Origin of the sequence: Bacillus sp. AFS002410, assembly GCF_002556365.1 — a bacterium.
Taxonomy (GTDB): Bacteria; Bacillota; Bacilli; order Bacillales; family Bacillaceae_G; genus Gottfriedia.
On sequence record NZ_NUEU01000020.1, the window covers coordinates 1 to 57,671 of the forward strand.

Annotated in this window: 66 protein-coding genes and 1 pseudogene (1 of these 67 running past the window's edge); 17 read left to right on the forward strand and 50 right to left on the reverse strand. The window is 33.0% G+C overall.

Translation table 11 applies throughout. The annotated features are described in order from the left end of the window. Positions 1–312 precede the first annotated feature (312 nt). Together CN692_RS12980 and CN692_RS12985 are read left to right on the forward strand one after the other, a co-directional pair. On the forward strand, positions 313–1,002 hold the full coding sequence (locus tag CN692_RS12980) for an MgtC/SapB family protein (protein WP_098119591.1): 690 nt from the start codon (positions 313–315) through the stop codon (positions 1,000–1,002). 63 nt (positions 1,003–1,065) lie between these two features. Then, positions 1,066–2,058, forward strand: a complete 993-nt coding sequence (locus tag CN692_RS12985; protein WP_179874435.1) for a potassium channel family protein — start codon at positions 1,066–1,068, stop codon at positions 2,056–2,058. 59 nt (positions 2,059–2,117) lie between these two features. On the opposite strand, the gene CN692_RS12990 is transcribed toward CN692_RS12985, so the two are convergent. Further along, entirely contained in the window at positions 2,118–2,522 is a 405-nt protein-coding gene (locus CN692_RS12990; RefSeq protein ID WP_098119593.1) for a YugN-like family protein, read from the reverse strand. 116 nt (positions 2,523–2,638) lie between these two features. After that, a complete protein-coding gene (locus tag CN692_RS12995; RefSeq protein ID WP_098119594.1) occupies positions 2,639–3,991 on the reverse strand; it encodes a glucose-6-phosphate isomerase in 1,353 nt (450 codons plus the stop codon). Between the two features lie 192 nt (positions 3,992–4,183). Here CN692_RS12995 and CN692_RS13000 point away from each other — a divergent pair, with 192 nt between their 5' ends. Next, positions 4,184–4,417 (forward strand): DUF378 domain-containing protein, encoded by a 234-nt coding sequence (locus CN692_RS13000; RefSeq protein ID WP_056468643.1) that lies wholly within the window; start codon positions 4,184–4,186, stop codon positions 4,415–4,417. A 56-nt stretch (positions 4,418–4,473) separates the two neighbouring features. Here the strand turns inward: CN692_RS13000 and CN692_RS13005 are convergent, their stop codons facing one another. Continuing rightward, positions 4,474–4,860, reverse strand: coding sequence for a CvfD/Ygs/GSP13 family RNA-binding post-transcriptional regulator (locus CN692_RS13005; RefSeq protein WP_098119595.1), 387 nt, complete (start codon positions 4,858–4,860; stop codon positions 4,474–4,476). Positions 4,861–5,180: 320 nt separating this feature from the next. Here CN692_RS13005 and CN692_RS13010 point away from each other — a divergent pair, with 320 nt between their 5' ends. Next, a complete protein-coding gene (locus tag CN692_RS13010; RefSeq protein WP_373605036.1) occupies positions 5,181–6,017 on the forward strand; it encodes an alpha/beta fold hydrolase in 837 nt (278 codons plus the stop codon). A 168-nt stretch (positions 6,018–6,185) separates the two neighbouring features. Here CN692_RS13010 and CN692_RS13015 read toward each other — a convergent pair whose 3' ends face one another. The 6 genes from CN692_RS13015 to kapD all read right to left on the reverse strand — a co-directional run bounded on the left by CN692_RS13015 (position 6,186) and on the right by kapD (position 11,479). Then, a complete protein-coding gene (locus CN692_RS13015) occupies positions 6,186–7,589 on the reverse strand; it encodes a sensor histidine kinase (RefSeq protein WP_098119597.1) in 1,404 nt (467 codons plus the stop codon). After that, positions 7,586–8,260, reverse strand: coding sequence for a response regulator transcription factor (locus CN692_RS13020; protein WP_098119598.1), 675 nt, complete (start codon positions 8,258–8,260; stop codon positions 7,586–7,588). The genes CN692_RS13015 and CN692_RS13020 overlap by 4 nt, the downstream gene beginning before the upstream one ends. After that, positions 8,253–9,239 (reverse strand): YncE family protein, encoded by a 987-nt coding sequence (locus CN692_RS13025; protein WP_098119599.1) that lies wholly within the window; start codon positions 9,237–9,239, stop codon positions 8,253–8,255. Before CN692_RS13025 ends, CN692_RS13020 begins: the two co-directional genes overlap by 8 nt. 75 nt (positions 9,240–9,314) lie before the next feature. Continuing rightward, positions 9,315–10,055, reverse strand: a complete 741-nt coding sequence (locus CN692_RS13030; protein ID WP_098119600.1) for a FixH family protein — start codon at positions 10,053–10,055, stop codon at positions 9,315–9,317. A 205-nt stretch (positions 10,056–10,260) separates the two neighbouring features. Then, positions 10,261–10,443: a hypothetical protein gene (locus tag CN692_RS13035; RefSeq protein WP_098119601.1), complete on the reverse strand. Its 183-nt coding sequence runs from the start codon at positions 10,441–10,443 to the stop codon at positions 10,261–10,263. A gap of 415 nt (positions 10,444–10,858) precedes the next feature. Then, on the reverse strand, positions 10,859–11,479 hold the full coding sequence (gene kapD, locus CN692_RS13040) for a 3'-5' exonuclease KapD (RefSeq protein ID WP_098119602.1): 621 nt from the start codon (positions 11,477–11,479) through the stop codon (positions 10,859–10,861). Positions 11,480–11,719: 240 nt separating this feature from the next. Between kapD and CN692_RS13045 the strand changes: the two genes are divergently transcribed. Next, positions 11,720–13,591 carry a transglycosylase domain-containing protein gene (locus CN692_RS13045; protein ID WP_098119603.1) on the forward strand — a complete coding sequence of 624 codons (1,872 nt, stop codon included), beginning with the start codon at positions 11,720–11,722 and terminating at the stop codon, positions 13,589–13,591. Between the two features lie 56 nt (positions 13,592–13,647). Here CN692_RS13045 and CN692_RS13050 read toward each other — a convergent pair whose 3' ends face one another. From CN692_RS13050 to CN692_RS13080, 7 genes are all read right to left on the reverse strand, one after another. Continuing rightward, positions 13,648–14,205, reverse strand: a complete 558-nt coding sequence (locus CN692_RS13050; RefSeq protein ID WP_098119604.1) for a DUF5366 family protein — start codon at positions 14,203–14,205, stop codon at positions 13,648–13,650. A gap of 253 nt (positions 14,206–14,458) precedes the next feature. Continuing rightward, complete coding sequence (locus CN692_RS13055; protein ID WP_304362837.1) at positions 14,459–14,845, reverse strand: PaaI family thioesterase; 387 nt, start codon at positions 14,843–14,845, stop codon at positions 14,459–14,461. A 196-nt stretch (positions 14,846–15,041) separates the two neighbouring features. Continuing rightward, a complete protein-coding gene (locus CN692_RS13060; RefSeq protein WP_098119606.1) occupies positions 15,042–15,494 on the reverse strand; it encodes an SRPBCC family protein in 453 nt (150 codons plus the stop codon). 14 nt (positions 15,495–15,508) lie between these two features. Further along, positions 15,509–16,147, reverse strand: coding sequence for a 3D domain-containing protein (locus CN692_RS13065; protein WP_373604963.1), 639 nt, complete (start codon positions 16,145–16,147; stop codon positions 15,509–15,511). Positions 16,148–16,230: 83 nt separating this feature from the next. Next, positions 16,231–16,548: a YuiB family protein gene (locus tag CN692_RS13070; RefSeq protein ID WP_098119677.1), complete on the reverse strand. Its 318-nt coding sequence runs from the start codon at positions 16,546–16,548 to the stop codon at positions 16,231–16,233. A 96-nt stretch (positions 16,549–16,644) separates the two neighbouring features. After that, positions 16,645–17,124 carry an NUDIX domain-containing protein gene (locus CN692_RS13075; RefSeq protein ID WP_098119607.1) on the reverse strand — a complete coding sequence of 160 codons (480 nt, stop codon included), beginning with the start codon at positions 17,122–17,124 and terminating at the stop codon, positions 16,645–16,647. Positions 17,125–17,365: 241 nt separating this feature from the next. Continuing rightward, positions 17,366–18,583 carry an NAD(P)/FAD-dependent oxidoreductase gene (locus CN692_RS13080; protein ID WP_142317319.1) on the reverse strand — a complete coding sequence of 406 codons (1,218 nt, stop codon included), beginning with the start codon at positions 18,581–18,583 and terminating at the stop codon, positions 17,366–17,368. A 411-nt stretch (positions 18,584–18,994) separates the two neighbouring features. On the opposite strand from CN692_RS13080, the gene CN692_RS13085 reads away from it, so the two are divergent. Continuing rightward, complete coding sequence (locus CN692_RS13085; RefSeq protein ID WP_098119608.1) at positions 18,995–19,984, forward strand: NAD(P)/FAD-dependent oxidoreductase; 990 nt, start codon at positions 18,995–18,997, stop codon at positions 19,982–19,984. A gap of 428 nt (positions 19,985–20,412) precedes the next feature. Here the strand turns inward: CN692_RS13085 and CN692_RS13090 are convergent, their stop codons facing one another. The 3 genes from CN692_RS13090 to CN692_RS13100 all read right to left on the reverse strand — a co-directional run bounded on the left by CN692_RS13090 (position 20,413) and on the right by CN692_RS13100 (position 22,193). Then, positions 20,413–20,766 carry a HesB/IscA family protein gene (locus CN692_RS13090; protein WP_098119609.1) on the reverse strand — a complete coding sequence of 118 codons (354 nt, stop codon included), beginning with the start codon at positions 20,764–20,766 and terminating at the stop codon, positions 20,413–20,415. After that, the gene (dapF, locus tag CN692_RS13095; RefSeq protein ID WP_142317526.1) at positions 20,767–21,633 is read right to left on the reverse strand and encodes a diaminopimelate epimerase; all 867 of its coding nucleotides are present in this window, start codon (positions 21,631–21,633) and stop codon (positions 20,767–20,769) included. A 323-nt stretch (positions 21,634–21,956) separates the two neighbouring features. Beyond that, positions 21,957–22,193: a YuzB family protein gene (locus tag CN692_RS13100; protein WP_216853911.1), complete on the reverse strand. Its 237-nt coding sequence runs from the start codon at positions 22,191–22,193 to the stop codon at positions 21,957–21,959. A 196-nt stretch (positions 22,194–22,389) separates the two neighbouring features. On the opposite strand from CN692_RS13100, the gene CN692_RS13105 reads away from it, so the two are divergent. Continuing rightward, on the forward strand, positions 22,390–23,457 hold the full coding sequence (locus CN692_RS13105) for an NAD(P)/FAD-dependent oxidoreductase (protein WP_098119612.1): 1,068 nt from the start codon (positions 22,390–22,392) through the stop codon (positions 23,455–23,457). 69 nt (positions 23,458–23,526) lie between these two features. Here the strand turns inward: CN692_RS13105 and CN692_RS13110 are convergent, their stop codons facing one another. The 3 genes from CN692_RS13110 to CN692_RS13120 all read right to left on the reverse strand — a co-directional run bounded on the left by CN692_RS13110 (position 23,527) and on the right by CN692_RS13120 (position 25,410). After that, positions 23,527–24,492 carry an SPFH domain-containing protein gene (locus tag CN692_RS13110; protein WP_218923237.1) on the reverse strand — a complete coding sequence of 322 codons (966 nt, stop codon included), beginning with the start codon at positions 24,490–24,492 and terminating at the stop codon, positions 23,527–23,529. A 1-nt stretch (position 24,493) separates the two neighbouring features. After that, positions 24,494–24,928 carry an NfeD family protein gene (locus CN692_RS13115; protein ID WP_098119613.1) on the reverse strand — a complete coding sequence of 145 codons (435 nt, stop codon included), beginning with the start codon at positions 24,926–24,928 and terminating at the stop codon, positions 24,494–24,496. A gap of 179 nt (positions 24,929–25,107) precedes the next feature. Beyond that, the gene (locus CN692_RS13120) at positions 25,108–25,410 is read right to left on the reverse strand and encodes a DUF1462 family protein (RefSeq protein ID WP_098119614.1); all 303 of its coding nucleotides are present in this window, start codon (positions 25,408–25,410) and stop codon (positions 25,108–25,110) included. 121 nt (positions 25,411–25,531) lie between these two features. Between CN692_RS13120 and CN692_RS13125 the strand changes: the two genes are divergently transcribed. Further along, positions 25,532–25,759: a NifU family protein gene (locus CN692_RS13125; RefSeq protein WP_025671774.1), complete on the forward strand. Its 228-nt coding sequence runs from the start codon at positions 25,532–25,534 to the stop codon at positions 25,757–25,759. 64 nt (positions 25,760–25,823) lie between these two features. On the opposite strand, the gene yutH is transcribed toward CN692_RS13125, so the two are convergent. After that, positions 25,824–26,822, reverse strand: a complete 999-nt coding sequence (yutH, locus tag CN692_RS13130; protein WP_098119680.1) for a spore coat putative kinase YutH — start codon at positions 26,820–26,822, stop codon at positions 25,824–25,826. A gap of 482 nt (positions 26,823–27,304) precedes the next feature. On the opposite strand from yutH, the gene CN692_RS13135 reads away from it, so the two are divergent. Next, on the forward strand, positions 27,305–27,826 hold the full coding sequence (locus CN692_RS13135) for a phosphatidylglycerophosphatase A family protein (RefSeq protein ID WP_098119615.1): 522 nt from the start codon (positions 27,305–27,307) through the stop codon (positions 27,824–27,826). Positions 27,827–27,871: 45 nt separating this feature from the next. Here the strand turns inward: CN692_RS13135 and CN692_RS13140 are convergent, their stop codons facing one another. Together CN692_RS13140 and CN692_RS13145 are read right to left on the reverse strand one after the other, a co-directional pair. Next, entirely contained in the window at positions 27,872–28,642 is a 771-nt protein-coding gene (locus tag CN692_RS13140; protein ID WP_098119616.1) for a TIGR01457 family HAD-type hydrolase, read from the reverse strand. Between the two features lie 58 nt (positions 28,643–28,700). Beyond that, positions 28,701–29,150 (reverse strand): DUF86 domain-containing protein, encoded by a 450-nt coding sequence (locus tag CN692_RS13145; protein ID WP_098119617.1) that lies wholly within the window; start codon positions 29,148–29,150, stop codon positions 28,701–28,703. A gap of 426 nt (positions 29,151–29,576) precedes the next feature. On the opposite strand from CN692_RS13145, the gene CN692_RS13150 reads away from it, so the two are divergent. Beyond that, positions 29,577–29,846 carry a DUF3055 domain-containing protein gene (locus CN692_RS13150; protein WP_098119618.1) on the forward strand — a complete coding sequence of 90 codons (270 nt, stop codon included), beginning with the start codon at positions 29,577–29,579 and terminating at the stop codon, positions 29,844–29,846. A gap of 208 nt (positions 29,847–30,054) precedes the next feature. Here CN692_RS13150 and CN692_RS13155 read toward each other — a convergent pair whose 3' ends face one another. After that, complete coding sequence (locus tag CN692_RS13155) at positions 30,055–30,330, reverse strand: YutD family protein (protein ID WP_098119619.1); 276 nt, start codon at positions 30,328–30,330, stop codon at positions 30,055–30,057. Between the two features lie 91 nt (positions 30,331–30,421). Here CN692_RS13155 and CN692_RS13160 point away from each other — a divergent pair, with 91 nt between their 5' ends. Further along, a complete protein-coding gene (locus CN692_RS13160) occupies positions 30,422–31,033 on the forward strand; it encodes a YhcN/YlaJ family sporulation lipoprotein (protein ID WP_098119620.1) in 612 nt (203 codons plus the stop codon). Between the two features lie 38 nt (positions 31,034–31,071). Here CN692_RS13160 and lipA read toward each other — a convergent pair whose 3' ends face one another. Further along, entirely contained in the window at positions 31,072–31,956 is an 885-nt protein-coding gene (lipA, locus tag CN692_RS13165; protein ID WP_098119621.1) for a lipoyl synthase, read from the reverse strand. Between the two features lie 177 nt (positions 31,957–32,133). Between lipA and CN692_RS13170 the strand changes: the two genes are divergently transcribed. Further along, positions 32,134–33,126 carry a M23 family metallopeptidase gene (locus CN692_RS13170; RefSeq protein WP_098119622.1) on the forward strand — a complete coding sequence of 331 codons (993 nt, stop codon included), beginning with the start codon at positions 32,134–32,136 and terminating at the stop codon, positions 33,124–33,126. Between the two features lie 141 nt (positions 33,127–33,267). Here CN692_RS13170 and yunB read toward each other — a convergent pair whose 3' ends face one another. The 12 genes from yunB to CN692_RS13230 form a co-directional block, all read right to left on the reverse strand. Beyond that, a complete protein-coding gene (gene yunB / locus CN692_RS13175) occupies positions 33,268–34,092 on the reverse strand; it encodes a sporulation protein YunB (RefSeq protein WP_179874436.1) in 825 nt (274 codons plus the stop codon). Positions 34,093–34,200: 108 nt separating this feature from the next. Next, positions 34,201–35,307, reverse strand: a complete 1,107-nt coding sequence (locus CN692_RS13180) for an HD-GYP domain-containing protein (RefSeq protein WP_098119624.1) — start codon at positions 35,305–35,307, stop codon at positions 34,201–34,203. A gap of 151 nt (positions 35,308–35,458) precedes the next feature. Next, positions 35,459–35,761 carry a YunC family protein gene (locus CN692_RS13185; protein ID WP_098119625.1) on the reverse strand — a complete coding sequence of 101 codons (303 nt, stop codon included), beginning with the start codon at positions 35,759–35,761 and terminating at the stop codon, positions 35,459–35,461. A gap of 72 nt (positions 35,762–35,833) precedes the next feature. Next, positions 35,834–37,237 carry a bifunctional metallophosphatase/5'-nucleotidase gene (locus CN692_RS13190; protein WP_098119626.1) on the reverse strand — a complete coding sequence of 468 codons (1,404 nt, stop codon included), beginning with the start codon at positions 37,235–37,237 and terminating at the stop codon, positions 35,834–35,836. Between the two features lie 18 nt (positions 37,238–37,255). Beyond that, positions 37,256–38,086, reverse strand: a complete 831-nt coding sequence (locus CN692_RS13195; protein WP_257144028.1) for a sulfite exporter TauE/SafE family protein — start codon at positions 38,084–38,086, stop codon at positions 37,256–37,258. An 812-nt stretch (positions 38,087–38,898) separates the two neighbouring features. Continuing rightward, positions 38,899–39,420, reverse strand: coding sequence for a DinB family protein (locus tag CN692_RS13200; protein WP_098119627.1), 522 nt, complete (start codon positions 39,418–39,420; stop codon positions 38,899–38,901). Between the two features lie 231 nt (positions 39,421–39,651). Further along, on the reverse strand, positions 39,652–43,926 hold the full coding sequence (locus CN692_RS13205; RefSeq protein ID WP_098119628.1) for a S8 family serine peptidase: 4,275 nt from the start codon (positions 43,924–43,926) through the stop codon (positions 39,652–39,654). 553 nt (positions 43,927–44,479) lie between these two features. Next, positions 44,480–46,642: a hypothetical protein gene (locus CN692_RS13210; protein WP_098119629.1), complete on the reverse strand. Its 2,163-nt coding sequence runs from the start codon at positions 46,640–46,642 to the stop codon at positions 44,480–44,482. A 2-nt stretch (positions 46,643–46,644) separates the two neighbouring features. After that, entirely contained in the window at positions 46,645–47,067 is a 423-nt protein-coding gene (locus tag CN692_RS13215) for a hypothetical protein (RefSeq protein WP_098119630.1), read from the reverse strand. A gap of 11 nt (positions 47,068–47,078) precedes the next feature. Next, a complete protein-coding gene (locus CN692_RS13220; RefSeq protein WP_098119631.1) occupies positions 47,079–47,360 on the reverse strand; it encodes a hypothetical protein in 282 nt (93 codons plus the stop codon). Positions 47,361–47,497: 137 nt separating this feature from the next. Beyond that, a complete protein-coding gene (locus CN692_RS13225; protein WP_098119632.1) occupies positions 47,498–47,764 on the reverse strand; it encodes a hypothetical protein in 267 nt (88 codons plus the stop codon). Further along, positions 47,740–48,693: a ParM/StbA family protein gene (locus CN692_RS13230; protein WP_098119633.1), complete on the reverse strand. Its 954-nt coding sequence runs from the start codon at positions 48,691–48,693 to the stop codon at positions 47,740–47,742. Before CN692_RS13230 ends, CN692_RS13225 begins: the two co-directional genes overlap by 25 nt. Before the next feature lie 129 nt (positions 48,694–48,822). Here CN692_RS13230 and CN692_RS13235 point away from each other — a divergent pair, with 129 nt between their 5' ends. The 4 genes from CN692_RS13235 (at position 48,823) to CN692_RS13250 (ending at position 50,716) form a co-directional block, all read left to right on the forward strand. Next, positions 48,823–49,017: a helix-turn-helix transcriptional regulator gene (locus CN692_RS13235; RefSeq protein ID WP_098119634.1), complete on the forward strand. Its 195-nt coding sequence runs from the start codon at positions 48,823–48,825 to the stop codon at positions 49,015–49,017. A 225-nt stretch (positions 49,018–49,242) separates the two neighbouring features. Then, on the forward strand, positions 49,243–49,560 hold the full coding sequence (locus tag CN692_RS13240; protein WP_098119635.1) for a hypothetical protein: 318 nt from the start codon (positions 49,243–49,245) through the stop codon (positions 49,558–49,560). Next, positions 49,561–49,836 carry a hypothetical protein gene (locus tag CN692_RS13245; RefSeq protein ID WP_098119636.1) on the forward strand — a complete coding sequence of 92 codons (276 nt, stop codon included), beginning with the start codon at positions 49,561–49,563 and terminating at the stop codon, positions 49,834–49,836. A gap of 421 nt (positions 49,837–50,257) precedes the next feature. Beyond that, the gene (locus CN692_RS13250) at positions 50,258–50,716 is read left to right on the forward strand and encodes a hypothetical protein (RefSeq protein WP_098119637.1); all 459 of its coding nucleotides are present in this window, start codon (positions 50,258–50,260) and stop codon (positions 50,714–50,716) included. 209 nt (positions 50,717–50,925) lie between these two features. Here the strand turns inward: CN692_RS13250 and CN692_RS13255 are convergent, their stop codons facing one another. Further along, positions 50,926–51,390, reverse strand: coding sequence for a hypothetical protein (locus CN692_RS13255; RefSeq protein WP_098119638.1), 465 nt, complete (start codon positions 51,388–51,390; stop codon positions 50,926–50,928). Beyond that, on the reverse strand, positions 51,383–51,853 hold the full coding sequence (locus CN692_RS13260) for a Panacea domain-containing protein (protein ID WP_179874437.1): 471 nt from the start codon (positions 51,851–51,853) through the stop codon (positions 51,383–51,385). Before CN692_RS13260 ends, CN692_RS13255 begins: the two co-directional genes overlap by 8 nt. A 255-nt stretch (positions 51,854–52,108) precedes the next feature. Between CN692_RS13260 and CN692_RS13265 the strand changes: the two genes are divergently transcribed. Next, complete coding sequence (locus tag CN692_RS13265; protein WP_257144029.1) at positions 52,109–52,711, forward strand: SEC-C metal-binding domain-containing protein; 603 nt, start codon at positions 52,109–52,111, stop codon at positions 52,709–52,711. A gap of 46 nt (positions 52,712–52,757) precedes the next feature. Here the strand turns inward: CN692_RS13265 and CN692_RS13270 are convergent, their stop codons facing one another. The 9 genes and pseudogenes from CN692_RS13270 to CN692_RS13310 form a co-directional block, all read right to left on the reverse strand. Then, positions 52,758–53,081, reverse strand: coding sequence for a hypothetical protein (locus CN692_RS13270; RefSeq protein ID WP_098119641.1), 324 nt, complete (start codon positions 53,079–53,081; stop codon positions 52,758–52,760). Then, a complete protein-coding gene (locus CN692_RS13275; RefSeq protein ID WP_098119642.1) occupies positions 53,078–54,985 on the reverse strand; it encodes a hypothetical protein in 1,908 nt (635 codons plus the stop codon). Before CN692_RS13275 ends, CN692_RS13270 begins: the two co-directional genes overlap by 4 nt. Before the next feature lie 232 nt (positions 54,986–55,217). Beyond that, positions 55,218–55,679 (reverse strand): annotated as a pseudogene (locus CN692_RS27320) (phage tail fiber protein). Next, positions 55,639–56,271, reverse strand: coding sequence for a peptidoglycan-binding protein (locus tag CN692_RS13290; protein WP_098119645.1), 633 nt, complete (start codon positions 56,269–56,271; stop codon positions 55,639–55,641). Before CN692_RS13290 ends, CN692_RS27320 begins: the two are co-directional and overlap by 41 nt. A gap of 56 nt (positions 56,272–56,327) precedes the next feature. Further along, positions 56,328–56,543, reverse strand: a complete 216-nt coding sequence (locus CN692_RS13295; RefSeq protein ID WP_098119646.1) for a hypothetical protein — start codon at positions 56,541–56,543, stop codon at positions 56,328–56,330. 14 nt (positions 56,544–56,557) lie between these two features. After that, complete coding sequence (locus tag CN692_RS13300) at positions 56,558–56,797, reverse strand: hemolysin XhlA family protein (RefSeq protein WP_098119647.1); 240 nt, start codon at positions 56,795–56,797, stop codon at positions 56,558–56,560. Between the two features lie 55 nt (positions 56,798–56,852). Further along, positions 56,853–56,993, reverse strand: a complete 141-nt coding sequence (locus CN692_RS26170; RefSeq protein WP_179874438.1) for a hypothetical protein — start codon at positions 56,991–56,993, stop codon at positions 56,853–56,855. A gap of 2 nt (positions 56,994–56,995) precedes the next feature. Next, a complete protein-coding gene (locus CN692_RS13305) occupies positions 56,996–57,277 on the reverse strand; it encodes a hypothetical protein (RefSeq protein WP_098119648.1) in 282 nt (93 codons plus the stop codon). A gap of 16 nt (positions 57,278–57,293) precedes the next feature. Next, positions 57,294–57,671, reverse strand: the 3' portion of a protein-coding gene (locus CN692_RS13310) for a pyocin knob domain-containing protein (RefSeq protein WP_098119649.1). The gene runs 324 nt beyond the window's last position; 378 of the gene's 702 nt are visible here — the last part of the coding sequence; its start codon lies beyond the right edge, outside the window; it ends in the stop codon at positions 57,294–57,296.

Consider the following 57,671-nt stretch of genomic DNA (forward strand, 5'->3'; position numbering starts at 1 on the left):
AAACTAATAATTGACGTTTACTTCATGTTTTGTTTAGTTTTCATAGTTCAAACCGTCGCGTCTTTTGCGACTTTTTCATATTAACATCTCTTCAACATCGAAGTCAACATGTTTTTTCTTTTTTTTATTTCTTTGTTTCTTTTTGTCGAACCATCTTGGCGACGTATATAAATATAACATCGCATTTAGAATATGACAAGCCCTTTTTTTATTTTTTTTATAAAAAAAGAAAAAAATTTATTTTAACTACGAAGGAAGTGTAATACCACATGTCGAATTAGCCATAAACTATATAGAAAAGGGGTTTAGAAAATGGATCTACAACCAGACATTCTCGTAAAATTGCTTATATCAGCAATGCTAGGTTCCGTTATTGGATTAGAAAGAGAATTAAAAAGAAAACCTCTTGGTTTAAAAACATGCCTAGTCATTTCAATAATGAGTTGCCTGTTAACAATCGCTTCAATTAGTTCAGCCTATACATTCCATAGCAGCGACTTTTTAAATATCTCCATGGATCCATTACGCTTACCAGCCCAAATAGTATCGGGAATTGGTTTTCTTGGAGCTGGCGTTATTCTTCGCAGAGGTAACGATACGATCGCTGGCCTAACAACAGCTGCAATGATTTGGGGAGCTTCAGGTATCGGAATAATTGTTGGGGCTGGTTTTTATGCCGCAGCATTTGCTGGAGTCGGGTTATTAATTATCAGTGTTGAATTAATTCCTTATTTAATAAACAAACTCGGTCCAAAAAAATTAAAAGAAAGAGATATAAGCCTAAAGCTAACAGTTATAGGAAAAGAAAATATAAATATTGTGATTGATCAAATAACTGCACAAGATATTACAGTTAAAAATATTAAAATAAAGGGCTTAAATAATGATGAGCACTATATACAAATGAAATTACTAGTGTTTAATAAACGAAGAACGACAGAAATTTATTATGACATTGAACAAATAGAGAACATCCGTGGAATTGAAATAGAGAGTATATAATAGTGATAACTTATTATTTATTGGTAAAAATAAGTGTTACGAAATTGCGATGGAGGAATAAGCTTGAAAATATTTCGTAACCAACCAATCTATTTTAAATCCTATACATTATTTAAAATTACAGTCATTTTATTATCATTGATTGCTATATTTGGAACAATTATTCATTATGCAGAACCTTTTACGTTTCCAACTGTTTGGGATGGAATGTGGTGGTCAATCGTTACTACGTTTACAGTAGGTTATGGTGATTATGTACCTCTATCTCCAGTTGGACGTTTTTTTGCCGTTATATTAATTTTATTAGGTACCGGGGTCGGTTCCTATTATATGATTTCATTCACAGCTCAAACTTTTCGAAATCAAGACGCAGATTTTAGAGGTGTACTTACATTTACAAAAAAGAACCATATTGTCATCGTTGGTTGGAACGAACGAGTTAAGAATGTAATTAACCAATTGCACGCTTCTTCAATTTCTACCCATATCGTATTAATCGATGAAAGCCTAGAACTATTACCTCCAGAGTTAGGGAAAGTGCATTTTGTAAAAGGCTCTGCTTCCAACGATTCAGTTTTAGAAAAGGCAAATTTTAAATTTGCTAATACGATATTAATTACAGCAGATCAAAATAAAAATGAACAAGAAGCTGATATGCAAACAATTTTAACAATCATTGCTGCAAAAGGCGTTAATCAATCGATTCACTGTATCGCAGAAATCTTAACGAAAAATCAAGTAATAAACGCTTATCGCGCTGGTGCCAATGAAATTATTGAAGCACATTTACTAACTTCTTTTGTTATGTCAGGATCGATAATGCATAAAGGTTACTCAGATGTAGTACTTAAACTAACAAATCAATTAGAATCATTTACAGTTAAAATATTAAATGTTGATCAAAAAATGATTGGAAAATTCTATTATGACATTGTAATAGAAGAATTAGACAACGATAAAATGATTATTGGCATAATCCGGGATAAACAAACAATTATAAAACCTGATAAAAGTATTCAGATTGCTAAAGAAGATTTCCTAATCTTACTTACTTAAACATCATTTCTACTTAATAAAAAAGAGCCAATCATATTTTCATGATTTGGCTCTTTTTTTTATAAAAGTTCATCTTCAATTTTCTTAAGAATTTCAAACCCTTTAATTTGATATTTTCTAGGCACTTTAGCATCTGGATCTATCGGTTCTTGAAACTGGTTTAAAGATCCAGTTAAATTCCCTTCATAACCAATATTATCATCAAGACCCTCATTATAAACGTGAGTTAGTAAAAATGGAGACTCAAATTGAATAACTGCTCCATTCATATCTAATGAACCTGAAGTAACATTAAAGGGTAAACGTAAGTACTGATACCCGTCGTCATCTCGCATTAATAAATCAAAACTTCCATGATCGTAGTCCCAATTTGCGCCAATAACAAACCCATGATTTTTTAATTTCCCCTCAATATCATTAAGTGGAAATATTTCATTCTCTAATTTTGACTTTAAAGGATACATATGCTTTTCTCCTCCTTTTTGAATAGTATTTTCTTACTTAAGTAAAAACATGAATTTTAATTTTAAATCCATAAAAAAAAACCGTCGTCAAAGTAAATTTAACAACGGTTTTTTTATTATTTTAAACGTTCTTCTAATTGCTGTTTTAGTTCTTCAAATCCTGGTTTACCTAATAAAGCAAACATATTCTTCTTGTATGCCTCAACGCCTGGTTGATCGAATGGATTTACTCCAAGTAAGTATCCGCTCATCGCACAAGCTAATTCAAAGAAGTAAACTGTATAGCCGAATGTATATTCATCTAATTTTGGTAGTGACACGATTAGATTTGGTACTCCGCCATCAGCATGAGCTAATATTGTACCTTCAAAAGCTTTTTTATTTACAAAATCTACAGTTTTACCTGCAAGATAATTTAATCCGTCTGAATCGTTATCCTCAAGTTCAATTGTTAATTCATGACGTGGCTTTTCAACAGATACAACTGTCTCAAATAAATCACGTCGACCTTCTTGAACATATTGACCAAGAGAATGTAAATCTGTTGAAAAGTTAGCTGAAGATGGATAAATCCCTTTTTGGTCTTTCCCTTCACTCTCTCCAAATAATTGCTTCCACCATTCACCAAAGTATTGTAATGATGGTTCATAATTAACAAGCATTTCAATTGTTTTACCTTTGTTATATAAAACATTTCTTACAACTGCATATTGATAAGCTTGATTATCTTCTAATTCTGAAGTGCCGTACTCTTTATATGCGTCTTGAGCACCCTTCATCATTTGTTCAATATCAATACCTGCTGCTGCGATTGGTAATAAACCTACTGCTGTTAAAACTGAGTAGCGTCCACCTACATCATCAGGAATAACAAATGTTTCGTATCCTTTTTCATCCGCAACAGTTTTTAATGCACCGCGCGCTTTATCAGTTGTAGCATAAATACGGTGTTTAGCTTCTTCAACGCCATACTTTTCTTCCAACAGCTTTCTAAAAATACGGAATGCAATTGCTGGTTCAGTAGTTGTCCCAGATTTTGAAATAACATTGATTGAGAAATCTTTATCTTTTAAAACTTGAATTAAATCATGAATGTATGTAGAACTAATATTGTTACCTACGAAGAACACTTGAGGTGCTTTTCTTTCTTCTTTAGATGCAATGTTAAAAAACGAATGCTGTAACATTTCAATTGCTGCACGTGCACCTAAATATGATCCACCAATTCCGATTACTAAAAGAACGTCTGAATCTGATTTGATTTTCTCTGCTGACTTTTGGATTCGAGAAAATTCCTCTTTGTCATAGTCATTCGGTAACTCTACCCATCCTAGATAGTCGCTACCTGCACCAGTTTTTTCATGAATCGTATGGTGAAATAACTTCACTGCATCCCTTAAATATGAAATTTCGTGATCTTGAAAAAACATTTTTGCTTTTGAATAGTCAAATTTAATATGAGAAGTCATACATCAAACCTCCTTAAATAGTTGTAATACCTTTACAATGTACCTAATTAAATAATTGAAAGCAAGTAAATAAGATTAAATTTATGTGAAAATTTTAACAAGAAACAGAATGATAATTTTTTACTTATGTACATAATCAAAATCAAATGAGAGATACTATTTTTGAAGGTCATAAAAAGGAGGTTAACCTATATGAGTACATTACAACGTATTGCACTTATTTTTACAATTATTGGAGCTATAAACTGGGGATTAATCGGATTTTTTCAATTTGACTTAGTAGCAGCAATTTTTGGTGGTGCTGATTCTGCTTTTGCTCGAATTATATATGGTATCGTTGGTATTTCAGGACTAATTAACCTTGGCTTACTATTCAAACCTTCAGAAGAGCTAGGAACACATCCTGAGACTAACGAAGTAAGATAGATTCGGACTCTCCAGTCTGAAAGTAAAAATTAAAAGGAAGGGATCCCCCTTCCTTTTTAATTCGTCATATTTTCTTTCTTCATCTCAACATGAAGCCATTCATTTAACTTTTTATGCAGGGTGCTAAATCCATCTGGTTTTAATTCTCTTAATAATCGAGCTGCATGTTTTAAATTTTCTTCACCATTAAATCCTTGATCGATACTTGCTCCTTTTAAAGACAAACTAATTTTTCCCGTCATCTCATCAATAGACAGTACACGTACATTTACTAACTGCCCAACAGAAATATAGTCTCGAATATCTCGAACATATCCATTAATAATTTCGGAAATATGTACTAGTCCTTGTGTTTGGTGATCAAGTGAAATAAAGGCACCATACGTTTGAATCCCTGTTACTTTACCAGTGTAAACTTTTCCAATATTGTAGTTTTGTGCCATTCAAAACACTCCTAATTTTCGTTCAATTCCACTAACTAAATTTTAGCACACACAGACCAACTTTTAAAGTTTGCTATAAGGCTTATATACGATACTACCTTTGAAGTTCCCTTATTGTATTATAGTCACTTTAAAGGTTGGGCTATTTCATTTTTTTTAAATAATTACTTATGTTTATTAGAATTGACTAAAAACTTATAATTTAAAAGTATTTTAGTGATTTAGATAACATATGGTGACATACGGAGCATTATAAAGATTAGAATGTATTCCTTCCGTTTGGACATAATAATCCAAAAACTTAAAGGAGAGTTTGGATGATGAATCATTCTGGAACAATACAGTCGACATATAAGATTTCTGGTCTTGATGTTTATTATGAACTATACGGATACCACAATTTTAATAAGCAAGATTCAAAAGTATTTGTATTAATTCACGGTTTTTTGTCATCTTGCTTTAGTTATCGTAGGCTAATACCATTTATCTCAAAAGAACATGTTGTTGTCGTTATCGACCTTCCTCCATTTGGTAAAAGTGGTAAGCAATTAAACTTTAAATATTCGTACGATAACTTCGCTAATGTAGTAATCTCACTTGTGAATCATTTGAAGCTGGAAAACATCAATTTAGTCGGACATTCTATGGGCGGACAGATTGCATTATATGTAACGAAGAAAAAACCAGAGCTTGTTAACAAAGTGATTTTATTATGTAGCTCTGGTTATTTAGGCAGAGCAAATCCTCATCTAATCATTTCATCATATTTTCCTTTTTTCTATCTATATATAAAGAGGAACTTAGCAAAACAAGGAGTTGTCAAATCTCTAATATCAGTTGTTCATGATCAAAAGCTAATCGATGATGAAATGATTAATGGCTACCAGGAACCTTTTATGCAAGATGAAATTTTTAGAGCGCTAACTAAGATGATCCGTGATCGAGAAGGAGATTTGAGTCCAGCAGATTTACAAGATATATCTGTACCAACACTTTTAATTTGGGGTGAAAAAGATAAAGTAGTTCCATTAGCGGTTGGGGAAAGATTACACCGTGATTTAAAACATTCAACATTATTTACTTATCCAGAAGCCGGACACTTAATTCCTGAAGAAATTCCCGAACATATTTATGATCGTATATCAAATTTTATATAAGTTAAAAAGGGCTGTCTCGTAAGTCAGGTAAACTGACATATAGACACCCCTTTTTTATTGTAATAATAACTGATTTTTGTATCTAAATTTTGATTGTGCACGTTAGCTTTTAAACTGGAGGATCTAACCAGTCCATCCAGAGAATTTTTTAGAGCTTGAATATGGCGTTTATAATTCAAATACTGGCAAAGTAATAATAACCTTTAAACCTTTACCGTCACTATTCATAAATTTTATTTTACCGTTGTGCTGGTCAATAATATGCTTTACGATCGCCAGTCCTAATCCTGTTCCACCTTCATTTCTAGACCTTGCTTTATCTACACGATAGAACCTTTCCCCTAAATGCGGAATCTCTTCGACTGGAATTCCTTTACCTTCATCGATAATCTCCAGAGTTACTTGTTTATCTTGAGATAAATTGATATAAATGTTTGTTCCCGAAGGTGTATAACAAATTGCATTATCAATTAAATTGTGTATAACTTGTTGGAAACGGTCTGGATCAACGTTAGCAATGACCGACTCATCTAAATTCTTTTGAATTGTAATACCCCGCTCTATCAGTATTTGTGAATATGTTTCGATTGTATCTTCAATTAATTGCGCAATTACGTTCGGCTCTTTATTTAGAGGAAACTGTTGTCCATCTAAAGTAGCTAAATCAAGAAGGTCCCTTACTAATCTTTGCATTCGACTTGCTTCTTTTTGAATGATACCAACATATTTTAGTTGTTGTTCTTGTTTTATTACTCCATCTAATATTGCTTCACTATATCCTTTTACATAACTTAACGGCGTTCTTAGTTCGTGAGAAACATTAGCTAAAAACTCTTTTCTATTTTCATCTTCTTGTTGTAAAGAATCAGACATTGAATTAAAAGCAAAAGCTAGTTTACCTACTTCATCACCACTATTATAGTGGATACGCTCCGTGTAATCACCATTTGCCATTTTATATGAGATTTGCTCCATTCTAGATAACGGCTTAATCATTTGTTTAATTATACTTCTGCCGATTAAAAGGATAATGAAAGCAAATAGCAATGTACTAATCATAAAAATCCATTTTGATTGTTGGATTAGTTCAGTAATACTCCTTAAAGGTAGATTTAAATAAATAATCCCTTCAAGTTTTTCTTTTTTTACAACTGGAACTACGACACCGATTATTTGATGCTTAAATCTTTTTTCAAATCCTGTCTTCGTAATTACTTTTCCTTTTAATAAAGTTTCGCGATCGTCTTCAGTGATAAACGATTCATGGCTGACATTGTATGGGATACATGCACTTAAGTCTCTCGGATTACTAATAAATAAAACACTTGCATTTGAAACAGTATTAAATTTTGAAACAAATTTCGAAAAGTCATCAACATTATTTGTTTTATGATAGTGTTTTACTAAGTTAGTACCTTCCTGAATTAAAGTTGAACGAACATATGAAACATATAATTGCTTATATGCAAACTGAAACATTAAAAAGAAAAAGATCGTTGTACAGATTACCATTAAGCAGATTGTTAGCCATAGCTTCTGTAAAAATGAAAGAGAATTTACGATTTTCTTCATCCATTTATCCCAAATTTATATCCTACACCCCAAACTGTAGAAATATAATCTGCATCCTGTCCAAGCTTAATTCTCAATGTTTTTATATGTGTATCAACTGTTCTTGCTGTTCCGAAATAATCAAATCCCCAAACCTTTTCTAAAATTTGTTCGCGGCTAAAAACATAATCTTGATGCTTGCAAAAAAAGAGCAATAAATCATATTCTTTCAACGTAAGTGATAATGGTTTATCAGATACAAAAACATTCCGGGCTTTTTCATTGATTTTAATCTGACCAATATGAAATATAGAAGAATCCGTGTTTTTTGTTCTTCTTAGCACAGCATCAACTCTTGCAATTAACTCACTGGGGCTAAATGGTTTTACGATGTAATCATCCGCTCCCATTTTTAACCCATTTACCTTATCCCATTCCTCACCTTTTGCAGTTAAGAAAATAACAGGAACATTTGATGTCTCTCTAATTTGTTTACAAAGTGCCCATCCGTCCATAATCGGCATCATAATATCTAAAATAATTAAATCATAGTTTGATTGACCAATTTTATTTAATGCTGCTTCTCCATTACTTGCTTGGTCCCAACTATACCCGCTGTTTTCTAAATACATTCCAACTAATTGGCAAATTTCTTGTTCATCATCAACAATTAATATCCTTCTATCACTCATGTCGAATGCCCTCTCTTAACAATAATTGGAAAGGTCCTCTCCCTACTGCCGCTTCTTTTTCAATTTTCATCGTTTTAGTATTTATTTGGTACAATTTATTTAAATCATAACTAGCTGCATACGCTGAATGGTTAAATCCAATTGCTGCATATGGGTTGGAGCCAACTTCAATAAATTTAGTCTGATTTACAACGGTAGGATCTAACTTATAAATTTGGTTTGTACCATGAGCTATTGTAAACAATCCGTCATCATTTTTAAAAAAAGATATTGGCATTAGAGGGGTATGAAGTGACTTTTGTTTCTTACCAGTAGTAGTCGAGTATACTTTCACATCTTCATTTTCACTTTCGCCATTTCCGTGTCCACCAACGAATAATTCAGAAGCATCATTATTTAATATTAGGCCAATTGATGTATTTGGTACTTCAATCGTTTGTTCTACTTTATAGTGGTCTAAGTTAATACCAATCACTTTTCTCTCGTTAAATAAACTAACAAATAGTTTATGGTGAGCCGTATCTTCAACCATAGATATAGGATTTTTGCCTATTTTCAATTGTTTAAGCACGTTACCCTTTTGATCAAAAAAAGTTATCGTATTCTTTTTTCCATTCGTTACAGCAATCGTATGATTACTCTTTAAAGAAATCATATTCGTAATACCAACACCGGCCTTCCAACTCTTGATCTTATCACCAGTTGAAAGATGGTAAATATCTATATTAGGATCTGCTGGATGATATACTGCAATATCCTTTCCATTTTGCAATAAAGCCGCTCCACTTACATCTCTATTTAAATCCCAATCTGCTACTTTATGTAAGTCATGTGGATCAAGAAAAGTTAAACTACCTACTTTTTTATTTATCGAGATAAGTACATTTTCAGAATCCTTGATATGCGACATTTTATTTGGAAAACAGCCCGTACAGAACAAGAAAAGAACGAGTGTGCTAACGAAAGCAATTCGTTTCAAAATACTTCCCCCCATAAAGTAATCATATAAAAGAAGCTATCCTTTTATCAAAGATAGGATAGCCTTCGTTCTTATTTAATTTACTGTAACTTCTTTTTCAGTATGGTCATGTAATTCGCCTTTTTCAACATGAACCTTTACAGTGTTTGTTCCTTTATCTTTAAACGTATACTTAACCTCATATTCACCAGGTGCAACTTCTTTTGCATCTGTATAATCGTGCTTTCCATTCTCATCTTTCCATGTTTCAATTCGAACGTTCGCTTTTTCAAGTGCTTTTCCATCATTCGTCATCAAATGAATCGTAAAAACATTTTCTTTGTTTACATCAAGATTCTCGGTACCCATTAAATGAATCATTAGATCGCTATGATGGTCATCTCCACTATGAGATTCATGTTCACTTTTTCCAGTTCCACTATTAGTTGAAGTAGTAGCAGGAACTTTAAAGTCCATTTTAGGCATCGAATGTTGATCTCTAGCAGTCACGTGAGCAATTACATAGTAATCACCTGGATCTGTAAATTTATAGTTTGCTGAATAAATACCATCTGCACCATTCTTTGCATCTAGCATAGCCATACTATCTTCACCTGTTTTACCAATTTCAAATTGAACTTCATCTGCATCAGTAACTGCCTTATTATTCTGGCTCACTTCAGCACGGAGTGTAACTTCTTTATTTAAATTAATATCTGATGTAGGAAGAAGAATATTTACATCAACTGGTTTTTCGACTGCATCTTGATTCTTCGCGTTAGAACAACCTGCAGTCATCATAATACTGGCAATTAATAAACTTAGTACCTTTTTCATATGTATTACCTCCTATAATTCTGCCGAGTTAAACAGATCACTTATCTTATTGTTTTAAACAGTTTTAAAGTAAACTCGAACGAGAAAATATCTATATAGCAAAATAAAATGACAAAAACAATCTAACACATAGATGTGATGAAAATGTGATAAACTTCTCCAAAAAAAAGAGACCTTCCTTAGTAAGTCCCCATTTTGAATTATTTTATTCACGCAATGCTTTTTTTTCTTTTGATTCCATTAATTCTGTTATACGCTTTTCTTCCTTTGCCGATGCTCTTTTAATTAGATAAAACGTAATAAAAGCACCAATCATAAAAATAATTAATGAAATAACGGCAGGAATATACTCTGTCTTATCTTCAGGAAAATATAAAAACTCCATCATAGTCCCATCACTCCCACTGCAATTATACAAAGTATTCTAAAATAATCAAAGTAAAATGAGTATTCTCTAATTAAAAAAATCTATCCCGAAAAAGCTTTTTAAATTAATTTAATTAAAAAATAAGTCGCCTAAGATGGGACAAAATAAATACTATTTTATTTAAGTTAGTAATTTTTCTAGAGCATTTTATTGTAAACTTTTTTTGTATAATTGATTGGAACGAAAGGGTGCTCGACTCCTATGGGAAATGCGGGAAGCCTAAGACCCCACAGGCACAGCCGAGGCTTAGGTCTCGCCCCATGGAAAGCGAGCATCCTGTAGTGGAAATCTACAAGACTCAACTTAATTATCAACGAATAATCTAACTTCTCGATCAACAAAATAAAAAACCAACTGATTTAAAATCAATTGGTTTTTAATATGAAGATATTCTTTTCTTTAATAATGAAAAGTCAACTAAGTCTCCTAAAGTCGCAGGAGCAGGTTTTTTCATATATTGCTTATCTTTTTCTACTAATTTATAAATATGATACGTAGTTAAAGCATCATCTAGTGCTTTATGGTGATTTCCAGTTCCATCTTTTCCATATTCTTTCATTGCGTTCCATAGACCCGTTTGATTTTGGTTTCCAAAGAAAGTTTTATACTCGAGGCATAAGTCCCTTACTTCACCATTAATAGGGAACGAAATAGATGCAGCTTCACAGTTGTGTTTTAGTACTCTCATATCCATGTTGCCCCAAGTGATGACTGTCGTTCTATAATTCTTTGTCGCTTCATTTAATATTTCACCAAGTTCTTTTAACTGTATTCCATTATCAACATTCTCTTGTGAAATACTTAGAAACCTCTTACATCTTGAGGATAACAATGGAAACTGAAGCGGTTTAACAAAAGAAGAATAAGTTTGATTAATCTCATCATTAATAACACTTACAAAACCAACTTCAATAATTTCCGGAAAAAATTTGATTCCTTTTGATTTTCCATCTGGCATTGTAAATTCAAAATCAATAAATAGGAACTGCTCTTTCATTACCTCACCTCCAGAAAAATAAATTTTCTGATTTTTCCTTATTGTCTTATATGATTAACGAATATTCAAGTAAGACAATTTGACTATTTTCTACTTATTTACTTATTTTATTAATACAACCAATTTGTGTAAAAAATAACATAAGATGCCCATCAATATGAAAAATCGTGTTAAAATAATATACGTTCGTTTAATTAATTTAAAACGAATTAAAAAATCGAAAGTAAATAGAGGGCTTTTATGAAGAAAATTATTGGATTTATTATTATTATAATAAGCTTTCTTGTCTTTTATTTCACATCTCAGCAAGCTATGATGGCATTTGAGACTTCAAAAAATATTCCCAAAAAGAAGGTTGAAGAATTACCTGTAGTTTCTTTATCACAGAACAGTGTTTTTTATGACCGAAACAACAATCCTTTTTATATACCTGCTTCTGGTGATAATAGAATAAATTTAAAAAGCAGTGAAATTCCTCAGCTAGTAAAGGATATTTTTATTTCTACCGAAGATCGATATTTTTATTCACATAAGGGTATTGATTTATTTGGTGTTGCTAGGGCATTTATGGTGAATGTGTCCAACAGTGGAATAGAACAAGGAGCTAGTACGATTACACAGCAGCTTGCACGAAATTTATATTTAACTCAAGCACGAACTGTAGAACGCAAAATAAAAGAGATTCAAATCTCACTTCAATTAGAAAAACAGTACTCTAAAGATCAAATTTTAGAAATGTACATTAATACAATTTATTTTGCAAACCGAAATTATGGAATTGAAGCTGCTAGTAAAGCATATTTCAGTAAATCAGTTAAAGATTTGAGTATTGCTCAAACGGCTTTCGTTTGTACAATTCCAAATAACCCGACTTTATATGATCCTTTGAGAAACTTTAATAATGCTAAAAAACGCCAAGAAAGAATCTTAGGTATACTTAGAGATCAAGGGAAAATAACTGAAAAACAATATACAGCTGCAATGAAAGAAAAGATCACTTTAAAGAAAGATAGTAAAACACAGGAATATCCTGATTATTATTCTTATGTAGATTCTGAACTTAAAAGAATTTTAGCTGGTAATAAAGGAAAATTTAATACTAGTAAACTATCAGCAGCACAGCAAACTGAGTTAAAGAAACTAAAAACGCCTGATGAAAGAGCGTTATATTTACAAAATCAGGGCTTGAAAATCTATACAAGCTTAAATCCATCAATACAACAAGTTACGGTCAACGCGGTTAATCAAGGAACAATTTCAACAAATACACAGGGCGCAGCAGTTGTCGTAAAAAATGATACACATGAAATTGTTGCAATTTCTGGTGGAAGAGACTATGAACCTCATAGTCTAAATAGAGCGTTCCAGTCTTATAGACAGCCGGGCTCGACAATTAAACCATTATTAGTATATGCGCCATATATAGAAACATTTGGTGCTACACCAGATACAAAAGTAAATGCAGATAACTATTGTAAAGGCACATATTGTCCGAAAAATGATAGTAAGAAAGAATACGGAGATGTAACGATCCGTACTGCTATGCAGAATTCGTATAATACTGCTGCAGTTAGATTATATGAACAGCTTACACCACGTGTTGGATACACATATTTAGATAAATATGGTTTTAACAAGATTACAACTGAAGACCGAATGGAACTAGGCCGTGCTCTTGGTGGTTTCAATATCGGTATGTCGCCTTTAGAAATGACAGGAGCATACTCCACATTTGGTAATAATGGCGTATACTATCAAAATAGTGCGATTAAAAAGATTACCTTAAGAGATGGCACAGTCTTATACGAAAACGAACCAAGATCAGTTCGTGTGTACAATCCGTCAACGAACGAAACAATGAGAAGCATGTTAAACTCTGTAGTAAAAGACGGTACTGCTAGACATATTTATATGCCACTGAACTATATAGGTGGTAAAACAGGTACAACGAACGATAATACGAATCTATGGTTCATGGGATTAACCTCAAATTATACGGTTGGTACGTGGATTGGTAATGATAAGCAAAGAATTCCAATACCAAAAAACTATTCTTACCCACCTACTCAACGAATTTGGCAAAATATCATTGTAAATGGTCGACTATATTAATCTATATACAAACAAAAAAAGTAGCACTTTTGATTCATTCAAAAGTGCTACTTTTTTTAAAATGGCATTGAAGTTTTAGCCTTAGCTAAAAGTGTAAATGCGCCATATACTACTCCGCTACCAACTAATCCCCAAATGATTAATTGGATCATGATAAAACCTATAACCCCTATAATTGTGTAGTTAGATTTTTGCTTAATTAAAAATAAGATATAAAATGCAATTACTGCTACTATTAAAACAATAGCAATATACACTAAAGATTTATTTAAAAATATAGCAATTAATCCACCTATTAAAAAGACAAAAGAGTATTTTTTAGTTGCTAATAAGTCTACTCCTTCGTTATCCTTCGAAAATAGAAGTAAAGCAAATTGCCAAATCATATCAGAAATTAATTTGAATCCACTCAAAATTAAGTAGAAAAGAAATGCGATACCTATAAATGTAAGAATTCTAATTTCCTTTTCTGGAAGAATATCTGTAAGTGGCTGTAGAATACCAGATACTGATAAGAAGTTTATAGCCAATTGAAAGAAGTTTAGTGTAATAGCGACTGTAAACATAAGTATTGATAAAAGTGCATTAAAGCCTGTGTAATATATATTTTTCATCGAATGTCTCCTTTCTTCTCTATCTCAAGAAGTTTTTAAACTATCAAATCCTTAAGTAGAGGATGTCTCGCTTCTCTTCGAAATTTTATATACACAACTTAATTATTTTACCATAAGTTTGTCATAAATTTGACGATTTTTTTCTTTTAAGAATTAGTCCTTTTAAATTTCGTCTTTGGGTATGAATTGACTTGTTCGTTGAATGTACAAAAAAAGCTGCTAAATTACAAAAGTAATTTAACAGCACATTAAATTAATTTCGTTTATCTTTAATCGCAACTGTACATCTTGAGATACAAATCAATTGCTCATCCTCAGAATAGATTTTAATATCCCAAACCATTGTCGTTTTACCAGTATGTACTGCAGTTCCAATAGCAGTTACAACCCCATCACGTACAGATCTAAGATGATTTGCGTTTATTTCAAGACCAAAAGCAAGTTGATTCTCTTGATCAATCATCGAAAACGTCCCGACACTTGCAACTGTTTCAGCTAAAGCAACTGAAGCACCTCCGTGTAAATAACCGAATGGTTGATGTACTTTTTCAGTTACTTCCATTTTCATCACTACTTTGCCTTCTTCAACCGACTCGATCGTCATACCTAAAGCATGCATTAAGGTCATTTTCTCCTCCATTTATTCTCCGCCTCTCGTTTATCATTTCTGTTTTAATACCAGTAATTGGGCACATAAGTTCAACTACTTCTATTTTATAATAAAAATTCACTTATTTTAAATTCGAGATAATCAAAAGAATTTCCTTTGAAACAAGAAAATAACCAGGTCTACGTTATAATACCCCTTGCTAAAAATTGCAAGGGGCTTTTTTTGTTTAGAGTACACCATCAAACCGTTCTTCTGCATATTTTTTTAAACGATCTAATTGTTTAACTAAAGTTCGTTTTTCAAACCAACTGAATATGAAACCCATCATTGATTCCATTTCCAATTTACACTCATAGTCTAAATTGGTTTGATTAGCTCCTATAGAAGAAAGGTGATAGATGGCATCAACAGTAAAATTAGAATGCTTTAAACGGACACTAAGCTCTGTTGGAGGTTTATATGAAATGATTTCTCCTTCGTATTCTTGAATCTCATCGTCCTCTTTTAGCTTTTGCTTAAATTTATGCCCCACTGGATTTTCTCTATTATAATTTTCATCATACTGATTCTCGATAAACCCGTCCATCCACTTTTTCATGTGCTCATCTGAGTCAATTACTTCAAAAACAGCTTCGATCGGTGCATTAATAGTTAAGCTATAATTAGTTGTTTTTGACATAGTCCATCACCAACCTAATTTTTTGATTGCTGTCTAAATACTTGTAACGAATTTTGTTCATTCAATCCTTTTAAATCTGATTCAGTAAATCTTCCAGATCCTTGTTTTATGATATAAACAGTTAATTTTTTCTTTCCCCAATGCTCAAATACATCTCCAACGGTTTGAAAGTATAAATCCAAGTGATGTCCTTTAACAGCCGCACCTTTATCAGCTACGACGCCATAACCGTATCCAGGAATAAATAAGATTGTTCCAATCGGAAAGATATTTAAGTCAGCTGCTATAGTTGAAAATAAATCCCTCTTTACTTCCACTCCTGAATAAGTAATTCCGTATGAATGGTCCTTGGGACTTTTCCCTGTCGATTCTCTTCCAGCTGTATATCCTGTTGCTGTAACTGTTACCTTTTTATAATTATTCCAATTCGTATTATGTTCGATGTTTTTTGCCATTGTTTTCATTATGCTTTCATTTGTAATCGTTGATTTATTTTCTTCAGCAAAAACTTTATTTATTACAATAGCGTCACTAAACCAATCCCTTATAGTAGCTATTTGAACATTAGCAAGGATTTTAAAAGACGAAAACAAAGCAATAATGAATAAAATAGATAAAATAACTCGACTAAATAATTTTTTACTTATACCCAATGAATCATTTCACTCCTTTTCATCTTTTCATCATTCCCTAAAACAAAAAAAATATAAAAAAAACTTTCTCCAGCTAGAGAAAGTTAGAACATTTGATATCCATTTTTTCTTAATGACAGTATTACAACACCTGACATAATCGCTCCCACTAGACCAGCTGATAAAATAACAATATCACCTGTTCCAACTGCCATAAAGTTCGTTTTTAATGTCTCAAAAGCACTTGAAGTATTAGTAAAATACTTTATTGTACTAATCTTGTCCACAATCATCACAATTAAAAGAGGATAGATTACTACCATGAACCAAGTCGTTCGAAAAAGCATATTTGCAAGGAAGCCAATTCCAAATGCTAATACGAAAAATAACAGTATAGAAATTAGTAAAACTGGTATACTCATCACCATATAAAAAACACACCCCACATTTTTTCTATATACAGTGTAAAACCTTCTCGCCTTGTCGTCAATTTTTTAAATATTCTAACTTTTAAAATATTACTTGATAAAATGATAAGTTGTATATTGGAACTGATCCCCCGGATTTAATCCTTTTACTACTCCCATTGGTTCATTGGGTGGATTTTCAATTAAATATTTAATTAGTAATGATGATGTAGGATCATTAAGTAGTTCATCTTCCGATATAAATCGTGCATCTGATAATTCTTCCTCTTGAATCGAAATAGTTGTATCATCTGCTTGGAGTAAAAAAATTAGCATATTATCACTGATTTCTTCACGAATAACGCCAGTTCTTACACCTATTAATCCAATTAAAGTTGCTTTTACACCAGTTTCTTCACTAATCTCTCTTAGCACTGCTTGATCAACCGTTTCATCTTGCTTTACAAACCCTGCTGGTAAAGACCACAAACCTTTTAATCCACTATATTTTTTCTTTACAACTAACCATCTTCCGGCAGAATCTTTAACTAACCCCGCTACTCCTAGCCATACATTGCCTCTTTTACTCATTAATGTTAACCACCTTTTTAGACAAAGAAAAAGCCCGACCTAAGTCGAGCTTTAGACTGACCACTAAGCGCTCGTCTTCTTCGTTGCATCACTTGCTTTAAGCGGCGCACATTACCTTCTTTGGTAACTCCGCTTTCCAACAAGCATTTGCACCTTTTTAGACAAGCATTTTTAATCAGTTTGATCTCTTTTTTATTTTGGCGCCTATAAATATAGCTCGACCTAAGTCGAGCTATTTTACTTATAGAAGGTTTAATTTACCTTTTTTAAGAACTAACATCGGTCCGCCAAGTACGAATAAGTAACGGTTATCGATTACTTTTTTCATAAATGAAGCTTTCCAACCAGTTAATTTTTTACCATAAACTACACCAATTGCATCGTCATGTCCTAATGAACATACAGTACCTTTAATGTCTGGTTTAAATTCTTCTAATTCGCCTCTTCCACGAACTAATACTGATAAGTTGTGTGAAACGTTAAATCCTTGTTGAATTGCAATTTGTGCTGTTGGTGGATATGGACGGTTACTTGCTTCATCAATTAATAAAGCTGAGTCTCCTACGATAAATACATCATCGTATCCTGGAACACGCATATCTTTAGTAACTTTTACACGTCCACGCATTGCTTCAAAACCAGCTTGTTCTACTAATGCATTTCCACGTACACCCGCTGCCCAAACAACTGTTGCAGAGTTAATTTTCTCTTCTACTTCGCCTTTAGCAACGATGATTCCTTCTTCAGTACATTCTTTAATTGCTGTACCAATTTTGAATTCTACGCCTTTTTTCTCTAATTGAGAAACTGCATAATCAACTAATTCTGGATCAAAACCTGGTAATACCATTGGAGCAGCCTCTACACAAATAATACGAACTTTTTCACGATCGATATCATACTCTTTGCATAATTCTGGAACACGGTTTGCAAGTTCACCTACAAATTCAATACCAGTGAATCCTGCACCACCAACGATAATCGTTAATAAATCATCGCGCTTTTCAACTGGTGTGTTGTAGTATTTAGAAAAGCTGTAATCAATATGCTCACGAATTTGACGAGCAGCATTGATGTTAGCAATTGAGAATGCATGTTCTTTTAAACCTTTAATTCCAAAAGTTTCTGACTCAAAACCAAGTCCAACAACTAAGTAATCATAGTTTAATTCGCCGCTAGAAAGAATTACTTTCTTCTCTTCAGGTTTGATTTGAGTAACAGTATCTTGTATGAAGTTAATTTTATCTTGATTAATCACGTCTTTAATATCAAGACGTGTACGGTCATGATGTAATGTACCTGCTGCATTTTCATGTAACCATGTTGCTTGGTAGTGGTAGCTATTTTTATTTACTAGTGTAATGTCCGCTTCATTTGCAGATAATGTTTTTTGAAGTCGAGTCGCAGTAATGATTCCACCATACCCAGCTCCAAGGATTACAATCTTAGGCTTATTCATGATATACATACCATCCTTTTAAATTATATTAAGTACTTTCAATTTGCTTTAATATCTCTAAATTTATAAGTAAGCTCAGTAGTGAGCAATCTAATTCATTATAACTTAGTACATTAACGAGCAAATTACTATATAGGGATATTTGTCTAAATATTTCGTAATAATTGTCACAAAATGTTAACAATTAGCCTATAACAATATTAAAGTTTTTTGCATAGAATTTCAAGCATAATCTAAACGCTAGAATTCTCAAAATATTAAGCCAATTTAATTATTTCTTAATCGATCCCCCAGTTTTACTAAAAAAATTTCTACAGTAATTTAATGACCCAATTTTATTTTATCAGCATAAAATATGATACTATTTTATAATAGATAACGATCATTTATGCATAAGGGGGTTATTCCGTTATGAAAGATGAAAAAGTATATGATATTACAATAATTGGTGGAGGACCAATTGGTTTATTTACTGCTTTTTATGGTGGAATGAGACAATCTAGTGTAAAAATTATTGAAAGCTTACCTCAACTTGGCGGTCAATTATCTGCACTTTACCCTGAAAAATACATTTATGATGTAGCCGGCTTTCCAAAAGTACGCGCTCAAGAGTTGATTAATAACTTAAAAGAACAAATGAAAAAATTTGAACCTACTATATGTTTAGAGCAATCGGTTCATTCAATTACAAAAGGTGATGATGGAGTATTCCATTTAATTTGTAATGATGGATTTAAGCACTATACAAAAGCTATTATCATAACTGCTGGAAATGGTGCATTCCAACCACGTAAACTTGAAATTGATGGTTCTGAACGTTTTGAAAAAGCAAACTTACATTACTACGTAGATGACATGAACAAATTTGCTGGTAAACGAGTTGTTGTTTTCGGCGGCGGAGACTCTGCTGTTGACTGGTCGTTGATGCTTGAATCAATCGCTGAAAAAGTAACATTAGTTCACCGTCGTGATAAATTTAGAGCTCATGAACATAGCGTAGAAAACTTAATGAACTCTAAGGTAGAAGTCTCAACTCCTTTTGTACCTGTTGAAATCGTTGGTACAGAACGTATTGAAAAAGTTATTCTTCAAAATGAGAAATCAAAAGAACGTCTAGAAATAGAAGTTGATGATGTAATCGTTAACTATGGTTTCGTTTCTTCTTTAGGACCAATAAAAAATTGGGGCTTAAAGATCGAAAAGAATAACATTGTTGTTAACTCACGCATGGAAACAAATATTCCAGGTATTTATGCTGCCGGGGATATTTGTACTTACGATGGAAAAGTTAAACTAATTGCTTCTGGCTTTGGTGAAGCACCTACCGCAATCAATCATGCGAAAGCGTACATTGATCCATATGCGAAAGTACAACCAGGCCATAGTTCCTCAATGTTCTAATAATAAAATTAATGATTCAAAGAACTGTCTAAATAGGCAGTCTTTTTTTTTGAGTGTTTGTGATGTATTGAACAATACAATCCAAAATTAGTGAACCATTTCACAACCAACTTCATAAAAATTCATTTCATTTTTTTATCTACACTATATAATAGTACCTTACTTAAAAAAAGATTCAACAATTTAACCTAAATTTGTAAAAATATTAACAAATAAGAAATTAGTCTAGTTTGTTTAATAGAAAAAAATAGGATACAAAAGTATCCTATCACAAGAAAATGTCCGATAAATATGTTTCTAAGACTGATCGAAAACGCTTGTCTTTCGAGGCGCGAAGACTGATGAGGAGCGGAGTTACCCTAAACGGTAATGAGCACCGCAGGCAGTCGAAGCAACGAAGAAAGCGCGCGTTTGGCGGGCAGTCTAGATTAACACTCTTCAGGAGTACCCGCATTTGAAGCTGTTCTAAAGCTAGAGCCACATCCACATGATGCAATTGCATTAGGATTATCGATTGTAAATCCTCCACCTAATAATGACTCTTTAAAATCAATGACAACTCCTTTTAAAATTGGAGCACTTTCATTATCAACTAAAAACTTAATGCCATGATATTCTAACTCCATATCATCGTCATTTTTTTGTGGATCGAAACCAAGACCATATGATAGTCCAGAGCAACCTCCACCTTTTACACCTAAGCGTACAAACGTATTTTGATCTTCTTCGTTTTCAATCATTTCTTTTATTTTTAAGCCTGCTTGTTCAGTAACTGTAATCATTTATTTCACTCCTCTTTGAGTATAGTATATGCCTTCTGTTATTGTAACTGCTGGGCCTTTCATCAAAACATCACCATCAGTAGACCAAGTAATTTGTAAATCTCCACCTTGTAAGTGAACGGTAATCGGTTCATCTCGTTTATACTTACCTTCTTGGACCATCGCGACTACTGCAGCACAAGCTCCTGTTCCACATGCTTGAGTTACTCCAGAACCGCGCTCCCATACAGAGAAATTTATCTCATTATGCGGCAAACACTCGATAAATTCAACATTTACGCTTTCTGGGAATAATTCATGTTTTTCAACAAATGGACCTAAAGTTGTTAATGGAGCATTCCTTATATCATTTACTTCAAAAACGGCATGAGGATTTCCCATTGAAACAGCTGAAAACTCATAGTATTCTTCTTCAAATAAAATTTTATCTTTAGCAAATTCTTGTTCATTACCGGTCATTGGAATTTGAGTTCGTTGAAATACTGGATTGCCCATATTGACTGTTACTTGATTAACAACATTATTTTCAACATGTACTGTTGCTTTTACAATTGTACTAATCGTTTCAATCGTAAATGAAGAATTATTTACAATGCCATTTTCAAATGCATACTTTGCAACGCATCTTAAACCATTGCCACAATTTTTAGCTTCTGAACCGTCATTATTAAATATTCGCATTTTTACTTCTGCAACTTCTGAAGGACAAATTAAGATCAATCCATCACTACCAATACCTGTATTAACATTTGAAACCTCAACTGCAAGATTAGAAAGTTCTTCTTCTTTTAGTTTTTCTTCAAACATATTTACATATATATAATTATTCCCTAGTCCATGCATCTTTGTATAACGAAAAGAATTCATTTTCATGACTCCCTATTTTTTTTTATTAATATAAGTATAGAATTTAAATGAATTGAGCACAATAAGAACATCCCCCGTTTCTCGATATAGAAACATTTTAAGAGCTTTCACTAAAGTGAATGCTCATTTTTTTTTGTCCTTATTATTCACTTTTATATAATTCAAAAATAGTGTACTCATGAAAATAAAATTTGTTATTTGTAAACATAAATAGTAAGAGATAGAAAAGTAAAAAATGGGGTAAGTTGTAATACAGAGGGTTTTATTGTTGAAATTGCTCGAAAAAAAAAACAAAAAGCACTGCTAATTTTTAACAGTGCTTTTTATATTAACATATTTTCTTCTAAGAAAATATAAATATTATCAACTAACTCAGTAGCAGTTTCACCAGTTACAACTTCACCTTCAACAAGTGCAAAAAGTGACAGACTACATTTTCCGCAATATCCAAGGCAACCATATTCTAGTATGTCTAGATTTGGATCACGTTCAAGTTGCTCTAACGCTTTTTGCGCTCCGTCAGATAGGTTTTTTATACAAAATTCGACTAAAGGTCTCACTATTTTTCACTCCTTGCTCTTCATAAAGTTACTCTTTTTTTCTTAAAACGTCAATCCTTTTGAGAATAAATGGAAGGTGCTTTATTTTACCGAGTTAAGCGTTGTTATTTTAGCATAAAATATATATAATATAATTGTCGAAAAATAGAAAATTTTTTTCATTCAACGCTAATAAAACTAAAGGGGAACATCAACTATGAAAAACCTCGTATTACTAGGAGCCGGATATGGAAATATTCGTGTTTTGTCACGTCTATTAACATCTGATTTGCCTGAGGATGTTCAAATCACATTGATCGATCGAAATTCTTATCACTGCTTTAAAACTGAATACTATGCATTAGTTGCAGGTACAGTTCCAGAACAGCACATTAGAATACCATTACCAACTCACGAGAAATTAAAGGTTGTATATGGGGATATTACAACAATTGATACGGCAAACAAGAACGTAGAATTAAGCAACGGAAAATCAGTTTCTTACGATGATTTAATTATCGGTTTAGGTTGCGAGGATAAGTACCATAATGTACCTGGTGCAATGGAACATACTTATAGTATCCAAACAATTGAAAAAACAAGAAACGCATACGAAAACGTTAACAGTTTACCACCAAATTCTGTAATAGGTGTTGTTGGAGCTGGCTTAAGTGGTGTAGAAGTTGCAAGTGAACTAAGAGAAAGTAGAAGCGATTTACAAATTTTACTTTTTGACCGCGGAAGCCGTATTTTATCAATGTTTCCAGAAAAACTTAGTTATTATGTACAAAACTGGTTTATTGAGCACGATGTTAAAATTATTAGCAATTCAAACATTACAAAAGTTGAGCAAAATACGTTATTTAATCATGATGATGCGATTCATTGTGACGCTGTTATTTGGACAGCAGGTATTCAACCAGTTGAAGTTGTCCGCAACTTAGAGGTAGAAAAAGACAATACTGGTAGAATCGTCGTAACGAAATATCATCACATGCCAAATGATGAACATGTTTATGTAGTTGGTGATTGTGCTGCATTACCATATGCACCTTCAGCACAGTTAGCTGAAGCTCAAGCTGAACAAATCGTAATGGTTTTACAAAAAAAATGGGCAGGTGAAGACCTTCCAGAGGTAATGCCACAAATAAAATTAAAAGGTATTATGGGATCATTAGGTAAAAAACATGGTTTTGGACTATTTAATGAACGCCCACTTATCGGACGAGTTCCAAGATTGATTAAATCTGGTATCTTATGGTTATATAAATATCACAATGGTTGATTAATACACATTCTTTAGTATATAGTAAAGACCCCTTAACTAAGTTGATTGTTAAGGGGCTTTTTTTTATTATTCTGTCTTGTCAGGTCTTATAACTTCTTTTACACTTTCAACCATTCCTAAAAGCTTTGTAGCATCTGTTGGAATGACAAGTTTTGATGCATGACCGTAAGCTACTTTCTCTAATGCTTCCATTGAACGTAATTGAACCATTTCCTTCGTTGGTTCTGCATTTCGCCAAACGTCTAATACAAGCTGTTCTCCTCTAGCTTTAGCTTCAGCAAGTTTAATGATTGCTTCTGCTTCCCCTTCAGCTCGTAAAACTTGAGAATCTTTATCTCCTCGTGCTTTTTCAACTTGGCTTAAGCGTTCCCCTTCAGCTTCAAGAATTTTTGATTGCTTTTCTCCTTCTGCTTTCAGGATTTTCGATTCTTTCTCACCTTGTGCATTTAATACTTTTTCACGACGTGTACGCTCAGCTTGCATTTGTCGCTCCATCGCATTTTGGATATCAACAGGGGGAATGATATTTCTTATTTCGACACGATTAACTTTCATACCCCATTTGTCAGTTGCTTGGTCAAGAATAGCACGAAGTTTATTATTAACTGTATCACGACTTGTTAATGTCTCATCTAAATCTAATTCACCTATTAAGTTACGTAAAGTAGTAGCAGTCAGATTAGAAATCGCAGACAAAGGATTAGCAATTTCATATTCATGACGGACAACATCAGTTACTTGATAAAAGACAACTGAGTCAACTTGAATACTAACATTATCTTTTGTAATCATTGATTGTGGTGGAAAATCTACAACAGTCTCACGTAAGGTTTTTTTACTAGCTACACGTTCAACAAATGGCATTACTATATGAATTCCACTCTCTAATTTACGATGGAACTTACCTAATCGTTCCACTAAATATACTTCAGATTGTCTTACAATTCGAATACTTGATAACAAAAGTATTATAACGAATAAAACAATAATACCTATTATAATTGGACCAACCATAGAGCCTACATCAGACATATCATTTCTCCTCAATTAATTTATTTGTCACATACAAAGTTGCACCTTCTATTTTTGTTACAACTACCTTTTCATTTAAAGTTAATGGCTCTGTCGAACGGATTGTCCATTCATCTCCATAAACTTTAGTCGTACCTACTTTATCATCAACAACTTCTACAGAAGCTACGATGAGCTCTTTGCCAAGTAATGCATACACCCCATTTTCGATCGTTTTATGCTGGTGGATTCTCTTAGCAAATTTCTTTGTACTAAGCCATAAAATTATTGCACTAATAATAAAAACAATAAAAGTAAAGGTGTTTGAATCTGTTAAATAATTTACAACTGATGCTAGAATGCTCGCAATACCAATCCATAAGAAAACAAAAGTTAATGAGAACATTTCAATAATAATTAATAAAACCCCAATTACAAACAAGTAAAGCGCAACCATTCCACCCCTCCTCCCAGTTCTATATATATGCCAAAAATTGTAATTTATTTTACACTTCTATTCTATCATGTAAATTTAAGCTTTTTGCATAAAAATATTGAATTTTATTAAAACATTTTAATTTTCGAGAAAAATCAATTCAAAAAAACCCCTTACATTTTGTAAGGAGTTAAAGATCATTACTGTTCAATTGCGTTATAAACATCTTTTAATTTTGGATTACCTTCACCAACTACATTTCCATTTACTAATACAACCGGATAGAAAAACTCGTCATTTCTTACACGTTCGGCAAAATCTTCTTTTTCATTATTCTCAACATTAAATATATCAACGTATTGAAAATCAAACGATAAGTCAGGATATTTTCTTTGAAGTGCAGCTTGAAGCCATTCAAACGTTTCAATTGAGGACGGCATTCCTACACAACTAGCACAAATTACTTCAGCCCCAAAAACTTCCACTAAAATTTTATTACTCATTTTCTCCTCCTAGCATACAATAAATGTGTGTCCCAATATTTTCAAACACACAAAAGTACTCTGTAATAGATTTTTTCCTCTTAACTGATTATAATAAAATTAGTGAAAGGAGTCGATATGAATGGACATGAAAGAACAAGTACAAGAAGTTTTAGATAAATTAAGACCGTTTTTATTACGCGATGGTGGAGACGTTGATTTAGTTGATATTGAAGATGGAATTGTTAAGCTTCGCCTTTTAGGCGCATGCGGTAGCTGCCCAAGTTCAACAATCACTTTAAAAGCTGGTATTGAGCGAGCTTTATTAGAAGAAGTACCTGGCGTAATCGAAGTAGAACAAGTATTCTAATATTTACCATATTAAAAAGAGAGGGAATTCCCCTCTCTTTTTTGTTTTTCACAGTCTGAATCTGCTATTTTAACCAATTAATTTCTCGGATACCTAACTTTGATGTTGGTAATCCGATTAAATCATAAAACCCACCTAAAAAAGACTCAAATTCCTTTGTATTTTCAAGATAATAAACTAGCTTGCGTTCATACCTCTTTCTTTCTGAATCACTTCTAGCCAAATAATAGCCTTCGACTGTTTCAAAATAATGAACTGGAAAAAGTAACCTAGCAAATAATAACCGCCAAGCAAACGTTGATAAAGGACTTTTCTTTTCATAACCATAAAAAAATGAAAGGATTTTCTTTTGATAATTATCCGTGTTCTCTAGATATTCATCTCTCACCCATTCAGCAAGATCACGGCTCGGATGATCATAAATCCACTCAATCGGAACTTTTGCAAAATGAATCTCTTTTAGTCGACGCTCCGTCATTTTTTGATGACAGATTGTTGCTGCATCAACAACTTGAGGGGTATCATCTAATTCAGTGTCTACAACATATTGGATCGCATTCTCGGTCATTCCAAGATAATAAGGAAAGGATTCAATAAAAATTTGTTCAAAAAAATTATCTGGGTGGCTATTTACTTTATTTTGCCAAAATCTTTCTAATTGCTCTAGCCGTTTCTCCCATAAATTCTTCCACTGACCAATCCTATTTAACCTTTTTAATTCCTCTGAATATTTTCTGCCTCTCAAATGAAACGTTGCTAGTTCTTCCCCATAATTATTACTGCGTTCGTTTTGTCTCGTACTTTTAAATAAGGAATAATTATTCCCATCAATTTTACTCACATAATACCCTTGAACATTTTGAACAAAAGTTGCGACTGACTGATCTCCTGTTGAGCTCATAAAGTCACTTAAGCCTTTCATCTCCTGCAAATCGTCCTCTTTTAAACTGCCAATAGGAGCTAAAAAATACACCCTATTCCGCTGCCAAAACATGTAATATGACTGTACTTGAAGTAATTCTGCTGGTTGAATTTGATAATGATGAAACATGTCTTGAATGATGTTTTGGTTGCGAATAAACATCATCACTCACATCCTTCTATAAACTACTTATTAATATATATGTCACAAATCCCAAAACCTGTACCATACTTTTTACTTTCAACAGATAAACCGAATGGCCATACACAAAAAAGGAGAAAATGACGTAGTATATTAGAAAAGTGGAAGCGGGTTGCTCAGCCATGACAAGCGGTTGCTTTTTAACCTTTATTTGGGTTTGGCTTATGACCTAACAGGGCTCCCCGTCGCAACTAGACATCTCGAAAAGTAGTAGTAAGTTGCTAGCCACATATGCAATTAACACGCTTCATAATTTTTTATCTATTATTAGCTTTTTTTATAAAGGGGAATAATGTTCTGGTATCGAATCATATATAATTAATCCTCTTATTTCTTAATTAAATAAAGTAACAATTCAGTGTGTAGACAAAGTCCCGAGAATTTACAGTAATTAAATTAATCGATAAGGAAAAGGTGATGACATGGATTATTTAAATCACGATTTAGAAAAGACTGCATTATCGTTGTTAGAAAAAAGAGGTGTAACACTCGATGATATTGCTGATTTAGTATACTTTTTACAAAATAAATACCATGAAAACTTATCTATGGATGAGTGTAAACACAATGTTGAACGAGTCTTAACAAAACGTGAGATACAAAATGCTATCATTACTGGTATTGAATTAGATATCTTAGCAGAGCAAGATAAACTTCAGGAGCCTTTGTTAGCTATTATTAAAAAAGATGAAGGCCTTTATGGCATTGATGAAATAATTGCCTTATCAATTGTAAATGTATATGGTTCAATTGGTTTTACAAATTACGGTTATATTGATAAATTAAAACCTGGTATTTTAGAACGATTAAATGACAAATCAACTGGTTTAGTGAATACGTTTTTAGATGATATTGTTGGAGCTATTGCAGCTGCTGCATCTAGTCGTCTTGCGCATCGCGCAGCGCATAAAAAAGCTGATCAACTTAAAGCTGGGGATGAATAAAAAAAGGGCTCATAAGCTAATTACTTATGAGTCCTTTTTATAGTATTAAATGTATTTAATCCACTCTTCTAATGAATCTACTGAATATGTAGGTTGCTTTTCGTAATTTGAAAGCATCTCTCTAGTCGTAACACCAGTATGAACAATTAATGTGTCCACACCAGTATTGATCCCTGCCATGATGTCAGTATCATAGTAATCCCCAATCATTAAAGTATCCTCTTTAGCAACTCCTAATACTTTTAATGCTTGCTCCATAATGATTGCTTCTGGCTTCCCTATAAAAATTGGTTTTACTGTAGTCGATACAGCGATTACGGAAGTTAATGAACCGTTTCCTGGTAATAAACCTCTTTCAGTAGGAATAGCGATATCACCATTCGTTGAGATAAACGTAGCTCCATTTCTTACCGCGATACATGCTTTAGCTAATTTCTCATAATTAATATCTCGATCTAGACCACTAATAACAAAATCAGGATTCTCATCTGTAATTGTCAAACCAACTTCTTCTAAAGCAAATTCTAAGCCCTCTTCACCAATCATATAAACAGTTGCATCTGCTTTTTTCTCTTTTATGAAGTTTGCCGTTGCATTGCTTGTTGTAAATACTTGTTCTTTTGTAGTTGGTATATTGAACGAATTAAGTTTATCGGCTACCTGTTCTGGTCTACGTGTAGAGTTATTTGTTACAAAAAGATAAGGAATATTTTTTTCCTTCAGAGCCTTAATAAAATGACTCGCCTCTTCTATTTGTTCCTCTCCACGATACATAGTACCATCTAAGTCGATCAAGTATCCTTTATATTGTTTCATTTTGACACTCCTTACTAGTCAGACTGTTCACTTCGAAAGAATGTAAACAAACTATAATTTATTTTTCTTCATCGCTACTAAAAGCATTGATTACACCTAGCTCTTTATCTAAAAAAGTTTGAACCGCAATCGGGAATTCTTTGTATGCTTCTATATTTTCACTTAATGTAATTACTATATTTTCAGTAATTTTAACTGTATAGTCTTGTAATAAATGTTTTCGAATCAGAATTAATTTTTTTATTGAATCTCCAATAGAAGTAGTAATTACTTTTTCATCCATTAAAATATCGACAATATCATCATAACTTCCTGGATCTCTCATTATAAAGCCATCAATCATTGTATTACCAATATCTAACATACTGTCAATTAATAGATGTGTCATTCTTTCCAAAGCTAACTCGTCTGTTTTATTCTTTGGTTGGCTATTTGACTCATAAAATTCAAGCATTGAGTTTATTACTTCAATTCGATCTAATATGTTTTGACGATTTACAAAGTACATATGTACACTTCCTTCTCAATTCTATCTTCTACATTTTACGGACATATATTTATTTTATAGCTAAATTCGAAAAAAATCGACAAATGAAAGCGTTTCTTACCGAATTTTGTTATATTATATAGGTGAATATTTTTTCGGGTTAATTTTTGAAGTATGAATTTGTACTATAAGGTTGAAACATAAAAGCCCGTTTAGTACCTTTGAATAATGAAGAAAAATAGCCCTATATGCAATTTAAAATGTTTTATAAAGTGTGATGATGCATTTTATATTGCTTTAAAAGTTACTTCGGGTGAATTACTAGAAGGAAACTTTATGCAGTAATTTAGTCGAAGCTCATTCAATTAGAATGAGAAATAAGACGTAAATTGTGTGACATATTAAATATCATCATCATCTTAATTTAGTATAATGGAGGAATTAAAAATGTCTGATCGTTTTTTCTTATATGATGACACTACTCAAGCAAAAACCCGTTTTGTAAGCTTTATGGGAGAAGAACAAAGACATGATCTTGCTTTAATCTATTCAGATCGTCATTATGGAAAAGTTATCGTTTTAGATATGCTAAGTAACCGATTTGCAATTATTGGACAAGATGATTTAAAAGAAGAAGGATATTTAGAATTTGCTTTTGGAATTTCTGAAGAAAAGGCTGCTGATTTATTAGATTTCTTAAATGAAATCATTTACTAATTTCTTGTGGATAAATAAACTATTTTTATTAAATAATCAGAAAAAAGTGGATAACTATAAAGTTGTCCACTTTTTTTGTGATTAAGTCCTCACTTATACACATTTTTGTTGAAAGATTCAAACTTATCCACAAGGTTCATACTGTTTAAAAAAATCAAAAAATAATTTTATCCACAGCTAGAAAATAAAGAAAACTGATGGAGAGCCATCAGTTTTTTACTTTTTTTACTACAAAATATTTACATCCAAAATTACAGTATTCATAAATATATTCACGCAACGTGCTGATTTTAGAATCATAAGGGACATTTTTTTGAGAATCGTCAAAAAATCCTCTTAGTCTAAGCTGCTCATAGCCCCAGTCTCCTACGATGTAATCGTATTTTGACAGGATTTCAGCATATCTAGCTTTAAAGGCTTCTTCATTGAATCCTTCACGGTAATCTTCAACTATTTCATAACAAATATTCTGTACGCAAACCAAATTGTATTCTCCTTCCTTTTACTCCCATAAATATGTAACCAACATTTTTGGCATACTAATTTTACATTGATTATTAAAAGGTGGTATTAATATGCGAAAATATTTAGTTTGTTTGTTAACTTTATTTTTATTAACTGGCTGTTCATTAGGTCCAAGTAAATCAAGACAATTAGATTATCAAGACGTAACATATCAAAGTGAACATCGATCAAATCCAACACCTAAACAATTAAATACAAAGCCAATGGACTTAGGTGATGTAAACGCTAAAATGTCAAATAACTCTTACAAAGATTATGGCTTTTCTAGACTACAAAAGCAAGATGTTTTAGGTAAAGATGGTGATTATACACTAACAATTGATAAACAAGAAGTATCAAAATTCATCTCATATTTAGTTGTAAAGTTACCAGATATAGATGATGCAGCTACATTAGTGACAGACCAAGAAGTTTTGATTGCTTATCGAGCAACTGGAGATAAAGCACTAATTAAATCACAGGTCGAAAAAACGGCACAATCTGCACTACCTACTTATTATCATATCTATACTTCTAATTCAATGAAAAATATAAATAGTATCGAGGATTTAAATAAGTACGGCCAACTTAATGATGGACAATTAGAACAAAATATACAAGAACTGGCTGACGGCTTTGACATAAGTAAACAAAGCATGCATTTTGATCAAATTTCAAAATAATGAATAAAGCACTAGCATAAATTGCTAGTGCTTTATTATTATGCTTGTTTAGCTGCCTCTACTTGTTCGTCAGCATGATATGAAGAACGAACTAATGGTCCAGCTTCACAATGCGAGAAGCCTTTTCCTAATGCTATTTCTTTCAGTGCTGCAAACTCGTCAGGAGTATAATATTTCTTTACAGTTAAATGTGTTTTTGTTGGTTGTAAGTATTGACCTAAAGTAATGATATTTACACCTGCTGCACGTAAATCATCCATTGCTTCGTAAATTTGTTCATTTGTTTCACCAAGACCAAGCATGATGCTCGATTTTGTAGGAATGCTAGGGTTAATCTCTTTTGCTCTACGTAAAAATTCAAGTGATCTGTCATACGTAGCTCTTGCACGAACACGTGGTGTTAACTCTCTAACCGTTTCAATATTGTGATTCATAATATCTGGTTTTGCATCCATTAACATTTTAAGGTTTTCAAATTTCCCACCCATATCAGAAGGTAAAACTTCGATTGTAGTAAATGGATTCGCTTTTCTAACTTCTTTAACTGTTTCAGCAAATACAGCTGCTCCACCATCTCTTAAATCATCACGAGCAACCGCTGTAATTACAACGTGCTTTAAGTTCATTTGTGTTACTGATTCAGCTACACGTACTGGCTCTTGTAAATCAAGTTCAGTTGGTAAGCCAGTTTTTACAGCACAAAAACGACAAGCACGTGTACAAACCGCACCTAAAATCATGAATGTTGCTGTTTTTCTAACTGCCCAACACTCATGGATATTTGGACAACGAGCTTCTTCACAAACAGTATGAAGATTTTTTGAACGCATCATTTTCTTTAATTCTGTGTATGATTCATTTGTATTTAACTTTATTTTTAGCCACTCTGGCTTTCTCAAATATTCTTCCTTTTTTGATGCCATTTGAAATTCCTCCAACGTTTATTCGTTAACGACTTATTTCATTTTTACTTCCAATAGTATATATATTACTACATTTTTCGTCGATATGAAAAACTTTCGTTTGATTATCCCTATAATTTCCATTTATGAAAGTTGCTCCTTTAACCAAACTATAAATATAAATCAATTTAAAGGATGATGGTTTTGAAAAAAATAATTGTACTTTTTTGTATGGTGGTTATCTTCATAGTACCATCATTTACAAATGCAGAAGAAATTGATCAAGCCGAGCTAAATAAAGAACGAATGGCCTTATATAAAAAAGGTGAAACACTAACCTTTATTCCTTGGTATTATTTTGCGGCTATCGATACATATGAACGAAATGTACGAAGTGTAAGAAGAGATATACCAAAACGTGAAAATGGAGTCCTTTCAATCTATATTAAGCCTGAGGATTGGAGCGGACTTTCAAATCCAGTTAAGAAAGACACTTACGCTCCTACTATTCATTTATTTAGTGGGATTGGTTTAGATGGAAATAATGATGGTAAAGCATCAGTAGAGGATGATGAGGATATCTTATACACTTTTATTCATCGTTTACATTTCTACGGACCAACAAGACAATATATTCGAATGATGCTTTGGGATTATTACCAAAGAGCAATAACTGTTGATATGATCGATGAGTATGCCCGAATATATCAATACTTTGGAAAATTAAATATTGAAGGAAATGCTTTCCCATTACCAATTAACAGTACACATAGTTACCGTAGTACTTGGGGTGCTCCTCGAAGTTTCGGTGGACGAAGAGTTCACGAAGGGACCGATATATTCGCAAATTATGGGACGCCAGTGAGATCAACCTGCTATGGAGTTATTGAAACAAAAGGTTGGAATCGAATTGGAGGATGGAGAATCGGAATTCGAGACTTAAATAATAACTATCATTACTACGCTCACTTAGGTGGTTTTAATAAAGATATTCAAAGGGGGCAAATAGTTGAGCCTGGTACACTAATTGGCTATGTTGGAAGTACTGGCTATGGACCTCCTGGCACATCAGGGAAGTTCCCACCTCATCTACATTATGGCATATACAAAGATAACGGCTATGGTGAATGGTCTTATGATCCATATCCTAGACTTCGACTGTGGGAAAGACAAAATAGAAATAAAAAATAACATAAAAAGAGGCTGTCCCATAATTATTTTTTTATGGGCATCCTCTTTTTATTGAAAGTAAGCATGTGGAACGTGAATAAAGGGCATCCAATAGTCAGATCCTCTGACCTTTTAGGACACCCTTACGCTCTTTTGAATAGTTTATTTTTTTCCATTTGTTATTGACGGTATTTGTTTTGTATTCGGTGTAAATGGAATATAATTTGGTACTTCTCCATCAATAATTTCAGTAGCAATCGGTACTTCAACTTTAACCTTTGTTGATTTTGTACTAAATGGAATAATTACATTCATGTTTACTTCCACATTCATAATAATTTCAACTACAGAATTATTAAATCCAAAAGGCTTAACTTTCTGCGAAACATTTGCTACCGTATCGCCTACTACAGAAAAGCGCACCGGAATGGTAGGTCCGAGTTTACCTAATAGTACTGTATTTGTAACGACACCTATTGGAACCTTTAAATAGAGTCCGTCATGGTCTGTCTTCATTTTTTTCTTTTCTGCACTCGATAAGGATAAAAATGAAAGATCCCCATTTTCAACTCTACGTATGTTTTCTTCAACATGTCGTGTAGTAGAACCAATAATTTTATTGATTAAATATGTATTCGTACTAATCACTTCTTTTCCATTTCCATCTACATCTCTAACGATAATATCCTGTCCCTTTAATTCCTTAGAAACAGATTCATATGCTTCGTTTACAATTGAAGAGGCAATTCGTCTCGTTTGTTTCTCAGAATACTTTAAAATTGTAGGTGAGAACATTTTATCAATTTTCCAAAATGAATAGATAGAGAAGATTAAAAAGACAATGCTAATCACAACATATTTATTAGGGAGTACTTTATTTATTGATTGAAAAATTTGAGTAGGTCCTAATTTAAAACCAACTAATGATTTATTCTTTGAAACAAAAATTTTTTTCTTTGGAACACGTCTATACTTAAATTTTTTCATTGTATCCATGCCCCCTTACTAATGGGTATGCATGTCACTGCCTGTTCATTCTTATAGTATTTAGAGCACAAAAAAAGATGTTCCAACTATTTCATTGAAACATCTCGATTATTGATAAACTCTTTGTTTTAACGTTTGATCACATTCGATAATTATCAAACTTAATTCATACATTAGATTCACTTCGTAAGGAATACTTAACTTTTTACTGTTTTCTTCACTAATTCGAATTATTGGACGATCTGTAACTGCCTCGTTTTGTCTTGTAACAATCCCACTTCTTCCATCACTTAACTTTACATTTAATCCGGTCGGATAGATCGTTAGTAAATCTTTAAATATCCCGACTAATTTAGCATCAAATAATTTATCAATACCGCTATTTAAAAGATTTAATCCTTCACTCGGTAGCATTGCTTGTCTATAAACTCTGTTTGAAGTAACAGCATCATAAAAGTCAGCAACCGCAATTATTTTTGAAAATAGGTGTATATCCTTGCCAGAAATACCTTTTGGATAACCACTTCCGTTGATCCTTTCATGATGTTGTATTGCACACTGTGCAACTATTGGATGAAGATTTATTGTATCCCGTAACAATTCGTATCCTGCAAATGTATGTTGTTTAATTAACTCATATTCTTCTTCAGTCAAACGGTCCGGTTTATTTAAGACTTTTTTTGGAACAGCTATTTTTCCAACATCATGTAAAAGAGCACCTAATCCTAGTAAATCAAGCTCGCTTGTATTTAGTTCTAACTTAATTCCAATTGCTAATGAATATAGCGTTACATTTAATGAATGTGCAAATATGTTTTCATCATACAATAATACGCTCGACAATAAAGCTAGAACATCTTTATTAAGTATTAATTCATTTAGAAATGATTCTATTCTACCTTTAAGTTTAGGTGCAACCTTTTCTAATGAAAGCCAATTTAGATAGTGTGCTTCGTTTTTGAATTTAACGAAAGTGTCATTTATTTTTTTTATATTTTCAACGTGCATTTCGTCTGAAATTGCAGTCTCTGTTTTTATGCTTTCTGATTTTAGAGCATGTACAAATGCGTATAGTACATTTAATTCATGTAACCGCTTAATCATCTTTTCCGTTAAAGGAATATTCGCACTAACGACTTTGTTTCCATGTTCATTGTATATTGGTTTTCTTAAAATCATACCCGGAACAAGTGTTGATGTTTCGACAACTCTCATAGATTTCTCCCTGGACTACTTTTTAATTAAATATATGGCGCACCGTAACAGTTAATACATTGATTCTTTTTGTTCTTTTCTCAACAGTATGGAAAATCAAATTTATTTGTACTTGTCTACATACTAAAAGCCACTAAAATTTAGTGGCTTTTTATACCATTTTTAATAACGCGTCTCTTCCAATCATTCCTTTTTGAATGCCGAATTTCTCAGCTTCAATCGTAACTGACTCCAAAGGCGCATTTAATAATTCTTCTATTGTTTTTACGCCAACTGCACGGCCAGCAATAATTTTGCGATCGCGTAATCTATCATTCAATAAAGCTACATCTAATGCTCCACACATTATATAACCGTTGTCATTCATGACGACCAATAAAGTAGTTTTTGGCAGTAAGACTGTAACAGCATTAAATGTATGATTATCGATTGTAATTGGGCTTAAATTGATCAAGTTCAACGCTCCTTTCTCATTCTAAAATATGAGAAAAAAACGAATTTGAAGCCTGTCTAATCTTGATAAATTTTATACACTTTTTAAAGCCCAAAATAATACATCTCGAATAAATTCTGGCATGAAAAATCTTTTATGATCGGCATCACGGATTTGCGGAATTAAATGACCAAAAGTAAACAGATCCAAAGTTCCGATTATATATTTGCGTTTTAAATCTAATCCTTCTCCATTTATGAAGATATCTTCTTGATTGAAGTGCCTCTTCTTATCACGATCAACAATCATGATTCCATCGTAGACCATTCTTCCAATTACTTTCCCTCTAAAACCAAAGCCCTTCATCTTCAAATGAGTTAACTCTTTATCTTCACAACGATTTAAAGCTTCAAGTAATTCCTTGCCAGATAAATGGACAACACAAGGATTAATTGGGTGCGGGCATATCCGATGAATGTCGCCCTTATTAACATGACCTTGTGCTAATCCATCAAGCAAAATACCTGAATTCAGTATACTTACATCCGCCTTAGTCCATTGTCGAAGAGCACTTGCTAATAATTTCGGCAATGGACTATCTTTAAACCAATTCACATTCATGTTACTCGTTAGCTGTGTCACAGGTTCACTTAAAATTTCCCCACTTAACCTCATTAAATTAGCCAACACTACTTTCGTCGTTTCATCTTGATAATATTTAGGTTCTTTATGTACTTCAGTAACAGAAGCTTCAGTATTTATTATACTTTTCGACTCTTTATTTAAAGTAATTAAAACTTCGCCTAAATAGTTACCATGTTTACCCGTGCCACAAAGTAAAGTTTCCCCAGCATATTCACCATTTGGAAATAAATGATGAGTATGTGCGCCTAAAATAATATCAACTCCCGAAAATTGCTCGGCGATTCTCTGATCATCCCTCATACCTAAATGAGAAAGTATAATAACTAGATCTGATTGTTCTCTTACAATTGGGAGAATTTCATTCAACGCTTCGAATGGATCTTTTATACTCCAACCTAAAGTTTCATAAAACACAGGATAAGCTACTGTTAATCCAATTACACCAATCTTTACTCCACTTTTTTCATATATTTTATAAGGTTTACTAAAACTCTTAGTATCTACATCTGAGATTGTTAAATTACCTAGCAACACCTCAAATTTTGCATCCGCGTAAAGATTTAAAAGTTCACCTTTAGATAAAGTAATCCCTTCATTGTTCCCTATTGTAACGGCATCAAATTGAGCAGCATTTAAAAGCTCCACATTCCCCTTGCCTAATGTCGCCTCCGAAATTGGATGAAAACGATCAACGAAATCGCCAATATCAAAAGTAAGTGTCGCCTCGCCTTTTCCTTTAGCTAGTTCTCTTTTAGACTTAAGCAAACCGACAATTGTTGGCCACGTTTCAAAGTGGCTGTGAATATCATTTGTATGGAACAATCGAATATTTATTGTCTGACTTGGTTCCATTGTTCCACCATCCCTAATCTAAATATTTTCTATAATTAATTTTATTCCATATAATAACACAACTACCCTCAAAATTAGTGCAATCGTTTCAGTTTTTAATTTTTGATTAATAAATGCCCCAATCTTTCCACCAAACCATGCACCTGGTATAAGTAAAAGGATGTAATAAAAATTTACTTCTCCTAAAGTAATATATGAAATTGAACTTCCAAGAGTTGTAAACATTACAACAAACATTGACGTGGCAACGGCCAATTGAGGAGGAAAACCGAATAAAAATGCCATCATTGGGACTAATAATATCCCTCCACCAATTCCGAATAATCCTGAAATGATCCCAACACAAATCGATAATGAAATTGCGAGTGATAGACTATAACTATATGTATATGCTTCGCCCTCATCATTTGTATATGTACGTATAATCCCTTTATGTACTTCCTTCGATTTTTTATTTAATTTAGATGAAATAAATAGAAAGATTGAAATACAGATTAAAAATATTCCAAAAAATAACGTAAACCGCTCTGTATTTAAAAGCGAATTGATATATGTACCTAATAAACTACCTGGAACACTACCAATTAAAAATAAAATACCACTCTTATAATCAATTCGTTTTTGCTTATGATACGAAAGGGTGGATGAGAGCGAAGAAAACACAATTGTAATCAGTGAAGTTCCAACCGCAACATGAATCGGCACAGTCGAAAAAGCAGATAAAAAGTGATCAATATTAAGCAGCATTGGCACAATAATAATGCCCCCGCCTAATCCGATCAATGAACCGACTGTTCCTGCAGCTAGTCCTATACTGACTAAAATAAGAATTTGTAGAACGATATCCAACCTAACTTCTCTCCTTCAATATGTAAAAATATACTTTTCTCTATGTTTTAAATACTAGTTTAGCATAAAAAAACTCGGATATCTCCGAGTCACTCTGTTGGAAAAAAACTTGTCAAATGAGGAGTGATATTTCTCACTGTGAGGGAAGCCGGATGATGTTGATTTCCACTACAGGTTTCTCGCTTTCCATGGGGCGAGACCTGAGCCTCCTCGGCAATGCCTAGGCCACTGAAAAAGTAAATTTTGGTTAAAAATTACTTTTTCGGAAAAATCAATTCCCATAAAAACCTTGTTTTTTATAGCTAAAGTGGGAATGATAATCTATTTTACATCCCATTTTAGAGATGAAAGTGGGGATGGGAAATTTAGGGAATTGAACATTTTCAAAAATCATGTAGTTTTTCAGCGGCCTCGAAATGCCTGCGGGGTCTCAGCCTTCCCGCATATCCCATAGGAGTCGAGAACCCCTCCGTTCCAATCAACTTCTTCAAAATAAAAAAATATGCAATTAAGAACCCTATTTATCCCCTTTACTTAGAGAAAAAATTGAATTTCAATACACGGTTATTTTGATAATATCGATAAATCCACTACTTATAAACTAATATTTGCATTTGTTCTTAAAACAATTAGCATTTTAATATTTTATATTCTGAAAAAGAACAATTATTAAAGTTTTTCGGTATACACTAACAAGTTCTCTATTAAAACAAATAAATAACATCATCAAAAGATTACTAATTTAACATCAAAAAAACACTTAGTAACTTTTTAACTATTGACTACTTGATATTTCAAATAGAACTCTTAACTTATTTTAAAACACTCAAATTTGCAATCCATGGTCCTACGTCAGTTTTGTATCTTTTTGCCATTACCCTAGCAATTTGTGTGATATGAGTTAAATCATGCACGACCCAAGTAGACAGTAATTCTCTTAACTTAACTTGCCCAAACTCTGGATGAATCCCTTCTAACTCTAGATGTTCTTTCGAATCAACTAATAATTGTAGTTTAATTATATTTTCTGTTCTTACATTCTTGAATTCAAGTAGTCTTTCTTCGATTGATTTCTCATGTTTTTCATTTAAATGCGAAAAACGATCGAACGGAGGAAAGTGGCTGTTACCTTCTTTATATAAGATGCAATTTAACCTCGGAATCCAATTTGTTTTTTCACACTCAATTAAATGATCAATTACCTCAGATGCATCCCACGTTCCCTCACCTTCATTGCAGTTTAACCAAGATTGAGATAAACCAGATAAAAATGATTCTAATGATTTGGGTGTTCTTTCTAAAACTTCAATTGCTTCTTTTAGGTTAAAATTCATAAAAACATCCTCCAAATTATGTTTTTTACAAATCTATTTTCTTGCCAAGTAAATTTTACCATAAATTAACTAATTTAATTTATTAAATACCATTTTAATCTTTCAAACTAGAAAATTCGTAAAAATTACCATAAAGCAATGAAAATAGAAAAAGCACGGCAAGATTGCCATGCTTTTAAGCTGTAGGGTCCTAACATAAAAGTTTAAACATGTTTGTTTCTAAAATAAATACTATTCCATTTTCTCTAATTCTGCTTTTATTTTGTCTATTGTCATACCCTTATATTTTAATTTAGGTTCTGGTGCTTTCGTCATTGATGGATTTTTTAACTTGTAATTTTTTTCAATAAACGCAAAGTCGGTCAGATCAACCTTGCCATCAAAATTAATATCCGTAGCACGCTTATTCGTACCCCAATATGTTTGCATATAAATTGCATCCATAACGTCAACAACTTGGTCACCGTTCACATCCCCGGCTTCTAATTGGACTTCACCATACATATTGTTCAATTCACCACGATACTGATCACCCGCTTGTTTAAACAATGTAATTGGTCTACTATATTTAAAATGACCTGGCACATGAATAGTGAACATCATTTCTTTATTTGTGACAGGCAGCTTAATTGTTGCTTTAGGCCATAGGTATGTCCCATAAATAGATGATGTAACAGGATTAGAAACTACAGAACCATTGTATACTTTGTTATTAGAATCGGTAACATATGCAGTCGCACCTATATTTGTATAATCCCTCATGTCTACGTGGTTTCCAACAAACGTGTAATGTAATCCTTCAGCAATAGGAGAAAATGTTAATTGTGAGAACGATGGTTTCACATAAGATTCTACCGATAAACTAGGTACCGAAATTTCCGCTTTATCTGTATTTACATAAGTAGAAGTAAGATTTTGTAATTGTAAAATCCCTTCATAATACTCTTCATTCTTTACTTTTACTTTAACGTCTACCATTGGAGTTGTTTCAGTTATGCCATCTGGATTATTTATTGCTACATGTATCTTATGTTTATTCAGCTCTCCATTACTAACTAATTCTTTATGTTCTAACTGTACGTTAGATGATTTTTTCAGCAATTCCGGACGAACAGATACACTTTCTATTTCAAAATTTTTCCCTAAATAATCAAAAGTAAATGTTTGATCATTTAAATTTTTAACATTATTTGCTGTTAGTGTGTAAGTAACTGTCTCTCCCATCGTTGGGTTAACATAATCTGGCTTAGCAGCTACGTATTGAGTTCCTTTTTTTACAAAATAGGTTACTTGTGCGTTCGGATAATCAACTGCACTTGATACACCTACACCAAAGAAACGAACTGGAAGAATTGGGATCGTATCATCAATTGGCATCATCGCATTAAACGTACCATCTGGATTTAAAGGAACATTACCATTTGCAGTATTTGCTGTTTTGTCTGGTTTTAGTAAATCTCTATTATAATAAAACGCTACTTTATTTGCAGTTTGATCCTTAGCAAAGCCATATTCATTCATCGCTTTAATATTGTCTTCGTCAATTGATCCCGTAACTAGAACTGATTTTTGTCCATCTTCATATTCGTAAACACCATGAGGAAGAGAAGTGATATTAAATTTTGGCGCAGTATTATCTACAAATAAATAAGTGTCTGAATTAAATGTATTCCCTTGATCATCTGTTGCAATTGCCCTAAATTTATAGTTTCCATGTTTAATAAATTCTGTAAAATGATCAAATTGAGATGACATATATCCAGGGTCAGAAGAAAACGGCTTACTTTGATCACCTGTAAATGGTGTACTAAACCCTAGGTTTGCCGTATTATAGCTTGTATTGGGATTTAGGCCAGTTCCACTAACATACCCTGAATGTCCCAAGATTTTGTCAGTTTTTGGATCCAAATATAAGAAATCAATTCGTTTTACATGTCCTTTTAATTTAAAGTTCACAAAAAAACCGCTTACTGAAAATACACTTTGATCAAAAGTGGAGTTTGCAGCAATTGCATGCGTTCCTAAAATGTCGAATGCTTCAAATTTGTTTTCTTCATATGCTACACCAAACGGTACTTGGTACACTTCCGCTGGGTTATTCTTGTTAGTATAGATTACATAGCCTTCATAGATGCCTGTTTCGGCGGTTTTTGGAATCGATAAAAACACGGATGTTTTTTTACTACTATTCCCTTTTACTTTTATAGAATTTTCAGTTAGAACCTTAACTCCGTTTTTCTCTGCGTCTTTTGATCCTCTTAAATCTGTTTGATATTGTACTTTTACATCAAATGTTTTAGCTTTTTCCCCGTTGTTACTAATCTTTACGGAACGCGAATCTGATATGTCTTTTCCTGTTAAAACTGCTCTCCCGAAACTAAGTCCACCTGTTTCTTCATTAATTACTTTCGTTTCTCCATTTTCAATCGTATTTGTTTTATCTTTAACTGTAATTTCTATAGTTGAATGAATCGCCTCATATGGATCCACACGTCCTGCGCCTTGCTCAAAAACACTATATGGTTTGCTTAATGAATCTGCAGTATTCATTAAAATACTTTTAACGTCAGATGGCTGTAAATTAGGATTTGATTCTAGTAAAAGTGCAGATATACCAGCAACAACTGGAGATGCCATTGATGTGCCTGATAAGCGTGCATAAGCATTATCATAATTATCTCCTTTATCACCGTTTACCACATCAGATGGAACCGTAGACATCATCGTCACTCCAGGTGCAACTACTTCTGGTTTTATATCATAATTAGTTAGGCTAGGTCCTCTAGAGCTAAATGTAGCCAAATTATCACCTTGGGTTTTTAGTTCCTTCATCTCACCAAAAGTGAAACTAGTTTTACCAGCATCTACCTTCTCTTTTAATGCTAATCCGTCCACATTGCTTAATGAAAATGTTGGAATGTAATTTTGTCCTTCAGCTAAATAAGCAGGAATATGTCCCTCTGCTGCATTATCATTGAATAAAAGCACCGCAGTTGCACCATTATTTTTTGCAGCCGTAATTTTATCAACAAGTGGAATATTATTCCCACGGCTTATTAGAGCAATTTTTCCTTTTACATCTTTTCCTGTAAAATCAGCTGCTGCGCCCATTCCTGCATAAACAACTGGAAGCAATCGTCCTTTTAGGTTTTTGATATCATCTTTATACCCAAGCGCCATTGCACGTAAATCTGCTGTGACTGTGTCTATTGTCCCTTTATAGTTTGCCACAGTAAGAGGTACATCACTTGCACCAACAGTAATTGCTAATGCCGCAGCACCTGGCGTACCTAACGTATACATCCCATCACCAGAATTACCTGCAGATAAAACTGCTGTGACCCCATTTAATACAGCATTATTTACCGCTATACTTAAAACATCCATCGGATTATTTGTAGCGGAGCCCAATGACATATTAATAACGTCCATACCATCCTCAGTCGCTTTATCAAGTGCAGCGATAATTCCATTAGTTACACCCGATCCATATGGACCTAATACACGATATGCATATAAATCAGCACCCGGGGCAATACCTGTTGTTGCATATTTACTGTTATTTGCACCTCGACCGCCAATTGTTCCTGAAACGTGCGTACCGTGTTCAGTGTAATATGTATTACCACTTGAGTTTTTTTCTACCTTTCCTGATTTCTTCCAATCTTCGTATGTCGTTTCCATTGGATCATTATCATTATCTACAAAGTCGTATCCACCTTTAAAGGCTCCTTTTAAATCCGGATGGTTATAATCCATACCAGTATCTAAAATTCCAACTTTAATTCCTTTACCTGTATGACCTTCAGCATGTAACTTGTCCACTTGTAAATAAGAGCGCTCATCAGCCATTCCCAACCCCATCTGTTCTGGAGCAATATCTTTAGTCTGAACTGCCGGTTCTGCATTAATTTCTACATCACTATAAACCGCTTTAACAGTTTCGGATTTTAGTAAGTTTTCAACTTGATTTGCAGGCAGTTTCATCGAAACACCATTAAATGTTGTTTTAAACGTACGATTCACTTTGTATGTAGAGGCTTTCTTAGCTCCACTTGCTGAAAATACTTTTGCTAAATCATTTTTAAAAGAAGCATGTGAATCATTTACTAGTTGATCTGCTTCTTTTTCGTCTAAAACTTTACCTTCTGTTGCTGCTTCTAATACAGCGGCTTTTGATGTAGGTTGTTTAAATTCAACAATGATGGAGATTTCCTCTGAACTATTTTTGTCAATATTTGGTGCTAAGTGTAAGCCCGTATCGTTAATTGATTGTAAGCTTACTAGAGCTTTCTTTTGCTCAGGAGTTAAATTATTAAGTAATTTCTCTGATTGATTCAAACTTCTAGATGAATTTTCTAGTGGTGAATTGCTGATTATAACTTTTTGAGTTGTCGTAGTTGCATGGACTTTAGAAGAGGTACTCAAATATGAAGCTAGTAAACTGCTAGAAGCTAATCCTACTCCTAGAGCAACGGTTGAAACTTTTTTTAATTTCTTTTTCATCCTTTCAATCCACTCCTCGATAATAAAAATAATGATGAGGAAAATTGAATGGCTCAATTTGAAATTGCCGGTTACTAATTACTTCTTTTGAAGCTTAGCTATTTCTAATTGAAATTACTTCCATTCAATTTTTCATACAATTCGAATTATATAGATAATTATTATGTCTCTCAATCGTATGAAGGCGTGTTATTTTAAGGTCAATATTCTCATAAAATGCTAACAATTCGAGGACTTTTAACAGAACTCGACATGATTCTTTCAATTATTAACACGACTAAAAGAACCACTGAAAACAAAACAAATGCATCCAATGGTTCTTTTCCTATTACTTCATTTAAGATAAAATTTATCCTCAAAAAAACCCTGCTACCAATTGGCAACAGGGTTTATCTTTATTCAATGGATTAACCAATTGAACCTTCCATCTCGACTATTACTATGCGAATAGCAATGACGAAACCGCATTAAATCAAGGTTTTCGCAAGTATATAGATGGTTAAATAGTTGAACGAAAAAGAAAAACGGTATCACCGATGGTATCATGAGACTCCTAAAGTACAGGAGTCTCTTTTTTTAACCTTTCTACAGGAGGTAATGCCATATTTGCAACAAACGGAACTGTATTCTCTCCACCAGTTCTTAAAATATTAATTGCATGAAATCTTTTTAACTTCATACATTCCTCTAAATTAAATGGAGCAACTTCTTCTAAAAATGCTTTCCAAGTCTCTTTTGATGTCGGGTAAAGATGATAATGTGGCAAAGCGTTTTTAATTGCTAACCTAGCATCTTTATGAATCTGTTCCCAATAGTGGAATAACCATGTAAAACTAACTCGCCATTTTCTACTCTCTACCGCCATGCTTTTCCACAAAGTAGCACTTCTATTAAATTGGTGCGGCTCATCGATTATTACAAAGAATGGTAATTGATCTTCTTTTTTTCTCATCTGCATGGCTAAATTAATCTTAGTCATTAGTAAATTACCAATAATATTAATTTGTTTAGGTGTTAATCCATCCATTTTACTTACATCAATAACAAAAGCTTTTTTCTGACAGAGAATTTTTACAAAATCTAATTCATTTTCACCTTGGAAGCATTCGTTTAGAAACGGATCGCCCATAATCATATCTAATCGATTGTAAATTGGTCTTACTATTTTCATTCTCATGCCATCTTTTTCATTTTCATATTGTTCTAAAGTGATTTTATGAAGTCCTTCTGGCATTCTTTTAATTGCATCTTTCAAATACTTTTTGTCTTCCATAATCTTAAATAGCTCACTCATCTTAGTGGTTCTCATAGCAATGACAAAAGCTCTTAAATACCTTTCAGTTTGGACTGTATCCTCTAGAGTGTCTTCAAAGAATGATAACACTGTATCTTGGATAATCGTTTTACTATCCTCGCTGTACTTAGCTTCGCACCAATCAAATGAAGGTTTTAACTCTTTGATATTAATAATTTCGTATTCCTCTGGTTTAAGAACTTTTGTAATTTGCTCTGTTACTTCTTTTTTAGCAGGATCTATTATTAATGCACCAAATCCATTTCGTACAGCTTCAACTAATTTATTAGCTCCATACCCATTTGTTTTCCCTTGCCCCATTCCGCCAATAGCGCAATAAGGTAAACATAATTCATCATGATTTTTAACGGGCATATAAATATTAGTTTCTGTTCCTTTATAAGTGTTTGAACCTAATAACATTCCGCCTTTAGTAACTGCTGCAGGAATAACTGTTTCTGACATAGTAATCCTCTCCAATCCATATTTTTCTTGTAGTGTTGAGCCAGGAAGATACATCAATCTCGAAACTTCTAAACTACTCATATAGTTTGATTGCAGTAATCCTATTTTTCTTTTTTTCATTGATTCAAAGTATTTAATATTTCTTTTACTTGGAAGTAATTTGTTATCCCCATCAAACACATTAAAGGCCGTTTCTATCGCTCTCATTAGGATAGCATTACGCTTCTCCTCACACTCAATACAAATGTTTATCCTAACGTTATATCCTCCGTATTTGGCTTTCTGTTGCGTTTCTGCGCGTAACATTCCATCTGTTAATATACTTGCTCTATCAGAAGCGAAAATATCGTGCTTATCTGGTGTGAACCCCATTAGTTCGACCATGGTATTATGAGCACCTAATATAACTCCAGCTACACCTTTAGCTGTTAAGTTTGCCACTTCCTTCTTATTAAAATGAAACTTATGAGGAAGCTCCCCTTTTTTAAAACCCTCATACCCTTCTTTTACTCCGACACCCCAATCCAAATGAAGTGGAACACATAGGATTTGAACTAAGCATTTTTCATTCTTTTTCATTAAACTGAGTGTTTCTAATAAGTAAACTAGCCAATCGGTTCTTCTATCTACTTTTACAGAAAGAAAATAATGACTCTTATAATCCATGCTTTTCATCGCAATTGGTTTAATTTTATTAAGTGGATCATCTACTGCTTTTACTGTGATGTTTGGAAAGGAGGAAAGCAGAGACTTTTCAGCAAGTTCTGCCATCCCATTATTTGTAGTGAGATTGAATGATGTTTTATTTTTCTCCATGTAGATTTCGTATGAGAAGAAATTTTGCTCTTTATCTTTATAACGTTGATAGGGTGTTTTGTATTGGTTTAAAGATTGAGTGAGATGGTCCACTTTATCATTTGTTAATTTACTATCTGGGATGAGCTGAAAGTGTTTCATACTTAAGCCCCCTTAATCGCTTTTCCTACTTCCATAACAATCGACATAAGACCCGGAGCGAATTGTAATCCAATAAATCCTACTACAGCCCATTTAATCATGTTTAATCCTTTATGTTTTTGACCTATCATAATCAAAACGCAACCAGCAGAGATGGTAAAGAAACATGCAGGATAAGCAAAACCTGAAATAGCTTGAAATAATGGGTCAAACGCATGGGCTACTCTGTCTCCTATCCCAGCACTAGCAGATATAACATCTTTAATAACAATATTGTTAGATGCAGCAGATACTAATTTACTTGAAAACGCTAATGATGAAGCAATTATAGGAGCAACAATCATTGGGATTGCACTCTTTTTTTCTTTAGGTAACTTCCAAGATCCATCCATAAAATCACTAAATTTAATCACTTCTGTTTTCATCGTAAGCCCTCCTAAATTATCGAAAGTATGATATATGATAACGAACCTACGCCAATGCACTTAATAGCTGTTTTAGGCATTCCGAAACAAATTAAGATAAAACCTATACCCATAATTATAAAACTGAATTTCATGCCTAATAAAACATATGGAGCTGCTTTAACGACTGCATAACCAGTGGCACCATTTGAAACATGGTGTAAAATGTGATCACCTAAAAAGTGGCCAGTTTTATCTGCTAACCAAAATATTCCGTCATGTATTCCTTTTTGAAGCTTACTAATAATTTCCATGTGTTTTCTTCTCCCTTCGGTAAATACTAAAGTAAAGGAGTGATACTTATGCCAGCATTAGTTAAGTTAGGTTGGGGAATGGTTATTGGTGGATCTGCTGTTGCGGTTTTAAAAGCTATTGGGGATTTTTTAGGATATTAGAAGTCGTTTAATAATTTATCTAAATCGTTCAATGTTTCAGTATCTGATTTTTCAACTACATCTAATTCAATTTCAACTTCTTCATGTGGGATATTTACTAATCCCACTTTTTTGTTTGGAATTTCTTCCTGGAATAAGTAAGCTCTTAAAGCATTTCTTATTAATTCACTCATTTCATTTTGTGGATCTGCTAAATATTTTTCAATTGCCTTTCTTAAATCTTCATCTTTCTTTTTTCTTAATCTAAGGATGATTCTTTCCATACTCTTCTTCCAATCTTTCCATACCCTCTCACATTGCCAAATTGAGGATTAGGAAGAGTAATTGTATTCGGCAATAAAACGTTTAAAAAATTAGCAGCGCCACCAGTTAAAATAATCTTTTGGAAATTCATATTTAAACTTTCAATTTCTTCATTAATTTGAGTCGACAAAATATCAAATGCCTTTCTTATTAGTGGTCCAATATCTTTTCCTTCATACACTCCAGATAGTACGATTTTGTCTAGTTCATACAGTTGTGGACTTTGTTTGAAACTGTTTCTAATTAATTTTTGTAAATATCGATACGCAACTGAAACACCCAATTCATTTGAACTATAACTCTTTTTATCTATTTCCATTGCATTTAGAATCAACATATCTAAAGTGTAAAAGCCAATATCTACAATCAGTATTCTTTGCTTTGCTTCCGGAACTGCAATGTTTCCTTTATCATCTAACAAATAATCCATTGCACTTCCTAAAGGTTGTGGAACAATTTTAAATTGATGAATAAAAGGTTTAGCTACTATTGACTGATCAAATAAATTAATTTCATACGTTGAAGCTTCATTTAATTTTAATAAGAAGTTACTAAAATGCTCTTTTTGTTGAAAGTAGAAATCAACAGGTAGACCAGTAACTAATAATGAGTCTGAATGAGGATTTAAAACACCTAATGCTGCTTTAGCTAAAATTTCAGTTGTTACTGCTTCAGCTTTATTTTCACGTTTTGAAAAATAACACACATCACTTTGACGAACTGCTAAATCTCCAATGAAGTATTTATTATCATAAATTAAATCACCTTCTTTAAATTGCCCCTCAAATAGTTCCTTTCCCTCACCTATTACAGATTGAAACTTGATAGATTGTTTTTCACACGCTCCTTTTGTATAGCCGTACCCTAAATCTAGCTTTACAAGTTTCATTTTCTTCCTCCTCTCGGTTGTTTAATAAAGTGTATGACAAATGTCTGACACTTTTGCCTGTACCAAGAAAAATTTTTACTAACAGGAAATATTTATACTTTGTGGAAATGTTTTATAGAGGTGATTTATTTGAAAAACAACCTAAAAGTTATATTTGCAGAACGGAATATTTACGCAACAAAATTAGCAGAATTCCTAGATGTTAGCGATGCTTCAATTAGTAAAATTGTAAAAGGTAAACAAAAGGTAGATATTGAAACAGCTCTTAAAATAGCAAAATTTTTTGATCTAAAAGTAGAAGACATTTGGAGTCTAGACGAATAAAAGGACCTACCATTAAGATAGGCCCTCTTTTCTTTTATTGGACATGCCTTGAAACATCTCCGTATGTTTCACAGTATGCCTAAAAAGGTGGAAAATTGCCAGTACACTTGAGGGAAAGTAGAATATATTTTTGTGTAGATACACTCTTTTTCATTTAAAGGAAAGATTGTACTTAAATAGAATATACATATTTTATTAAGAAATATTTTGAAATGGGGTTTTTATATGGGTTGGAGATGGCTTACTCTAGTTTGTGAGTGTATTTTAGCGATTCCTTTAATCGGAGGCTTAGTAGTAATAAGTAGCCACTATTCAGCATTACTAATTATGTTAGTACTTCACATAATTGCAATTGTGGCTTCTGGTAATAGAGGGTTAAAACTTATTGGAAGTAAGTTTGGAATTATAACGTGCCTATTAGGATGGATTCCTTTTTTAGGGATGATTTTACACATGTTAACTGCTATTATACTTCTAGTGACGAATTTGCAAGATAATAACAAGATAGATGATAGAGAAGAAAATATACAACTAGGTGATTAAATGTTCCCACTAAAGAACTACTACGAATCAATCATCAAACAAGAAATAGTTGGCATGGAAAAAGAAGCTGCACTAAAACGGCTTGGGAATCTTCTCGCTTGCCCAGTGATCAGTAAGGATTCTAAGGATTCGGTTCATATAAGGTGCTTTTCTTGTCAGCTGGAAGGTGCTGAAATGGTGCCTAATATGGATAGATGGATTGGAACGATCGCATTGAGAATTGAAAATGGAGTTGTGAGGGAATCAGCTTTAAGTGTTCCTGGGGATAAAAACTAATCAATAAATTTTCAAATTTAGAACAGTGATTAGGTAGAAAATCTAATCTATTTGCTTTTAATTTCATATATTGTATTGAGCGGATCTTCTTTGCCAATATCACCTAAATTATTTCCCAAAAAAAAGAGAACCTTTAGATCGAGGTTTTCTTTTTTATTTTAATCATCAAGTTTGTCTTTCAGTAGTATATCTGCCGAGCAAAATAAAAACAATATGTGTTATGAAAAGACAAAAGGAAATAGAAACGATGGAAGGCTTTTCTAAATGGAATTACTTTGTATCATTATTGTAAGCATATTATCCTTTGTATTTTGGGATTTATCTTTTTACATAAGCAAAACAAATAATATTAAATGACAGTTTAATTGCATAAGAAAAAGGTTAAAATATAACCATTTAAAAAACTGAACGGCGGGATTACATGCTCATATATATTTTATGGGGATTTATTTTACCTTGGCTTCTTGGGTTACTTTTAGTAATAAAAGTTCCAAAAATAATGATCATTTTTATACCTATCTGTGTAGCTATAGCTTTCATCATAAATACCTGGGGGTTTAATTATTATTGGAGCTTAAAAATTAAAAATAATGAGTTATCCTTATCAGCATTTCCTTTCAATCTTGGACTTTATCCAATTTTAGGCTGTTTATATATAATTTCTATTTATTTTAAGAAGTTAAATATTATTATTGCCATTGTTTTCTTTACATTGATAACTACATTAATTGAGTTCTGGGCTTTATGTAAAGGACAGGTGATTTATAGAAATGGGTGGACTATATATTACACAGCAATAAGTTATTTTTTTGCATATATAATTGTCTTAAGTTATTACAAATTAATACTTCATTTTGGATTATTAGATAAGCAACAATAAAATTCTTGTAAAACTAACGAACTCTAATTAAGGAAGGTGCAATATGTGTTCCAGAAAAATAATACAAGCATATAATAAATTAACTCCTACTATTACAAAAGACATGCACCATATCACTTTGGTGATGTCTTTTTTATTTGTGTCTAATTGTCTGTTAATCGTGTTCATGGGGATATAAAATAACCCTGTATCCAAACAGAAACAGGGCTTTATCCTTTATACATTTTATGATTTAAATCAATGTACATCACATAAAAAATTTTATTTACTATTTTACCAATAATCCTTGTAGGTAACGGATTATTATTCGGATATAATCTAAAAACAGCAAACTTATCGTTAGACTTTTTTCTGAATTCAGCCTTATCAAATATCTTATTATAAGATACATCCCTAATAAAACTACTAGAATCAATAAATTCAAAAGCAATATTTTTAGGGCGATTTGCTATTACAACATACTCTTCTGTAGATAATTCAAAAATTCTATCCATCAGTTTTACTTTATGGTGATCCTCAAATGAAGTATTAGAAAAAGAAAACTCATTGTTACTTGTTACAAAAGATAGATTAAATTTAATATGAGTAGGCTTAAAGCTTTCTAACTCATCTTTAATACTAATCCCTTTACCTTTTTTAGGTTTTAATTTTAATTCTTTTATACGTTTACTCATTTCCTTCTAACACTTCAGCTTCAAAGAATTCTCTTATTAAATCTTTATCAATTACATCATTTAGTTGTGTTTCTAACCATGGTCTTTCATCATGTGTCATATTTCTCAAATGCCATGCTGAATATTTACCGTAATGTTCATACACAACTTCTAAAACATTTCTTGTAACTTCTTTAGATTGAACGTGTTTAAAAATATTTAAGTCGTCCTCTGTTGGTTTAAAAAGTATCTCTCTGTTACCTTTATATTCTTCATATACTCTTGGAGCAACAGGACCATGTTCCCAAGCGAATAATTCATCTGAAAAAAGCTCTTCACTTGTATAAGCTAAATGTATACCTTGTGCGTAATACATAAGTTTTTGTAATTTTAAATGGGTCAGGTTTTCACTGCCAAATTCGTTTATTGCTGCATTATTGCGAACCAAAAACCATTTAGCTACTTCTAACGCTGAATATACCATTTCCATCCCTCCCCTGTAATTAAATAATGGAGAATTCGGTACATAAAGTCAATATATTTTTCGGAATTTTGTAATGTGTTTGTAATAATTACTTCACTGTACCGTTTACCTTAATAAGACTAAGAAGGAATTCTTAATAAAAAACAGAATAACTTCGAATAGGTAAATCTAATAGGATGATCCAAATTATGAATATTGCTGTTTATTTTAGTGCTTCAGCAGTAGACGAGCTATATGTATAGGAGGAAGTTGATTATGCCAGTTATGCCTGCAATTTGCGACACTTGTGGAACTATATTTTCTTCAGGTGTTTATGTAGAAAATTCAATGAACGCATCTTTTTTAGGAAACACTGTTGGTCCTTGCCCAAGTTGTGGTCGTACAGGACACATACCAGACGGTATTTTTAATTTTATTGGCAATGCAATTGAAATATTAAAAGCACCACAAAGAACATACGAAGAATTAATAATATTTGCATCAATTTTGCGTGATGCTCAACAAAATAATTCAACACCAGAGGAAGTAAAAGAGAAAATTGATAATGAAACACCCCAATTTTCATCTTTGTTTGAACTTACAAAAAACCAAACTTTTACTACTTGGCTTGCAGTTATTCTAACTATAATACAAATGATCATGCCAAATGATGAACAAAAGGCATCAGTTTATAATCAAAAGATTGAAGTTAATCAAGTTATTAATAACATTTACGAGACAAATTCCAATGTTGAAGTAAATAGAAAACAAGGAGAAAGAATTAATGTAAAGGTTCCTGTTAAATCTAATAAAGTAACTAGAAACGAACCGTGTCCATGTGGAAGTGGAGTAAAGTACAAACGATGTCACGGTCAATAATTTTACATACAAAATAACCCTGCTACCAAAAGGTAACAGGGTTTTCCTATATTAAGCTTTTTATTACATTAACCGTTCCTTTTGTTACTGTTGATACATTTCCTAATGAATCAGTTAGTTCTATTTCATGCTCATATAATCCGGTTAATGTAAGTGTATCTGCTGGATCCAATTTTATATGAATATCTGAGCCACTTAATGTTATCCCATTTGTCGTATTTTTAGTAATACTGGAATCGTTATTCATCAATATCCATTTCACTGTTGCTCCAGATAAAGGCAGCGCAACTCCGTTCTCATCCACTACTGAAACAACGATTTCCTTTGAATCACCTGCATACATACTGAAGTTTTGCTTTAAGGAAGTCAATGTATCACCCCGTTTAACTTTACCATTTGAACTCTTTCAGCTTTTAAGTTAATGATTAGTTTTCTTTTTCCTTCTAGTTGTACGATTAACTGTCTTGAGCCATCTAAATATACATAAGATGAAATAACGTTATTTGGATTAAACCCCTCACCATTTATCAACATATTAGACAATGCGGATAGACTGGTCGATCCATTGGCTAATAATGAAGGATTAACACTTATACTTGCATCCGCAGATAAATTTAAACCACTTCCTAAGATTACACTTGGTACCACATTCATTCCGGATGTAGCAGAGAGAACTAGATAAATATCCAAACCTATGATATCTGGTGTAACTGTTAGTTGGGTATCTGCTATTAATCCAATACCTCCACCAACTAGTAGCGATGGATTGACCGACATATCAGAAGCAGCAGATAAAATCGCTCCAGCATCTATCAGTATTGAAGGTACAACTGATAAATTACTGTCTGAGGAGAAAGATATTGTAGCATCGACTACTCCTCCAACTGCTATCGTTAGGGTAGTGTCTCCAGATAAAGTGATTTTTCCATCCAATATAACGCTTGGAATTGCAGTTAAAGAGCTGTCTGAGCTCATATTAATCGAACTCTCTGTAATAACACTTGAATTTAACATTAGAGAACTGACTGCAGACATAGATAAACCAGTACTTTGAATTATTCCTCCAGGCAGAGTAATACTGGAATCTCCGGAAAAATTAATCGCTCCAGATAAAGTAGTACTTGGGATAGGAGAAAAACTACTATTTGCCGATAAGGATAATGTCACATCTTGAATTGTACCGCCTCCACCTGCTGGACTATCTATTTGTAGATTATCAAATGCGGTATTTCCCACTCCTGAACCAATACCATGAGAGGTTACAGTTTGATTAACGGCACTTGTTACGGTTAGAACTTTTGTACCGTTCATATACACATCTATGGTAGAGCCAGTCAAAACTACTTTAGCCAAGGCTCCAGAAGATATTCCCGCATAACTGGCGCTACCCATTGATATGAAGTTAGTGTTTGGAATAACGTTAAATACAGATACTCCGCCAGCATCAAATTCAGCGTAGAAATAGGCTGATGTATTTCTTCTAAATACGATTTGAGCAGCGCCTGTCGATATTAAGGTTGCTTGGATAGTAACGTCGGCTTGTCCTACGTCAACAACTGCAAAAGAATCGCCGTTTGTAATTACCCCTTGACCACTAGCGTTTATTGTAGCTGAAGAAACTCCATTAGAGAAGTCCGATAAGACATAAGGGTTTCCTGTACCGTTTACGTCTGCGGTATGAGCGCTTAAACTTTTTCCGTTGGTATCTGTGAACGTGTCCTTAAATAAAGTATTTGTTATTTGGTACTCTGCAGCATCGTATAAAATATCATATCCGTTTGAGGCGGTGTTTTTTGGCGTAAACCTTATCGTCCTATTACTAACGTTATTAGTAAAATTGGCCGCTGACGAATCATTCAAACCATTAGTTATAAAATTATTATTAGGCGTGTCGTTCGGCAATGTCCCAATATCTAATTGAACAACTCCTGTTTTAAAAAGAGTTACCTCCCAATCATACGGATAATTGCCGTCGGTGAAAGTGCCGCCCTCCCACCTAATGCGGGTATAATCCGTTGTTGAAACATATCCAACCCATATGTCGGCTCGGTCACTAGCTTGTACATATAAACCTTTTTGAGATGTAAAACCAAACCCATCAAACGCAATCGACGAACTACCAAACGTTAAATATGAATTTGATCCAACGTATGCGGTATTGTAATCGGTCCCGTAAAAAGGAAAATTAAAAAGAAACGTTGGTACTTGTATAAAATCATCGTCCGCCAAACCGTTAAATATATTAGTTAGGCCCGTCCGTCCTTTAATAGCCATTTAATCACCTACAAACCATTTTAAGACGTCAGAAAAAGGTATTCCGTTTAATGTGCAAAAACTTTCTAAATCTACAATCTCAACTAAGGGTACAGGGTCAACCGTACCCACTAGATACTGGTTATTGTTTAAAGGGGAACATACAAAAGATATGTCCCCCTCCAACCCTGGTCTAAACGGATTCTGTTTTGTACCATCCCCAGTTTTATTAACCAGATAATAATTCATAAGATTAACCTAATGTAACTGAGCCTTGGCCAGTTTTGATACGGTATTGGTCACCTGAAGCAATTGTTTTTGCTGCTGATGCTGGACCATATAACAACATATTACCAGCGGATACAGCATCATTGATACCGATATGAGTAATCGTACCTCAAGAAGCAGTAGCTGCTGGGAATAGTACATCAGCACCGTTACTTAGAGCGGTTGCAATCCCAGCAGCATTTGTACCTGCCGCAAAGGTGATAGCTTGTCTTACATAACCGTTACCCACGATTTCAGCAGCAGTTGAACCTGTCTCTGTAGGGTCAGCTGTGTGTAAAGATACATAAATCGTTGTAGGTTTTGTGAAAGCAGTTGTACCAAGAACGTGGTCTAACAGTTTTGCTTGTGCATAGTTTGTTAAATTACTAGCCATTATAAATCCCCCCTTAAAATAATTTACTCCATGTTTGTTGACCAACAACACCATCTACAGTGAGACCTTTTCGTTTTTGATACTCTTTCACTGCTTTTTCAGTTTTAGGACCAAACTTGCCATCAACATCTACCTTTACTGCACGTTGAATACGCTCTACGTCTTTACCTTTGCCGCCTTCTTTTAAAGGTTTACCAGGATAAGGAACAATGTCCTTTTCAATGACCTCGGCTTTAATAGCAGTATTAGGCTTAGTAATTTTAGGTGCTACCCAATCCTTTTTTACTTCAAAATGTGGATTATCAGCTTCTTTCCAAGTACCACCCCATGTAATATCTAACTTTTTCGCAATTTCCCCTGCTTTTTTCAATGTTGAAGAATCATATAAATCTTTCGGTTTATTTACAGCAATATCCCACGCTAAACGCCCCGTATGGTTACTAGATTTTGTCCAAGTAACTTTTTCACCTTCTCTTGTTCGTCCGTAAGAATAAAGGTAATTTTGTCTTTCTTGCGAGCGATATGTTTCTGTAATGAAAATGTCTAGATTCTCTTTTTTACATTCTTCAAGAAATAATTTAACTGCCTTTTGTGCAACTGGTAAAAGCTCATTAATATCTCTACAAGTTTTTGTTACATCAGTCATACGATCGTCTCCTTTTTATTTGAAATAATATAAAAAACCACCCTAAAAGGATGGCTTCACTCTTCTTTTTCTTCTTCTACTGCTTTCGCATCATTTTCTTTTTGATGATTTTTAACAATTCCCCATATTGAAACAACTGCACTGATAGTTACAGATGCTACTGCTGCAATATGATCTTGAACATCAGAAGAAATTTGGTGGCCTGTAATAGTGGCAATACATAAGCAAATTACTGAAATAATTGGTAAAATAGCTGATTTACTTAATTTCATATCTAACCTCTCCTTTATTTATAATTTAGTAAAAAAGTAATAGTGGCCAATATCAATCCGCCAACAACTGTTCGCCATAGCCACGTTATATTACCTTCAATGCCATCTAAACGTTTGTGAGCACTTCTTGTACTTTGTAATGCCTCAGTTGAATCTTTTTCGACTCCATTGATCATAGTCATTTTCGTTTCAATTACGATGAGTCTGTCTTTGATATCATCTAATTTTTCAGCTAGTTTTTCGTTTGGTTCCAATCGACTCAACTCCTTTTAAGCATAAAAAATACACCTATTCTTTAGGTGCTTCATTTTACTGCTCTATGATTAATTGATGAAATCCATCATTAATTAAAATTTCATCGACCTCTGATTTAAATTGAGGGTATTTTGTAACTACTGCTTCGTAATCAAGTTTTCCTAGTTCGATTCTCATTGCTAAGTATCCTGCCATGATTAAAGTCCTCCGTTCATAATAAGAAAGTCTATTGCTGCTTCTGAAAGTGCTAATCGTTCTTTAAGTATCTCAATTTCTGTTTTATCTTGTGGTCTATTTAACATCTCGTCCAGTTCTTCTTGCGTGATTGTTTCCACCCATTCAGAACCATTAAAAATAGGTCTGTAGTTTGGTTGAGGCAACGGTTTTTCTGTACAATCTTCTTCTATTTCTTCATCATCACCTAGTAAAACAGGTTCGATATATTTTCCGTTTTCGTCAAATCGGTAAACTTGTTTCATTGTTCCCCTCCTTAACTTATAATGTAAAACTAGTTTGAAGATAATAAATGTCACCAACGTTATAAACATTATCAATATTATATTGAATTTGAATTTCTCCGTTAGTTGCAACACTTATTCTTGCTGATCTCGACTTATTAGAAACAGTAGAAGTTGTTGCGGTATATGAAAACTCCGCTACTGGTCTGTATCCAGTTGGCAGAGTTGCAACTATCACACTACTAGTTGATATGTTCTTTACCGCTCCTCTGATAGTGATGGTTTTTCCAGATTTCATATACCCAGGGCGTCTATCTACGCTGAATTCTGTCGCGCCATTTTGCAATGTAAAATCAATGTAATTTGTATCAGTTGTAAGGATTTCATACCATGGAGTCCAAACGCCCGATAACAT

Bases quoted from the DNA above. Each gene is read 5' to 3' on its own strand.
- CN692_RS13010 (WP_373605036.1), top strand. From the start codon at position 5,181: ATGAATCATTCTGGAACAATACAGTCGACATATAAGATTTCTGGTCTT.
- CN692_RS13290 (WP_098119645.1), bottom strand. From the start codon at position 56,271: ATGACTGATGTAACAAAAACTTGTAGAGATATTAATGAGCTTTTACCA.
- CN692_RS13240 (WP_098119635.1), top strand. From the start codon at position 49,243: ATGGGTTGGAGATGGCTTACTCTAGTTTGTGAGTGTATTTTAGCGATT.
- CN692_RS13080 (WP_142317319.1), bottom strand. From the start codon at position 18,583: ATGAATAAGCCTAAGATTGTAATCCTTGGAGCTGGGTATGGTGGAATC.
- CN692_RS13230 (WP_098119633.1), bottom strand. From the start codon at position 48,693: ATGAAACTTGTAAAGCTAGATTTAGGGTACGGCTATACAAAAGGAGCG.
- CN692_RS13135 (WP_098119615.1), top strand. From the start codon at position 27,305: ATGGATTATTTAAATCACGATTTAGAAAAGACTGCATTATCGTTGTTA.
- yunB (WP_179874436.1), bottom strand. From the start codon at position 34,092: ATGAAAAAATTTAAGTATAGACGTGTTCCAAAGAAAAAAATTTTTGTT.
- CN692_RS13090 (WP_098119609.1), bottom strand. From the start codon at position 20,766: ATGATTACAGTTACTGAACAAGCAGGCTTAAAAATAAAAGAAATGATT.
- CN692_RS13265 (WP_257144029.1), top strand. From the start codon at position 52,109: ATGCCAGTTATGCCTGCAATTTGCGACACTTGTGGAACTATATTTTCT.
- CN692_RS13105 (WP_098119612.1), top strand. From the start codon at position 22,390: ATGAAAAACCTCGTATTACTAGGAGCCGGATATGGAAATATTCGTGTT.
- CN692_RS13020 (WP_098119598.1), bottom strand. From the start codon at position 8,260: ATGAGTGATAGAAGGATATTAATTGTTGATGATGAACAAGAAATTTGC.
- CN692_RS13035 (WP_098119601.1), bottom strand. From the start codon at position 10,443: ATGATGGAGTTTTTATATTTTCCTGAAGATAAGACAGAGTATATTCCT.
- CN692_RS13210 (WP_098119629.1), bottom strand. From the start codon at position 46,642: ATGAAACACTTTCAGCTCATCCCAGATAGTAAATTAACAAATGATAAA.
- CN692_RS13190 (WP_098119626.1), bottom strand. From the start codon at position 37,237: ATGGAACCAAGTCAGACAATAAATATTCGATTGTTCCATACAAATGAT.
- CN692_RS13015 (WP_098119597.1), bottom strand. From the start codon at position 7,589: ATGAAGAAAATCGTAAATTCTCTTTCATTTTTACAGAAGCTATGGCTA.
- kapD (WP_098119602.1), bottom strand. From the start codon at position 11,479: ATGAAAGAGCAGTTCCTATTTATTGATTTTGAATTTACAATGCCAGAT.
- CN692_RS13255 (WP_098119638.1), bottom strand. From the start codon at position 51,390: ATGAGTAAACGTATAAAAGAATTAAAATTAAAACCTAAAAAAGGTAAA.
- CN692_RS12980 (WP_098119591.1), top strand. From the start codon at position 313: ATGGATCTACAACCAGACATTCTCGTAAAATTGCTTATATCAGCAATG.
- CN692_RS13275 (WP_098119642.1), bottom strand. From the start codon at position 54,985: ATGGCTATTAAAGGACGGACGGGCCTAACTAATATATTTAACGGTTTG.
- CN692_RS13085 (WP_098119608.1), top strand. From the start codon at position 18,995: ATGAAAGATGAAAAAGTATATGATATTACAATAATTGGTGGAGGACCA.
- CN692_RS13045 (WP_098119603.1), top strand. From the start codon at position 11,720: ATGAAGAAAATTATTGGATTTATTATTATTATAATAAGCTTTCTTGTC.
- CN692_RS13305 (WP_098119648.1), bottom strand. From the start codon at position 57,277: ATGAAACAAGTTTACCGATTTGACGAAAACGGAAAATATATCGAACCT.
- CN692_RS13055 (WP_304362837.1), bottom strand. From the start codon at position 14,845: ATGGAGGAGAAAATGACCTTAATGCATGCTTTAGGTATGACGATCGAG.
- CN692_RS13000 (WP_056468643.1), top strand. From the start codon at position 4,184: ATGAGTACATTACAACGTATTGCACTTATTTTTACAATTATTGGAGCT.
- CN692_RS13180 (WP_098119624.1), bottom strand. From the start codon at position 35,307: ATGAGAGTTGTCGAAACATCAACACTTGTTCCGGGTATGATTTTAAGA.
- CN692_RS13115 (WP_098119613.1), bottom strand. From the start codon at position 24,928: ATGGTTGCGCTTTACTTGTTTGTAATTGGGGTTTTATTAATTATTATT.
- lipA (WP_098119621.1), bottom strand. From the start codon at position 31,956: ATGGCATCAAAAAAGGAAGAATATTTGAGAAAGCCAGAGTGGCTAAAA.
- CN692_RS13120 (WP_098119614.1), bottom strand. From the start codon at position 25,410: ATGAGTAATAAAATTTTAGTGGAAGTTTTTGGGGCTGAAGTAATTTGT.
- CN692_RS13140 (WP_098119616.1), bottom strand. From the start codon at position 28,642: ATGAAACAATATAAAGGATACTTGATCGACTTAGATGGTACTATGTAT.
- CN692_RS13070 (WP_098119677.1), bottom strand. From the start codon at position 16,548: ATGAGTATACCAGTTTTACTAATTTCTATACTGTTATTTTTCGTATTA.
- CN692_RS13250 (WP_098119637.1), top strand. From the start codon at position 50,258: ATGCTCATATATATTTTATGGGGATTTATTTTACCTTGGCTTCTTGGG.
- CN692_RS13260 (WP_179874437.1), bottom strand. From the start codon at position 51,853: ATGGTATATTCAGCGTTAGAAGTAGCTAAATGGTTTTTGGTTCGCAAT.
- CN692_RS13160 (WP_098119620.1), top strand. From the start codon at position 30,422: ATGCGAAAATATTTAGTTTGTTTGTTAACTTTATTTTTATTAACTGGC.
- CN692_RS13075 (WP_098119607.1), bottom strand. From the start codon at position 17,124: ATGAGTAAAAGAGGCAATGTATGGCTAGGAGTAGCGGGGTTAGTTAAA.
- CN692_RS13245 (WP_098119636.1), top strand. From the start codon at position 49,561: ATGTTCCCACTAAAGAACTACTACGAATCAATCATCAAACAAGAAATA.
- CN692_RS12995 (WP_098119594.1), bottom strand. From the start codon at position 3,991: ATGACTTCTCATATTAAATTTGACTATTCAAAAGCAAAAATGTTTTTT.
- dapF (WP_142317526.1), bottom strand. From the start codon at position 21,633: ATGAATTCTTTTCGTTATACAAAGATGCATGGACTAGGGAATAATTAT.
- CN692_RS13200 (WP_098119627.1), bottom strand. From the start codon at position 39,420: ATGAATTTTAACCTAAAAGAAGCAATTGAAGTTTTAGAAAGAACACCC.
- CN692_RS26170 (WP_179874438.1), bottom strand. From the start codon at position 56,993: ATGGCAGGATACTTAGCAATGAGAATCGAACTAGGAAAACTTGATTAC.
- CN692_RS13215 (WP_098119630.1), bottom strand. From the start codon at position 47,067: ATGAAAACAGAAGTGATTAAATTTAGTGATTTTATGGATGGATCTTGG.
- CN692_RS12990 (WP_098119593.1), bottom strand. From the start codon at position 2,522: ATGTATCCTTTAAAGTCAAAATTAGAGAATGAAATATTTCCACTTAAT.
- CN692_RS13060 (WP_098119606.1), bottom strand. From the start codon at position 15,494: ATGTCAAAAACAACTAATTATAGCTTAACTATTAATGCACCGATCGAA.
- CN692_RS13295 (WP_098119646.1), bottom strand. From the start codon at position 56,543: ATGAAATTAAGTAAATCAGCTATTTTACCAATTATTTCAGTAATTTGC.
- CN692_RS13150 (WP_098119618.1), top strand. From the start codon at position 29,577: ATGTCTGATCGTTTTTTCTTATATGATGACACTACTCAAGCAAAAACC.
- CN692_RS13005 (WP_098119595.1), bottom strand. From the start codon at position 4,860: ATGGCACAAAACTACAATATTGGAAAAGTTTACACTGGTAAAGTAACA.
- CN692_RS13170 (WP_098119622.1), top strand. From the start codon at position 32,134: ATGGTTTTGAAAAAAATAATTGTACTTTTTTGTATGGTGGTTATCTTC.
- CN692_RS13225 (WP_098119632.1), bottom strand. From the start codon at position 47,764: ATGGAAAGAATCATCCTTAGATTAAGAAAAAAGAAAGATGAAGATTTA.
- CN692_RS13030 (WP_098119600.1), bottom strand. From the start codon at position 10,055: ATGAAAAAGGTACTAAGTTTATTAATTGCCAGTATTATGATGACTGCA.
- CN692_RS13220 (WP_098119631.1), bottom strand. From the start codon at position 47,360: ATGGAAATTATTAGTAAGCTTCAAAAAGGAATACATGACGGAATATTT.
- CN692_RS13050 (WP_098119604.1), bottom strand. From the start codon at position 14,205: ATGAAAAATATATATTACACAGGCTTTAATGCACTTTTATCAATACTT.
- CN692_RS13125 (WP_025671774.1), top strand. From the start codon at position 25,532: ATGGACATGAAAGAACAAGTACAAGAAGTTTTAGATAAATTAAGACCG.
- CN692_RS13145 (WP_098119617.1), bottom strand. From the start codon at position 29,150: ATGTACTTTGTAAATCGTCAAAACATATTAGATCGAATTGAAGTAATA.
- CN692_RS13110 (WP_218923237.1), bottom strand. From the start codon at position 24,492: ATGTCTGATGTAGGCTCTATGGTTGGTCCAATTATAATAGGTATTATT.
- CN692_RS13205 (WP_098119628.1), bottom strand. From the start codon at position 43,926: ATGAAAAAGAAATTAAAAAAAGTTTCAACCGTTGCTCTAGGAGTAGGA.